This is a genomic window from Amycolatopsis sp. NPDC051128 (genome assembly GCF_040682715.1).
Lineage (GTDB): Bacteria > Actinomycetota > Actinomycetes > Mycobacteriales > Pseudonocardiaceae > Amycolatopsis.
In genome coordinates this window covers 1-45,368 of the sequence record NZ_JBFBBN010000069.1, presented here as the reverse complement: position 1 = coordinate 45,368, position 45,368 = coordinate 1, and the positions used below count along the sequence as shown (strand labels likewise).

General features: G+C 70.7%; 54 protein-coding genes. 41 read left to right on the top strand and 13 right to left on the bottom strand.

Annotated features, from left to right (window positions below):
* On the bottom strand, nucleotides 1-1,240 hold a 1,240-nt coding region (wecB, locus tag AB0M82_RS41980; protein ID WP_364734712.1), incomplete at its 3' end, for a UDP-N-acetylglucosamine 2-epimerase (non-hydrolyzing).
* A 358-nt stretch (nucleotides 1,241-1,598) separates the two neighbouring features.
* The gene (locus AB0M82_RS41975; RefSeq protein ID WP_364734704.1) at nucleotides 1,599-3,473 is read right to left on the bottom strand and encodes an N-acetylmuramoyl-L-alanine amidase; all 1,875 of its coding nucleotides are present in this window, start codon (nucleotides 3,471-3,473) and stop codon (nucleotides 1,599-1,601) included.
* A 347-nt stretch (nucleotides 3,474-3,820) separates the two neighbouring features.
* Between AB0M82_RS41975 and groES the strand changes: the two genes are divergently transcribed.
* Both groES and groL read left to right on the top strand, forming a co-directional pair.
* Nucleotides 3,821-4,114, top strand: coding sequence for a co-chaperone GroES (groES, locus tag AB0M82_RS41970; protein ID WP_007031106.1), 294 nt, complete (start codon nucleotides 3,821-3,823; stop codon nucleotides 4,112-4,114).
* Between the two features lie 96 nt (nucleotides 4,115-4,210).
* Nucleotides 4,211-5,824 (top strand): chaperonin GroEL, encoded by a 1,614-nt coding sequence (groL, locus tag AB0M82_RS41965; RefSeq protein WP_364734702.1) that lies wholly within the window; start codon nucleotides 4,211-4,213, stop codon nucleotides 5,822-5,824.
* A 138-nt stretch (nucleotides 5,825-5,962) separates the two neighbouring features.
* Here groL and AB0M82_RS41960 read toward each other — a convergent pair whose 3' ends face one another.
* Nucleotides 5,963-6,265, bottom strand: coding sequence for a WhiB family transcriptional regulator (locus tag AB0M82_RS41960; protein WP_364734700.1), 303 nt, complete (start codon nucleotides 6,263-6,265; stop codon nucleotides 5,963-5,965).
* 248 nt (nucleotides 6,266-6,513) lie between these two features.
* Between AB0M82_RS41960 and AB0M82_RS41955 the strand changes: the two genes are divergently transcribed.
* The 5 genes from AB0M82_RS41955 (at nucleotide 6,514) to AB0M82_RS41935 (ending at nucleotide 11,057) form a co-directional block, all read left to right on the top strand.
* Nucleotides 6,514-7,446, top strand: coding sequence for a MerR family transcriptional regulator (locus AB0M82_RS41955; RefSeq protein WP_364734698.1), 933 nt, complete (start codon nucleotides 6,514-6,516; stop codon nucleotides 7,444-7,446).
* A gap of 108 nt (nucleotides 7,447-7,554) precedes the next feature.
* Nucleotides 7,555-8,409: a hypothetical protein gene (locus AB0M82_RS41950; protein ID WP_364734696.1), complete on the top strand. Its 855-nt coding sequence runs from the start codon at nucleotides 7,555-7,557 to the stop codon at nucleotides 8,407-8,409.
* Between the two features lie 142 nt (nucleotides 8,410-8,551).
* Entirely contained in the window at nucleotides 8,552-9,148 is a 597-nt protein-coding gene (locus AB0M82_RS41945) for a response regulator transcription factor (RefSeq protein WP_003073605.1), read from the top strand.
* A 397-nt stretch (nucleotides 9,149-9,545) separates the two neighbouring features.
* Nucleotides 9,546-10,118: a sigma-70 family RNA polymerase sigma factor gene (locus tag AB0M82_RS41940; RefSeq protein WP_364734710.1), complete on the top strand. Its 573-nt coding sequence runs from the start codon at nucleotides 9,546-9,548 to the stop codon at nucleotides 10,116-10,118.
* Nucleotides 10,119-11,057 (top strand): anti-sigma-D factor RsdA, encoded by a 939-nt coding sequence (locus AB0M82_RS41935; protein WP_364734694.1) that lies wholly within the window; start codon nucleotides 10,119-10,121, stop codon nucleotides 11,055-11,057.
* Nucleotides 11,058-11,143: 86 nt separating this feature from the next.
* Here AB0M82_RS41935 and AB0M82_RS41930 read toward each other — a convergent pair whose 3' ends face one another.
* Nucleotides 11,144-11,539, bottom strand: coding sequence for a DUF5319 domain-containing protein (locus AB0M82_RS41930; RefSeq protein WP_364734708.1), 396 nt, complete (start codon nucleotides 11,537-11,539; stop codon nucleotides 11,144-11,146).
* Nucleotides 11,540-11,669: 130 nt separating this feature from the next.
* On the opposite strand from AB0M82_RS41930, the gene guaB reads away from it, so the two are divergent.
* From guaB to AB0M82_RS41910, 4 genes are all read left to right on the top strand, one after another.
* Nucleotides 11,670-13,181: an IMP dehydrogenase gene (gene guaB, locus AB0M82_RS41925; protein ID WP_364734692.1), complete on the top strand. Its 1,512-nt coding sequence runs from the start codon at nucleotides 11,670-11,672 to the stop codon at nucleotides 13,179-13,181.
* An 80-nt stretch (nucleotides 13,182-13,261) separates the two neighbouring features.
* Nucleotides 13,262-13,714: a DUF3574 domain-containing protein gene (locus AB0M82_RS41920; protein ID WP_364734690.1), complete on the top strand. Its 453-nt coding sequence runs from the start codon at nucleotides 13,262-13,264 to the stop codon at nucleotides 13,712-13,714.
* A gap of 74 nt (nucleotides 13,715-13,788) precedes the next feature.
* Nucleotides 13,789-14,319 (top strand): hypothetical protein, encoded by a 531-nt coding sequence (locus tag AB0M82_RS41915; RefSeq protein ID WP_364734688.1) that lies wholly within the window; start codon nucleotides 13,789-13,791, stop codon nucleotides 14,317-14,319.
* A 77-nt stretch (nucleotides 14,320-14,396) separates the two neighbouring features.
* Nucleotides 14,397-15,530 (top strand): GuaB3 family IMP dehydrogenase-related protein, encoded by a 1,134-nt coding sequence (locus AB0M82_RS41910; RefSeq protein ID WP_364734686.1) that lies wholly within the window; start codon nucleotides 14,397-14,399, stop codon nucleotides 15,528-15,530.
* Here AB0M82_RS41910 and AB0M82_RS41905 read toward each other — a convergent pair.
* A complete protein-coding gene (locus AB0M82_RS41905) occupies nucleotides 15,514-15,714 on the bottom strand; it encodes a DUF397 domain-containing protein (RefSeq protein ID WP_364734684.1) in 201 nt (66 codons plus the stop codon). The two genes, AB0M82_RS41910 and AB0M82_RS41905, sit on opposite strands and share 17 nt — an antisense overlap.
* Before the next feature lie 163 nt (nucleotides 15,715-15,877).
* Between AB0M82_RS41905 and AB0M82_RS41900 the strand changes: the two genes are divergently transcribed.
* The 3 genes from AB0M82_RS41900 to AB0M82_RS41890 all read left to right on the top strand — a co-directional run bounded on the left by AB0M82_RS41900 (nucleotide 15,878) and on the right by AB0M82_RS41890 (nucleotide 19,965).
* Nucleotides 15,878-17,590: a GMC family oxidoreductase gene (locus AB0M82_RS41900; protein ID WP_364734682.1), complete on the top strand. Its 1,713-nt coding sequence runs from the start codon at nucleotides 15,878-15,880 to the stop codon at nucleotides 17,588-17,590.
* Nucleotides 17,591-17,600: 10 nt separating this feature from the next.
* Nucleotides 17,601-18,308: a maleylpyruvate isomerase family mycothiol-dependent enzyme gene (locus AB0M82_RS41895; protein ID WP_364734680.1), complete on the top strand. Its 708-nt coding sequence runs from the start codon at nucleotides 17,601-17,603 to the stop codon at nucleotides 18,306-18,308.
* 178 nt (nucleotides 18,309-18,486) lie between these two features.
* Nucleotides 18,487-19,965: an FAD-dependent oxidoreductase gene (locus AB0M82_RS41890; RefSeq protein WP_364734706.1), complete on the top strand. Its 1,479-nt coding sequence runs from the start codon at nucleotides 18,487-18,489 to the stop codon at nucleotides 19,963-19,965.
* A 51-nt stretch (nucleotides 19,966-20,016) separates the two neighbouring features.
* On the opposite strand, the gene AB0M82_RS41885 is transcribed toward AB0M82_RS41890, so the two are convergent.
* Nucleotides 20,017-21,462: an aldehyde dehydrogenase family protein gene (locus tag AB0M82_RS41885; RefSeq protein WP_364734678.1), complete on the bottom strand. Its 1,446-nt coding sequence runs from the start codon at nucleotides 21,460-21,462 to the stop codon at nucleotides 20,017-20,019.
* Between the two features lie 80 nt (nucleotides 21,463-21,542).
* On the bottom strand, nucleotides 21,543-22,091 hold the full coding sequence (locus tag AB0M82_RS41880) for a DinB family protein (protein ID WP_364734676.1): 549 nt from the start codon (nucleotides 22,089-22,091) through the stop codon (nucleotides 21,543-21,545).
* A gap of 108 nt (nucleotides 22,092-22,199) precedes the next feature.
* On the opposite strand from AB0M82_RS41880, the gene guaA reads away from it, so the two are divergent.
* A complete protein-coding gene (guaA, locus tag AB0M82_RS41875) occupies nucleotides 22,200-23,756 on the top strand; it encodes a glutamine-hydrolyzing GMP synthase (RefSeq protein ID WP_364734674.1) in 1,557 nt (518 codons plus the stop codon).
* 57 nt (nucleotides 23,757-23,813) lie between these two features.
* On the opposite strand, the gene AB0M82_RS41870 is transcribed toward guaA, so the two are convergent.
* The 4 genes from AB0M82_RS41870 to AB0M82_RS41855 all read right to left on the bottom strand — a co-directional run bounded on the left by AB0M82_RS41870 (nucleotide 23,814) and on the right by AB0M82_RS41855 (nucleotide 27,621).
* The gene (locus AB0M82_RS41870; protein WP_364734672.1) at nucleotides 23,814-24,053 is read right to left on the bottom strand and encodes a hypothetical protein; all 240 of its coding nucleotides are present in this window, start codon (nucleotides 24,051-24,053) and stop codon (nucleotides 23,814-23,816) included.
* Nucleotides 24,046-25,338, bottom strand: a complete 1,293-nt coding sequence (locus tag AB0M82_RS41865; protein ID WP_364734670.1) for a PspC domain-containing protein — start codon at nucleotides 25,336-25,338, stop codon at nucleotides 24,046-24,048. The genes AB0M82_RS41870 and AB0M82_RS41865 overlap by 8 nt, the downstream gene beginning before the upstream one ends.
* Before the next feature lie 136 nt (nucleotides 25,339-25,474).
* Complete coding sequence (locus AB0M82_RS41860) at nucleotides 25,475-26,671, bottom strand: site-specific integrase (protein WP_364734668.1); 1,197 nt, start codon at nucleotides 26,669-26,671, stop codon at nucleotides 25,475-25,477.
* On the bottom strand, nucleotides 26,671-27,621 hold the full coding sequence (locus AB0M82_RS41855) for a hypothetical protein (protein ID WP_364734666.1): 951 nt from the start codon (nucleotides 27,619-27,621) through the stop codon (nucleotides 26,671-26,673). Before AB0M82_RS41855 ends, AB0M82_RS41860 begins: the two co-directional genes overlap by 1 nt.
* A gap of 227 nt (nucleotides 27,622-27,848) precedes the next feature.
* Between AB0M82_RS41855 and AB0M82_RS41850 the strand changes: the two genes are divergently transcribed.
* The 10 genes from AB0M82_RS41850 (at nucleotide 27,849) to AB0M82_RS41805 (ending at nucleotide 33,476) form a co-directional block, all read left to right on the top strand.
* Nucleotides 27,849-28,055, top strand: coding sequence for a helix-turn-helix domain-containing protein (locus tag AB0M82_RS41850; protein ID WP_364734664.1), 207 nt, complete (start codon nucleotides 27,849-27,851; stop codon nucleotides 28,053-28,055).
* A 182-nt stretch (nucleotides 28,056-28,237) separates the two neighbouring features.
* The gene (locus AB0M82_RS41845; RefSeq protein WP_364734662.1) at nucleotides 28,238-28,708 is read left to right on the top strand and encodes a hypothetical protein; all 471 of its coding nucleotides are present in this window, start codon (nucleotides 28,238-28,240) and stop codon (nucleotides 28,706-28,708) included.
* Complete coding sequence (locus tag AB0M82_RS41840) at nucleotides 28,705-29,199, top strand: hypothetical protein (protein ID WP_364734660.1); 495 nt, start codon at nucleotides 28,705-28,707, stop codon at nucleotides 29,197-29,199. The genes AB0M82_RS41845 and AB0M82_RS41840 overlap by 4 nt, the downstream gene beginning before the upstream one ends.
* Entirely contained in the window at nucleotides 29,192-29,743 is a 552-nt protein-coding gene (locus AB0M82_RS41835) for a hypothetical protein (protein WP_364734658.1), read from the top strand. Before AB0M82_RS41840 ends, AB0M82_RS41835 begins: the two co-directional genes overlap by 8 nt.
* The gene (locus tag AB0M82_RS41830) at nucleotides 29,740-30,228 is read left to right on the top strand and encodes a hypothetical protein (RefSeq protein ID WP_364734656.1); all 489 of its coding nucleotides are present in this window, start codon (nucleotides 29,740-29,742) and stop codon (nucleotides 30,226-30,228) included. The genes AB0M82_RS41835 and AB0M82_RS41830 overlap by 4 nt, the downstream gene beginning before the upstream one ends.
* On the top strand, nucleotides 30,221-30,544 hold the full coding sequence (locus AB0M82_RS41825) for a hypothetical protein (RefSeq protein ID WP_364734654.1): 324 nt from the start codon (nucleotides 30,221-30,223) through the stop codon (nucleotides 30,542-30,544). The genes AB0M82_RS41830 and AB0M82_RS41825 overlap by 8 nt, the downstream gene beginning before the upstream one ends.
* Nucleotides 30,537-30,839: a hypothetical protein gene (locus AB0M82_RS41820; protein ID WP_364734652.1), complete on the top strand. Its 303-nt coding sequence runs from the start codon at nucleotides 30,537-30,539 to the stop codon at nucleotides 30,837-30,839. The genes AB0M82_RS41825 and AB0M82_RS41820 overlap by 8 nt, the downstream gene beginning before the upstream one ends.
* The gene (locus AB0M82_RS41815; RefSeq protein WP_364734650.1) at nucleotides 30,839-31,942 is read left to right on the top strand and encodes a hypothetical protein; all 1,104 of its coding nucleotides are present in this window, start codon (nucleotides 30,839-30,841) and stop codon (nucleotides 31,940-31,942) included. The genes AB0M82_RS41820 and AB0M82_RS41815 overlap by 1 nt, the downstream gene beginning before the upstream one ends.
* Nucleotides 31,939-32,163: a hypothetical protein gene (locus tag AB0M82_RS41810; protein ID WP_364734648.1), complete on the top strand. Its 225-nt coding sequence runs from the start codon at nucleotides 31,939-31,941 to the stop codon at nucleotides 32,161-32,163. The genes AB0M82_RS41815 and AB0M82_RS41810 overlap by 4 nt, the downstream gene beginning before the upstream one ends.
* Nucleotides 32,160-33,476: a DnaB-like helicase C-terminal domain-containing protein gene (locus AB0M82_RS41805; protein ID WP_364734646.1), complete on the top strand. Its 1,317-nt coding sequence runs from the start codon at nucleotides 32,160-32,162 to the stop codon at nucleotides 33,474-33,476. Before AB0M82_RS41810 ends, AB0M82_RS41805 begins: the two co-directional genes overlap by 4 nt.
* A 136-nt stretch (nucleotides 33,477-33,612) precedes the next feature.
* Here AB0M82_RS41805 and AB0M82_RS41800 read toward each other — a convergent pair whose 3' ends face one another.
* Nucleotides 33,613-33,768, bottom strand: a complete 156-nt coding sequence (locus tag AB0M82_RS41800; RefSeq protein ID WP_364734644.1) for a hypothetical protein — start codon at nucleotides 33,766-33,768, stop codon at nucleotides 33,613-33,615.
* A 247-nt stretch (nucleotides 33,769-34,015) separates the two neighbouring features.
* Nucleotides 34,016-34,189 carry a hypothetical protein gene (locus AB0M82_RS41795; protein ID WP_364734642.1) on the bottom strand — a complete coding sequence of 58 codons (174 nt, stop codon included), beginning with the start codon at nucleotides 34,187-34,189 and terminating at the stop codon, nucleotides 34,016-34,018.
* Between the two features lie 99 nt (nucleotides 34,190-34,288).
* Here AB0M82_RS41795 and AB0M82_RS41790 point away from each other — a divergent pair, with 99 nt between their 5' ends.
* The 16 genes from AB0M82_RS41790 to AB0M82_RS41715 form a co-directional block, all read left to right on the top strand.
* Nucleotides 34,289-34,567, top strand: a complete 279-nt coding sequence (locus AB0M82_RS41790) for an HNH endonuclease (protein ID WP_364734640.1) — start codon at nucleotides 34,289-34,291, stop codon at nucleotides 34,565-34,567.
* 148 nt (nucleotides 34,568-34,715) lie between these two features.
* Nucleotides 34,716-35,066 carry a hypothetical protein gene (locus AB0M82_RS41785; RefSeq protein WP_364734638.1) on the top strand — a complete coding sequence of 117 codons (351 nt, stop codon included), beginning with the start codon at nucleotides 34,716-34,718 and terminating at the stop codon, nucleotides 35,064-35,066.
* Entirely contained in the window at nucleotides 34,972-36,513 is a 1,542-nt protein-coding gene (locus AB0M82_RS41780; RefSeq protein ID WP_364734636.1) for a terminase, read from the top strand. The genes AB0M82_RS41785 and AB0M82_RS41780 overlap by 95 nt, the downstream gene beginning before the upstream one ends.
* A gap of 10 nt (nucleotides 36,514-36,523) precedes the next feature.
* The gene (locus AB0M82_RS41775; protein WP_364734634.1) at nucleotides 36,524-36,721 is read left to right on the top strand and encodes a hypothetical protein; all 198 of its coding nucleotides are present in this window, start codon (nucleotides 36,524-36,526) and stop codon (nucleotides 36,719-36,721) included.
* On the top strand, nucleotides 36,722-37,990 hold the full coding sequence (locus tag AB0M82_RS41770) for a phage portal protein (RefSeq protein ID WP_364734632.1): 1,269 nt from the start codon (nucleotides 36,722-36,724) through the stop codon (nucleotides 37,988-37,990). It abuts the gene before it with no gap.
* A complete protein-coding gene (locus AB0M82_RS41765; RefSeq protein ID WP_364734630.1) occupies nucleotides 37,990-38,337 on the top strand; it encodes a hypothetical protein in 348 nt (115 codons plus the stop codon). Before AB0M82_RS41770 ends, AB0M82_RS41765 begins: the two co-directional genes overlap by 1 nt.
* Nucleotides 38,327-39,139 (top strand): HK97 family phage prohead protease, encoded by an 813-nt coding sequence (locus AB0M82_RS41760; RefSeq protein WP_364734628.1) that lies wholly within the window; start codon nucleotides 38,327-38,329, stop codon nucleotides 39,137-39,139. The genes AB0M82_RS41765 and AB0M82_RS41760 overlap by 11 nt, the downstream gene beginning before the upstream one ends.
* 132 nt (nucleotides 39,140-39,271) lie before the next feature.
* A complete protein-coding gene (locus tag AB0M82_RS41755) occupies nucleotides 39,272-40,603 on the top strand; it encodes a phage major capsid protein (RefSeq protein WP_364734626.1) in 1,332 nt (443 codons plus the stop codon).
* Between the two features lie 2 nt (nucleotides 40,604-40,605).
* Nucleotides 40,606-40,953 carry a hypothetical protein gene (locus AB0M82_RS41750; protein ID WP_364734625.1) on the top strand — a complete coding sequence of 116 codons (348 nt, stop codon included), beginning with the start codon at nucleotides 40,606-40,608 and terminating at the stop codon, nucleotides 40,951-40,953.
* Nucleotides 40,950-41,318, top strand: coding sequence for a hypothetical protein (locus tag AB0M82_RS41745; RefSeq protein WP_364734623.1), 369 nt, complete (start codon nucleotides 40,950-40,952; stop codon nucleotides 41,316-41,318). Before AB0M82_RS41750 ends, AB0M82_RS41745 begins: the two co-directional genes overlap by 4 nt.
* A 12-nt stretch (nucleotides 41,319-41,330) precedes the next feature.
* Nucleotides 41,331-41,744: a hypothetical protein gene (locus AB0M82_RS41740; protein ID WP_364734621.1), complete on the top strand. Its 414-nt coding sequence runs from the start codon at nucleotides 41,331-41,333 to the stop codon at nucleotides 41,742-41,744.
* Nucleotides 41,745-41,758: 14 nt separating this feature from the next.
* Entirely contained in the window at nucleotides 41,759-42,109 is a 351-nt protein-coding gene (locus AB0M82_RS41735) for a hypothetical protein (protein WP_364734619.1), read from the top strand.
* An 11-nt stretch (nucleotides 42,110-42,120) separates the two neighbouring features.
* Nucleotides 42,121-42,396: a hypothetical protein gene (locus AB0M82_RS41730; protein WP_364734617.1), complete on the top strand. Its 276-nt coding sequence runs from the start codon at nucleotides 42,121-42,123 to the stop codon at nucleotides 42,394-42,396.
* Nucleotides 42,397-42,602: 206 nt separating this feature from the next.
* Nucleotides 42,603-43,100 (top strand): hypothetical protein, encoded by a 498-nt coding sequence (locus tag AB0M82_RS41725; protein ID WP_364734615.1) that lies wholly within the window; start codon nucleotides 42,603-42,605, stop codon nucleotides 43,098-43,100.
* The gene (locus AB0M82_RS41720; protein WP_364734613.1) at nucleotides 43,100-45,031 is read left to right on the top strand and encodes a hypothetical protein; all 1,932 of its coding nucleotides are present in this window, start codon (nucleotides 43,100-43,102) and stop codon (nucleotides 45,029-45,031) included. Before AB0M82_RS41725 ends, AB0M82_RS41720 begins: the two co-directional genes overlap by 1 nt.
* The coding region (locus AB0M82_RS41715; RefSeq protein WP_364734611.1) for a hypothetical protein at nucleotides 45,028-45,368 on the top strand (341 nt) is incomplete at its 3' end. The genes AB0M82_RS41720 and AB0M82_RS41715, both read left to right, overlap by 4 nt.

The window sequence follows — 45,368 nt, the reverse complement described above, 5'->3', positions numbered from 1 at the left end:
GCACCACCGACCGCGGCAACCACCGAAACTTCCGCACCCTCACCACAACCCACCCTCTCAACCAGGCGGTGTTGCAACGACCCCATGACTCCGAGCGACATTCACGGACTTTCGACCGGGAGCCGGCTCCCAGGAACTCCGCGATCGCCGCTACCGCCAGCAGTGCCGCATTTCCCGCGCCGTAAGGGTTTCCCACCTGAGTCGTGCGAAGGTCACCCCGAAGCAGCCGCGCGGCGGTGTCCGCGATCCGCGCGGTGTCCGTGCCCACCAGCCACGCGCAGCCCGCCGCCACGACTTCCGCGCGCTCGGTGACGTCACGCAGCACCAGCACCGGGGTGCCGAACGTCGGCGCCTCCTCCTGGATGCCGCCGGAATCCGTCAGCACCAGCGACGCCAGCCGCAGCGCGCGCACCAGGTCCGGGTACTCCAGCGGGTCCGTGACCGTCACGCGCGGCAAGCCGTCCAGCGCGGCTTCCACCTGGTCCCTGACCCGCGGGTTCGGGTGTGCCGGGAACAGCACCCGCACGTCCGGGTGCTCGGCCACGATCAGCTGCACGGCGGCCAGGGTCCGCTCCAGCGGCTCGCCCCAGGACTCGCGGCGGTGCGACGTGACGAGCACGAGCCGCTCGCCCGCCTCCGCGATCTCCATCTCCAGCAGCGCCAGCGCCGTGTCCCGCGCCGGCAGGTCCCGCGCCGCGATCTCCAGCACGGCGTCGACGACGGTGTTGCCGGTGACCGCGATTCGTTGCCGCGCAACGCCTTCCGCGCGCAGCTCGGCCGCCGCGGCGAGCGTCGGCGCCAGGTGCAGCGCTGCCAGCCGCGACACCATCTGCCGTGCCCCTTCTTCGGGGAACGGCGCCGCCAGGTCGTGCGTGCGCAGCCCGGCTTCCAGGTGCACCACCGGGATGCCCAGCCAGAACGCGGCCAGCGCGCCCGCGAGCGTCGTCGTGGTGTCGCCCTGGACGACCAGCGCGGCCGGGGCGTGCCGGCGCAGCGCGTCGTCGAGTGCGGGCAGCAGGCCCGCCACGAGTTCCGCCTGACTTCCGCTGATCCGCGGCGGCACGTCGAGCCACGCGTCCACGGCCAGGCCGAACGGGACCAGGGCCTGCTCGACCATGCCCGCGTGCTGGCCGCTGTGGACCAGGATCGGCCGCAGCGCCGAATGCGCGTGGAGCGCCAGCGCCAGCGGCGCGAGCTTGAGCGCTTCCGGCCGGGTCCCGGCCAGCAACATCACGTCCACCCCGCGGTGCTCCTTCGCCACCTGGTCCAGTGTCCCGGCTCCGCGGTTTCGCCGCGGAGCCGCCGGCGTGCGAGGGGCGCACGCCGACGGCCCCCATCCGATGTCGGTTTCTCGGAGATTTCGCGAATCGACTATCGCGAATGGCTGCTCGAATAGCACGCGAAAATTCCTGAATCACCGGATCGAGTGTTCCTCGGCGCCGTTTTCGCAGGTCGCCGTGAACTCACCTGGATGGCGTAGCAAGTCCGCCGTCGGCTCTGCCGAATGGGCATCGGAACCCAAGTATGACAAGGCTTCCGCTGTTCATCGCAGGACGAAGGTCGCGCTCGACGCGTGAGCGCGACCTTCGCCGAGCCGGTCAGAACGCGGGCAGGATCCGGACGTCGTCCGCCTTGACGAACGCGATCCGGTGCCCGAACTGGATCTGGACGTACTTCAGCTTGCCCTTGACCACGACGTGGTCGGCCACGTCGAAGGTGGTCGCCGAGTAGTACTCCGAGCCGACCGTCCCACCCGACGAGTACTTCTGGCCGGCGAGCAGCGTGTACGGCAGCGGCGTGATCGCCTGCACCTTCACGTTCGCCGGGTAGGCCTCGGGCTCGGGGTAGGCGCGCCCGTACACCGGCACCGACGCGAGGCCGGGCTTCGGCGTCACGACCCAGCCGATCGCGGGCTTCGCGACGCGGGCGTTGCGCGGGTTGTGGAACCAGCCCTGCTGCCCGAGGTACCAGATCGCCGTCCAGTCGCCGCGGACGTCGGCGACGGCGTACCGCTGCCCGGTCGCGACGCGGCTGCCGACGTCGGCGACGTCCATCGTGGACGCCGTGCCCTTCGGGTGCAGGCCGACGTCCACCAGCAGCGGCGAGGTTTCACTGGGCTGCGTGTGCAGCACGACGGCCTCGGAACCCCGCGGCACGCAGGTGGTGCCGAGGCCGCCGCAGCCGGTGAACGCGGGCTGGTTCTTCGCGAAGTCCGGGTCGATGGTGACCAGCGACGAGCCCGGCAGCCCGAACCCGCCGAGCGGCGCGCCCATCAGGTCGAAGTAGTGCGACCAGTCCCAGTAGGGGCCCGGGTCCCAGTGCATGCCCGGGATCGTCACCGGGGTCGTGCCGGGCACGTTGTCGTGGCCGATGATGTGCGCCCGGTCGAGGGGGATGTCGTACTTGTGCGCGAGGTAGCGGACGAGCTTCGCGCTCGACCGGTACATCGCTTCGGTGTACCAGGTGCCCTTCGCGGCGAAGCCCTCGTGCTCGATGCCGATCGACTTCGCGTTGACGTACCAGTTCCCGGCCTGCCAGGCGACGTCCTTGGTCGGCACGTGCTGCGCGATCAGGCCGTCGGCCGAGCGGATCGTGTAGTGCCAGCTCACGTACGTCGGGTCCTGGACCAGCTGGAGAACGTTGTCCCAGTAGCCCTCGGTGTCGTGGATGACGATGTGGTCGATCTTCTGGCTGTTCGGCCGGTCGGCGAGGTCGTGGTTGCCGTAGTCGTCGTCCGGCAGTTCCTGGTAGGGCGCCGGGACGGACTCGCAGGCGACCCTCTTCGGGCACTCGACGTTCGCGGCCGCGGTTTCGGCGTGCCGCGGGACGGCCAGGTCCGGCGTCGGGGTCAGCGTGATCCGCTGGCCGTCGTCGGTGGTCCGGGACACGCCGCTCTTGATGGTGTCGAAGACTTCGTCGGCGAAGGTCTGCGCGGCGGCCTGGCCGGCGGAGCCGCTGTAGCGCGCGACGGCGCCGTACCAGTCCTTGGCGCCGAGGTCCCGCTGGTACTTCGCGAGCAGGGCGGCGCCGCCCCGGATGTTCTGCGTCGCGTCGGTCCGCAGAGTCGCGGCGTCGGCGCCGAGGAGCCGCGCGGCCTCGTCGACGGTCTGCAGTGTCGGCGGCGGGGCGGCGGGCCCGGCCTGGAGGTGGCGCGCGGGACGGGCGTCGTCACCGCGCGGGTCTTCGGACCCCTCGTCGTGGTGCGTGCCACCGGTTCCGGCTTCGCGCAGGTCGGTGAGGTGCATCGGCCCGAAGCCGGCGGAGGTGCTCGGCGTGCCGGCGTTGAAGTCCCACCGGGACTCCAGGTAGGAGACGCCGAGCAGGACGTTCTGCGGAACACCGAATTCGGCGGCGGCGGCGGCGAAGTCGCGCTGCCGCTGACTGGTGGTGTCGGCCTGCGCCGGAGCGGCGAGGCCGGTGAGGAGGGTGACGGCGGCCGCTACGGCCACCGTTCTCGGGACGGGGCGGGACATGGGCATGAACCCCCAGGGTGCAGGTGCCAGAAGTCAGAACCTAACCAGAAACTCACGGCGGGGGTAAGTGCCGCAGCCGGTTCCGCGCACCGCCGGACGCCCGGATGGCGCGCTCCCTCAAGGTGGGCGTGCGGCGACCGGCATCGGTGATGACGCGGGTACCGTGCGACAAAGAGGCCGGTCAGGCGCGTTGTCGCCCAGGAGGTGCACCCTCCTTGCACGACTGGCACTCCCATGGCTAGAGTGCTAATCGCACGGCCCGACAGCCCCGGCACCCGCGACGGCGGGGGTGGTAGAGCCGTAACCACATCCTGCCAACGCTTTCGACGACCGTGGAGGTCAACCCGGTGAGCGTGAACATCAAGCCGCTCGAGGACAAGATCGTTGTCCAGACGAGTGAGGCCGAGGAGACGACCGCTTCCGGCCTCGTCATCCCCGACACCGCGAAGGAAAAGCCCCAGGAGGGCAAGGTCCTGGCCGTGGGCCCGGGCCGGATCGACGACAAGGGCAACCGTGTCCCGCTCGACGTTTCCGTCGGCGACGTCGTCATCTACTCGAAGTACGGCGGCACCGAGGTCAAGTACAACGGTGAGGACTACCTGATCCTGTCCGCCCGCGACGTGCTGGCCGTCATCAACTGACGTCCGCTCGCAGCGCATGACGCCCCGGGCCCCGCACAAGCCGGGGGACGGGGCGTTCTTGCGTTCTAGACCCACCGAAAGGTAAGCGGAAACGCCATGCCCAAGCAGATCAAGTTCGACGAGGACGCTCGTCGCGCGCTCGAACGCGGGGTGAACAAGCTCGCCGACGCGGTCAAGGTCACCCTCGGCCCGCGGGGCCGCCACGTCGTGCTCGACAAGAAGTTCGGCGGCCCGACCATCACCCTCGACGGCGTGACCGTCGCCCGGGAGATCGAGCTCGACGACCCGTTCGAGAACCTCGGCGCCCAGCTCGCCAAGAGCGTCGCCACCAAGACCAACGACGTCGCCGGCGACGGCACCACGACCGCGACCGTGCTCGCGCAGTCGCTGGTGAAGGTCGGCCTGCGTAACGTCGCGGCCGGCGCCAACCCGGCGTCGATCGGCCGCGGCATCGAGGCCGCCGCGGAAAAGGTCATCGAGGTCCTCAAGGCCAAGGCCACCCCGGTCAAGGGCCGCGAAAACATCGCGCAGGTCGGCACCGTCACCTCGCGTGACGCCAACATCGGCGCCCTGCTCGGCGAAGCCGTCGAGAAGGTCGGCGAGGACGGCGTCATCACCATCGAGGAGTCGTCGACCCTGGCGACCGAGCTGGTGATCACCGAGGGCGTCCAGTTCGACAAGGGCTTCCTCTCGGCGCACTTCGCGACCAACCCGGAGGAGCAGAAGGCGATCCTCGAGGACGCCTACATCCTGCTGGTCCGCGAGAAGATCTCCTCGCTGGCGGACCTGCTGCCGGTGCTCGAGAAGGTCGTCGAGGCCAAGAAGCCGCTGCTGATCATCGCCGAGGACGTCGACGGCGAAGCGCTGTCCACCCTCGTGGTGAACTCGCTGCGCAAGACGATCACCGCGGTCGCCGTCAAGGCGCCGTTCTTCGGTGACCGCCGCAAGGCGTTCCTGGACGACCTCGCGGTCGTCACCGGCGGCGAGGTGATCTCCACGGAGATCGGCATGAAGCTGGCCGACGCGAACCTCGGCTCGCTCGGCAGCGCGCGGCGCATCGTCGTCACCAAGGACGACACCACGATCGTCGACGGCGCCGGCACCAAGGACGCCACCCAGGCGCGGATCGCCCAGATCCGCAAGGAGATCGAGAGCACCGACTCCGACTGGGACCGCGAGAAGCTGCAGGAGCGGCTCGCGAAGCTCGGCGGCGGTGTCGCGGTGATCAAGGTCGGCGCGGCCACCGAGACCGAGCTCAACGAGCGCAAGCACCGCATCGAGGACGCCGTGGCGGCGACCAAGGCGGCCGTCGAGGAGGGCATCCTGCCCGGCGGTGGTTCGGCGCTGGTGCACGCGGTCAAGGAGCTTGACGGCTTCCTCGGCCTCGAGGGCGACGAGGCGACCGGCGTCAAGATCGTGCGTGACGCGCTGTCCGCCCCGCTGTTCTGGATCGCGACCAACGCGGGCCACGAGGGCGCGGTCATCGTCAACAAGGTGCGGGAGCAGAGCTGGGGGCAGGGCTTCAACGCCGCCACCGGCGAGCTGACCGACCTGCTGGCCGCCGGCATCGTGGACCCGGTCAAGGTGACCCGGTCCGCGGTGGCGAACGCCGCCTCCATCGCGCGGCTGGTGCTCACCACGGAGAGCTCCGTGGTCGAGAAGCCGGCCGAGGAGGAGCCCGCCGCGGCGGGACACGGCCACTCGCACTGACGCGCAGCACGTCCGTAACCGGGGCGGCATCCCTTCCAGGGGTGCCGCCCCGCTTCGTTCCCGGCCCGAACGGCACGGAGGGCGGCACCCCACCCGGTGCCGCCCTCCGCTGTCTGTGGTCGCTCAGTCCGTGGCCGCTCAGCCGCCGGACATGCTGAGCGCGCGTTTGTCGGACTTGATGAGGTGCTCGCGTTCGGACTCCGAAAGCCCGCCCCAGATCCCGTAGGGCTCGTGCACCGCCAGCGCGTGGGTGCGGCACATCTCCAGGACGGGGCAGCTCAGGCAGACCGCCTTCGCCCTGGCCTCCCGCCGTGCCCGCGCCGGGCCGCGCTCGCCGTCCGGGTGAAAGAAGGACGCGCTGTCCATTCCCCGGCACGACCCATCGAGCTGCCAGTCCCACATGTCGGCGTTGGGTCCTGGAAGCCTGCGCGTGTCTGCCATCCTGACCGCCTCCGTCGTTCGGTCGATGCCGCTAGCTGCTCTGCGGTGGTGCCGATAGTCCATTCGGTGCAACGGCGGTAACGTTAGAAGCGCGCCAATAGTTGTTCAAGCGATTCGGGGCGATTCAGCCGTTAGGCATCCCCCGGATGTGTGAGCAGGGGTTTCGCCTCCGGTTGCCGACTCCGCTGAGTGCCTGGATATTGAGGCTCGTGGGAGCTGGATCGGGTACCGATGAACCCACCCTGCCGGTGGCATCAGTTGCCCGCCGGCTCGGGGTCGCCCCGTCCACCCTCCGAACCTGGGACCGCCGTTACGGGCTCGGCCCCAGCCGGCACACCGACGGCCGCCACCGCCGCTACGGCACCTCCGACATCGGCAGGCTGGAACTGATGCAGCGCGCGCTCCTCAGCGGCGCGTCCACTGCCGAGGCCGCGCGGTACGCCCTCGAGCAGATGCCGCGGTCCGGACCGCCCCAGCCGGAGGAGAGCGGAGAGCGCCCCGGTGCCACGGCCGCCGACGACGGCCACGAGGTCCGGGCCCGCCTCGCCCGGCGGCTGAGCACCGCCGCGCTCGCCATGGACGTCGGCGCGGTGCAGCGCATGCTCGCCGAGACCATCGCCGACCTCGGCGTCCTCCCGGCGTGGACCGGCGTGATCGAGCCGGTGCTGTCGGCGCTCGGGGCCCGCTGGCGCGGCGCCACCGCGGGCGCCGAGGTCGAGTACCTGCTCGCCGAGTGCGTGTTCGCCGCGCTGGTGCGCGCGACACCGGTGCTCGACGAGCCGCGCAACACCCGCCCGGTGCTGCTGGGCTGCGTGCCCGACGAGCGCGACACGATGCCGATGTACGCGCTGGCCGCGTCGCTGGCGGGCCGGCGGATCGGCGCCCAGCTGTTCGGTGTCCCGCTGCCGGCGGAGGTCCTGGCCGTCGCCGTGCGCCGCAGCGCGCCCGCGGCCGTCGTGCTCTGGGCGCACCGGCGCGGCGTCGCCGACACCCGGCTGTTCGCGCGGATCTCGCGAGGGCGGCAGCGCGGCAGGCTGTTCGCGTGCGGGCCCGGCTGGGACCCGGCCGGCTTGCCGGAGACGGTGGAGCTGCTGCCCGACCTGCCGGGCGCGGCGGACCGGATCGAGCACGTCCTGGCCGGCGCCTGGCCACCCCAGCTCGGCGTCGAACCTCGCGAATGACCCATTCCGGACCTCCGGCGTCCCGGCTGAGCCGTTCGCGACGCCGCGTGGGCGCGTCCGGCCACTTCGATCATGGTTTTGTCGGTGGGGACCCGCTAGAAAGGACGCGTGCACGAACCCGCCCTCCGGGCCGCCGCGTTCGGGAGCGATCCGCTGCCCGGCCCGGCCGTCGTGCGCGGTGCCGAGACCCCGAGGGAGCGCCTGCTGGCCGCGATCGTCCTCGGCGCCCAGGGCCGGTACGCCGCCGCTGCGACACTCCTCGACCCGCTCAGGCGGCAAGGCGACCCCTTCCTCGCCTCCCTCGCCGCCAGCACTCTCGGCTCCCACCGGCGGCAGCTGGGCGGCCACCGGCACGCCCGCGCGCTCGACGGTGAGGCCTTCGCGCGAGCCGCCCCGCTGACCGGTGACCCGGATCCGGACGGCCTCGACGCGGCGGGCGCGCGGGCCGACGCCCTGCTCGGCCTGGCCGCCGACAACCTCGCGCTGGGCCGATTGGGCGCGGCGCGGCGCCTGGCCGGCCGGGCCGCGGCGGAGGACGCCGGGTGGCGCGCCCGGGTCCGCGGCGGCTGGGTCGGCGCCGAAATCGAACTCGCCGCAGGTCAGGGCGCCGCCGCTGTGCCGCACGCCCGGCGCGCATTCGAAACGGCGCTCGCGCGGGGTGCGCGGCGGCACGCGACGAAATCCGGGATCGTGCTGGCCGTGGCACTGCGGGCGGTCGGCGCCCCCGATCACCAGGAGATTTCGGACGACCTTGTCGGAAATGCGATCGCGACGGCCGAGGAATGCGAATTGCTTTCACTTTTGTGGCCGGCGGCCCTCGTCGCGGCCGATCTACGCCCAGGACACGCCGAGGAGTATCGATTCAGAGTGGCTCAGGTGTTGCACGCAGTGTTACGAAGCGCAGATCCTTGCGGGAGGAGGATCGCGGGGGAATCACCATGGGTTCCCGCCCGGGGTAGTTGAGCGGTGCTTGAGCCGTCGGAATGGGGTGTTCCGGCATCCGGGCTAAGAAGTTTCAAAAAAAGCCACCGGATCGTGTCAAGGTTCGGGCTAAAGCGTCCGATAGGGGAAGTGGAATGTCACCCGGCTGCAGGAAGGAAACCCCGTGACGACGGTCTTGATCTGCGACGACCGACGCAGTGTCCGTGAAGGGCTCACCCGAGTGATGTCCGCGGTCCCTGGGGTCAGTCGCATCGACTGCGTAGCGCACGGTGACGAGCTGCTGGCCCGGTACTCCCGTCAGCCCGTCGACGTCGTGCTGGTCGGGACGCAACGCGCGGTCCCGACAGGTGTCGAAGCCACCCGGCGGCTCGTCTCGGCCAACCCCCAGGCGAACGTCATCGTCTTCGGCGCTCCGGACGACGCGGGCAGCATCGCCGCGGCGATCGCCGGCGGCGCACGCGGCTACCTCCGCTGGGACGCGTCCCGGCCGGAGCTGGTCGCCGCACTGGCCCACACCCTCGCGAGCACTTCGGTGCCCGCGCCCCGTCAGCCGTCCGATCCGGGCGTCCAGCTGACCGAGCGCGAGCTCCAGGTGCTCCGCGGGATGAGCCAGGGCAAGAGCAACGGCCAGATCGGCCGCGAGCTCTACCTGTCCGAGGACACGGTGAAGACCCATGCCCGGCGGCTGTTCCGCAAACTCGGCGTGCGCGACCGCGCGCAGGCCGTGGCGCACGGCTTCCGCCGCGGCCTGGTCAGCTGACCCGTTCCGCGCGGCACTCTCCTCGATCCTGACACGGCCGGAATACAGGTGACGACGGGCCAGGGCGCACTGCCCTGGCCCGTACCTGTGTGGTCCCCATCACATTCCGGCGCCCTCCGCGGCAGCCTCCCGGGCGGTTCTTCGCCCGCGGTTCCGTTCGTCCGGCGGAACTCGTACCCCCGACCCGGCTCGCTCGTTCTCATCGACGACGACGACCGCGAGTCAGCAGGACAATCCGTATTTTCGCCGCTCCGAAGGGTGCGGCACGCCGGTGAAGACCGCGCGCGCCGCTCCTGTGTCGGCCGACGGTACGGTAGCGGTCACCGGCCCGCGGTGGAGGCAACCACGAACCGGACTCTTTGCACGCCTACACGTAACACTGGGACTGTTGTCTGCGATGGCCAATGTGGGGGATGGACTGGATGAACCGGTCGCCGCTGCTGTCGAGGGAGATCCCCAGGCGGTGGAGCGGCTGCTGGCTGCTATCCGTCCACTGGTAGTGCGGTATTGCCGCGCCCGGGTTGGCAGGCAGGAGCGATCGTTCGCTTCGGCGGACGACGTTGCGCAGGAGGTGTGTCTCGCGGTGCTAACGGCGTTGCCTTCGTACCGTGACCAAGGGCGCCCTTTTCTGGCGTTCGTGTACGGGATCGCCCAGCACAAGGTCGCCGACGCGCACCGCGCGGCGGCGCGCAACCGAGCCGAACCGGTGGCCGATATCCCCGACGAGGTCGAAGTCGGGGTGGGCCCCGAGCAGCGGGCGCTGCAAGGTGAGCTCAACGAGCGGATGTCACAGTTGTTGAAGGTGCTGCCGGACAAGCAGCGGGAGATCGTGGTGCTGCGCGTGGTCGTCGGCCTGTCGGCGGAGGAGACCGCGGATGCGGTGGGCTCCACCCCCGGCGCCGTCCGCGTCGCCCAGCACCGCGCCCTCGCGCGGCTGAGAAAGGTCCTGGCCGCGGAGGAGGTGATTTGAGTGACCGGTCACGAGAAGAGTTTCGAGCCCGATGACGTCTTCGGCAGTGGCCTGACGGCGTCGGAGGCGGAGTTCGCCGCCGACCTGTCGGCCGTACAGGCCGACGACGCGCTGCTCGACGCGCTCGGCGGGTCCGATCCGGCGCTTGCCGACGGTCTCGGCGACCAGGAGCTCAATTCGTTGCTGGTGGCGTGGCGAAGAGACATCGACAGTGAGCCATTGGCCGAGCTCGTCGACGTCGACACCGCTGTGCGCGCCGTGACCACGTCCGCTCTCGCGAAGCGGCATTCTTCGAGCGGACGCCGCCGCAGGCTGCTCGTCCCCGTCGCCGTCGCCGCCGCCGTGCTGGCGATCGCGTTCACCGGGACCGGGCTGGCCGCGCGCTCCGCGCAACCCGGCGACACGCTGTGGGGCCTCGCGAAGGTCCTCTACTCCGACCACACCCGCTCGGTCGAGGCGGCCGCGACGGCGAAGCTCGACCTCGAGAAGGCCAACCTCGCGATCGCCGGCGGCAACCTCGACGTCGCCCGCCAGGCCCTCCAGGACGCTCAGGCCGCGCTGTCGCAGGTCACCGACGACGAGAACCGCGACCAGCTGATGGAGCAGCACCGGCAGCTCGCCGCCCAGCTGCAGAACCCCGAGGCCCCGGTCCAGGGCCCGATTCTGACCTCGGCGCCGCCGGTCGTGCCCGGCGCTTCGCCGACGCAGACGCCGCCGGCCGGCTCGGCGACGTCGATTCCGGGCAGCGGCAGCGGGACCACCAGCCTCCCGGGCAGCGGGACGCCGACCCCGACGCCCCCGCCGCCGACCACCGAGACGCCGACTCCGACGCCGACCCCGCCGCCGACCACCACGGTCGCGGCGAGCGGCAACGACCCCGGAACGCCGCGCAGCGAGTCCGCCGGCGGTGAGCCGCAGGGCGTCACCGAATCGCCGTAGTCTCCGAAGGACGCGAAAGAGCCCTGGTGACCTTGCTCACCAGGGCTCTTTCGTGAGTTGATGCGGGTGCGTCGTGCCAGCGGGCCTCAGTAGGCGCTTTCGTTCGCTGTCACGCCGTCGGCGAAGCCGCGGCAGTAGTCCCAGCTGACGTAGTCGCCGGGGTTCGGGTCGTAGGCCGGCTCGTGCGGGCGCATCCGCCCGTCGGCCAGCAGCTGCTCCAGGCTGGCCCGCAGCAGGTGCCAGTCGTGGTAGTGCGGTTCGTCGCACTCACCGCAGTCGACGACGATCCCGCGCACCCCACGGGGCTCGAGGAGCGCCTGGTAGACGGCCAGATCCGAGAGATCGGCCAGCAGCTCGGTGCGTTCGGAGTCGCTGATCGGCTCGTCCAGCCGGTCTTCGTGGTCGAGGAATGCGCGGGCGGGGTCGTCCGGGTCGTCCGCGAACGGGTCTGGAGGCAGGACATCATGCGCCACGGCCAGCACGGTACCGGGCGGCCCCGGTGGCTCGCCCACCGCCCGGGGCGGGAGCGGCGCGGCGGATATCATGAGGGGAAGGCTCCGAGTCGCCACAGCGACCCCGCTCATCCCGCGCCAGGAAGGCCCTTCACCCGCTATGACCAGCGACGGCATCACCGCCCCCGTTCCGGCCAAGTTCGCCATGCTCGGCCTGACTTTCGACGACGTGCTGCTGCTGCCGGCCGAATCGGACGTCGTGCCCAGCGCGGTGGACACCAGCACGCGGCTGACCCGGAACATCTCCCTCGGCATCCCGCTGGTCTCGGCCGCGATGGACACCGTCACCGAAGCTCGGATGGCGATCGCCATGGCCCGTCAGGGCGGGATCGGCGTGCTCCAGCGCAACCTGCCGATCGACGAGCAGGCCGCCGCGGTGGAGGTCGTCAAGCGGTCCGAGGCGGGCATGGTCACCGACCCGGTCACGTGCGCGCCGGACGCGACGCTCGCCGAGGTCGACGCTTTGTGCGCGAAGTTCCGCATCTCCGGCGTGCCGGTGACTGACGCGTCCGGTGCGCTGGTGGGCATCATCACCAACCGCGACATGCGGTTCGAGGTGGACCACAGCCGCCCGGTGTCCGAGGTCATGACGAAGCCGCCGCTGGTCACCGCGCAGGTCGGCGTGTCCGCGGACGCGGCGCTCGGCCTGCTGCGCCGGCACAAGATCGAGAAGCTGCCGATCGTCGACGGCGCGGGCAAGCTGCGCGGGCTGATCACGGTCAAGGACTTCGTGAAGACCGAGCAGTACCCGAGGGCGACGAAGGACCCGGACGGCCGGCTCATCGTCGGCGCCGCGGTCGGCGTCGGCCTGGACGGGCACAAGCGCGCGATGGCGCTGGCCGACGCGGGCGTCGACGTGCTGATGGTCGACACCGCGCACGGGCACTCCCGCGCGGTCGTCGACACCGTCTCGCTGCTGAAGAAGGAGCTGGGCGACTCGGTCGACATCGTCGGCGGCAACGTCGCGACGCGGGCGGGCGCGCAGGCGCTGGTCGACGCGGGCGCGGACGGGGTCAAGGTCGGGGTGGGCCCTGGCTCGATCTGCACCACCCGGATCGTCGCGGGCGTCGGCGTCCCGCAGATCTCCGCGATCTACGAGGCGGACCAGGCGTGCCGCCCGGCGGGCGTCCCGGTGATCGGCGACGGCGGCATCCAGTACTCCGGCGACATCGCGAAGGCGATCGCGTCCGGCGCGTCCACGGTGATGCTGGGCAGCCTGCTGGCCGGCACCGCCGAGTCGCCCGGTGACCTGATCCTGGTCAACGGCAAGCAGTTCAAGGTCTACCGCGGGATGGGTTCGCTCGGCGCGATGCAGTCGCGTGGCCAGGCGAAGTCGTACTCGAAGGACCGCTATGCCCAGGACGACGTGCTGAGCGAGGACAAGCTGGTCCCCGAAGGCATCGAAGGCCGGATCCCGTTCCGCGGGCCGCTGGCCAACGTCGTGCACCAGCTCGTCGGCGGCCTGCGTTCGGGCATGGGCTACGCGGGCGCGAACACCATCGCCGAGCTGCAGGAGGCGCAGCTGGTGCGGATCACCGCGGCCGGGCTCAAGGAGAGCCACCCGCACGACATCACGATGACCGTGGAAGCGCCCAACTACACGACGCGCTGAGTCCGCCCCATCGGACGTTCCCTTCCCGGTCCCGGCTCGCGAGACTGTTCTCGTCGAGCGAGGACCAGGGAGGGAGCGCGATGGCGGTTTCGCGAAGGGCGGTGGCGGCGGTGGCCGCGGCGGCGGTGCTCGGGCTCGGCGGCGGGGTGGCGGCGGCGTCCGCCTCGGCGTCTCCGGGCACGGCGACCACGGCGCAGACGTCGCCGGGGGAGATCTGGAAGCGCACCGAGCTGTTCTTCGGCACCGGCAAGCCGGACGGCACCGAAGTGACCGACAAGGAGTTCGCCGCGTTCTCCGACCAGGAGATCACCCCGGCGTTCCCGGGCGGCTTCACCCGGCTCGACGGAAACGGCCAGTGGCGCGGCGGCTCCGGGGCGATCGTGCGGGAGCACACGCACGTGATCGTGCTGCTGTACCCGTTCGCCGACCATGCCGCCGAGCGGGAGATCGAAGAGATCCGGACCGACTACCGGAAGCAGTTCCAGCAGGAGTCGGTACTGCGTTCGGACTCCGTGGAGAAGGTCTCCTTCTGAGCCTTCGTGACCTAGCGTGCTTACGGTAATCGGTCTATCGCCTTGCGTGGCCATCGTGGTGTGCACTGAAGGGCATGACGGTCGGCCGCTTCACGCGCGTGCTCCGCAAGGTGTTCTTCACGGCGGTCGCCCTCGTTTCGCTGTTCCTCGGCGGCATGGTCTGCCTGATGTGCCAGGTGCTGGCCGGCCGGGACGCGCCGACGTACCGCGTCGAAGGGCAGGTGGTGGCCCACGAGCGGGGAAGGCTCCCGGTCGGCGGTGACGAAGACGCGGTGAGCGACACCATCGCCGTCGACGCCGCGGACGGCGGGCACTACCGCGTCACCGCGGTCGGTCCCGGCCTGGACCTGCCGGCCGGGCAGCCGGTCGCGCTCGACGTGTCGACCGCCGACGGCGCCATCGCGTACCTGCGGGCCGGCGGCAGCGTGGTCGACCTGCGGCCGGGCGTGGTCCGGCCGGTGCTGCTGATCGTCGCCGCGCTGCTCGCCCTGGGCGCGGTGTACTTCGGCGCGGTCCGGCTGAACGTCTACCCGCCGGTGGCGACCTGGCTGGCCCTCGCGCTGGGCGCGTTGCTGGCGCCGGTCGCCGTGTTCGTGCGGGTCTAGACCCCCGTGCGCGAGTCACCCACCCGGACCATCGACAATGGGGCACGGCAGATCGTCGTCGTTCGAGGAGGCTTCACGTGCGGGACCTGGTCGAGATCGGGATGGGCCGCACCGCGCGGCGGGCGTATGACCTCGACGACATCGAGATCGTGCCGTCGCGGCGGACCCGGTCCTCCGCGGTGGTGTCCACCGCCTGGCAGATCGACGCCTACCGCTTCGACCTGCCGCTGGTCACGCACCCGACCGACGCGATCGTCTCGCCCGGCACCGCGGTCGCCGTCGGCGAGCTGGGCGGGCTGGGCGTGCTCAACGCCGAAGGGCTCTGGGCCCGGCACGCGAACGTCGAGGACGCGATCTTCCAGCTGGTCCGCGCGGCCGAGGACCTCGAGGACCCGACCGCGGTCGGCCGCGTGCTGCAGGAGCTGCACTCCGCGCCGATCCGGCTCGACCTGCTGACCGAGGCGATCAAGACGGTCCGCGAGTCCGGCGTCACGGTGGCCGCGCGGGTCAGCCCGCAGCACGCCGCCGAGCTGACCCCTGACCTGATCGCCGCCGGCGTCGAGATCCTCGTCGTGCAGGGCACGATCGTCTCCGCCGAGCACGTGCAGCGTGACACGGAACCGCTCAACCTCAAGGAATTCATCGGCCGGCTCGACGTCCCGGTGATCGCCGGCGGCGTCAGCGACTACCGCACGGCGATGCACCTCATGCGCACCGGCGCCGCCGGCGTCATCGTCGGCCACGGCTACACGCCGGGCGTGACGAGCACCGATCGCGTCCTCGGCATCGGCGTCCCGATGGCCACGGCGATCATCGACGCCGCGGCCGCCCGCCGCGACTACCTCGACGAGACCGGCGGCCGCTACGTCCACGTGCTCGCCGACGGTGGCATGACGGTGTCCGGCGACATCGCCAAGGCCATCGCGTGCGGCGCGGACGCCGTCATGCTGGGCTCCCCGCTGGCCGCCGCGTCGGACGCGCCCGGCCAGGGCCTGTACTGGACCGCGGCGGCCGCGCACCCGTCGCTGCCGCGCTCACGCGTGGCGGCCGGGCCGGACTACGCGGTCGACCTCAAGACCCTGCTGTTCGGGCCATCGTCCGACGCGGAAGGCGTGGTGAACCTCTTCGGGGCGCTCCGCCGGGCGATGGCGAAGACGGGTTACTCGGACCTCAAGGAGTTTCAGCGGGTGGGGCTCACCGTTCGCCGGTGACGTGCGCGAGGAAGGCCGTGAAGGCGGCCGTGGAGTAGACGAGCACCGGGCGGGCCGGCCGTCCGGCCTGCTTGGTGTCCCGCACCCCGACCGCGTCCGGCGCGAAGCCGATCTCCACGCAGGCGTTCTCCTCGAAGTGGCTGTGGCTCGACTTGCGCCAACCGGTGAGCGTTCGTGGGCTCATCGTGGTGCCTCCTCGAATCGTGTCCCCGTCGGTCCAGCGCCGACGTGAACATCGAACTACCGGTTAGATACCCACAAACACACGCTCCCGAAAAGCCCCGATCGGGTGACTGGCGAGTAACTTACCTCTAGTCAGAACGGAGGGGCGCAGTTACGCTCCAGGTGTGACTGCCAGTAACACCACCACCGGTGCGGGTGGCCTCGACTACGACGTCGTCGTGGTGGGGTCGGGGTTCGGCGGCAGCGTCGCGGCGCTGCGGCTCACCGAAAAGGGCTACCGCGTAGCCGTCGTCGAAGCGGGGCGCAGGTTCGCCGACGACGAGTTCGCGAAGACGTCGTGGGACCTCAAGCGCTACCTCTGGGCGCCGCAGGTCGGCTGTTACGGGATCCAGCGCATCCACATGCTCAACGACGTCATGGTGCTGGCCGGCGCCGGGGTCGGCGGCGGGTCGCTCGTCTACGCGAACACGCTGTACCGGCCGCTCAAGCCGTTCTACGCCGACCGGCAGTGGGCGCACATCACCGACTGGGAGTCCGAGCTCGCGCCGCACTACGACCAGGCGAGCCGCATGCTCGGCGTCGTCACGAACCCGAGCGTCACCCCGTCGGACGTCGTGATGCGCGACGTCGCGAAGGACATGGGCGTCGCCGGCTCCTTCCACCCGACGCCCGTCGGCGTCTACTTCGGCAAGCCCGGCGAGCGCGCGGCGGACCCGTACTTCGGCGGTGCCGGCCCCGAGCGCACCGGCTGCACCGAATGCGGCTCCTGCATGACCGGCTGTCGCGTCGGGGCGAAGAACACGCTGGTCAAGAACTACCTCTACCTCGCTGAGCAGGACGGCGCGCGGGTCATCCCGCTCACCACGGTGACCGCCGTGACGCCGTTCGACGGCGGCTACGAGGTCAGCCTCAAGAAGACCGGGACGACGTCGAAGAAGTTCCGGACCACCATCACCGCCGAGCAGGTCGTCTTCGCCGCCGGCACCTGGGGCACCCAGAACCTGCTCCACCGGATGAAGGACACGGGCACGCTGCCGAAGCTGTCGCGCCGGCTCGGCGAGCTCACCCGCACCAACTCCGAGGCCATCATCGGCGCGGCCCGCACCGAGGTCGACGAAAGCCGTAACTTCAGCCGCGGGGTCGCGATCACCTCGTCGATCCACCCCGACGAGAACACTCACATCGAGCCGGTCCGCTACGGCAAGGGCAGCAACGCCATGAGCCTGCTGCAGACCATCGCCACCGACGGCGCTTCGCCGGTGCCGCGCTGGCGGCAGCTCGCGCGGTTCCTGCTCAGGCACCCGATCCAGTCGGCGCGGATGCTCAACGGGTACCGCTGGAGCGAGCGCACGGTGATCCTGTTGGTGATGCAGAGCCTCGACAACTCGATCACGACGTACACCAGGCGCGGGCTGTTCGGGCGGCGCAAGTACACGTCGAAGCAAGGCCACGGCGAGCCGAACCCGAGCTTCATCCCGGCCGGGCACGAGGCCAACGAGCGCACGGCCGAACACATCGGCGGCATCGCGGGCGGCACGTGGGGCGAGATCTTCGATATCCCGCTGACGGCGCACTTCATCGGCGGCGTCCCGATCGGCGCCACGGCGGAAGACGGGGTGATCGACCCGTACCACCGCGTCTTCGGCTACCCCGGCCTGTCCGTCGTCGACGGCGCGGCGATCACGGCCAACCTCGGCGTGAACCCGTCGCTGACCATCGCGGCCCAGGCCGAGCGGGCGTTCTCGTTCTGGCCCAACAAGGGCGAGGCGGACGCGCGCCCGCCGCAGGACGCGCCGTACGCCCGGTTGCGGCCGGTCGCGCCGAAGAACCCGGCCGTTCCGGCGGAAGCACCCGCCGCGCTGCGCCGATCCTCCTAGACTCGGAGCCGTGACGGCATCCGAGAAGGCGCACGCGCTGCTCGACGGCATCCGGAAGCTCGACGACGAATGGGCGCGGGCCATCGGTGGCCTCGGCGAGCCCGAGCTGCGCGCGCCCAGCGCGTTGCCCGGCTGGTCGCGCGCACACGTCCTGACCCACGTCGCGCGCAACGCCGACGGCCTGGGCAACCTGCTGACCTGGGCGAACACCGGGGTCGAGACGCCGATGTACCCCAGCCCCGAGGCTCGTGAGGCCGACATCGAGGCCGGTGCCCGGCGCGGGTCCGCCGACATCCTCGCCGACTTCGTCGCGTCCGCCGCGCGGTTCGAGGAGTACGCCGGGGCGATGCCGGACGAAGCGTGGGCGCGCGAGGCGCGCAACCGGCAGGGCGCCCCGGTCACCGGCGCCGTCGTGGCGCGGATGCGGCTGTCCGAGCTGGCCATCCACCTCGCCGACCTCGACCGCGGCTACGACCTCGACCGGGTCCTCGGGCTGCTCGGCCCGCTCACCGAGGACGTCGTCCAGCACGCGATCACGTCCCGGAGCGCCCACCTGCCGGCGCTGCGCCTGGTCGCGGGCGGGTTCGAGTGGACGATGGGCGCCGCCCCCGGCGCGCCGGTCACCGGCTCCGCCGGCGAGCTGCTGGCGTGGCTCACCGGACGCTCCGACGGTTCGGCCCTCGACGGTGATGTGCCACCCGTCCCCGCCTGGTCGTGAGGCGCTGACCAGCGGCGGCCCGCGTGGACGTCGCCGGGCGGCCGCCCCGGCGACGGATCTAGACTGGGCGTCCCCGGCACGGAGGAGTCCGATGTGGACAGCATGAGCAGGCTGGACTGACGCGGTGGCCGAGCACGACCAGGGACAACCCGGCGGACGACCGCACGTCTACGACCGTATGGACCTGGGCAGAAGGGCGTTCCTCCGGCTCGCGGGCGTTTCGGCGGCCGGCGCCGTCGTCGCTGCGTGTGGGCCGGACAGCCCCTCGGCGCCCGTCGCGTCGACCGCTCCGGCGTCCCCGTCGGCCTCCGGGCCGCCCGCCAGCCGGCTGCCGACCGGCCCGCCGAACTGGGACGAACTGCGCGCGAAGCTGACCGGCGGGCTGCTGCGCCCGGACAGTGAGGGCTACGGCAACGCCAAGCGCGCGTTCAACCCGCTCTTCGACAACAACAACCCGATCGCCGTGGCGACGGCGTCGACCGCCCAGGACGTCCAGACCTGCGTCCAGGCCGCGGCCGGGCGCGTGACCCTCGCCGCGCGCAGCGGCGGGCACAGCTATGCCGGGTACTCGGTGCCCGACAGCGGGCTGGTCGTCGACGTGTCCGCGCTGAACAAGGTCGTCGTCCAGGGTGGCCAGGCCGTGATCGGCGCCGGCGCGAAGCTGAAGGACGTCTACGCCGCGCTGGCGCGGGCCGGGCGCGCGCTGCCCGCCGGGTCGTGCCCGACGGTCGGGATCGCCGGGCTGACCCTCGGCGGCGGCATCGGCGTGCTCTCCCGCAAGTACGGCCTGACCTGCGACCACCTGAGGTCCGCGCAGGTCGTCACGGCCGACGGCCGGCTGCTCACCGCGTCCGCGAGTTCCGAACCGGACCTGTTCTGGGCGCTGCGCGGCGGGGGCGGCGGCAACTTCGGCATCGTCACCGAGTTCACGTTCGACACCGATCCGGCGCCGAACCTGACCGTGTTCTCGCTGCACTTCCCGGCCGGTTCCGCGACCGACGTGCTCGCCGTGTGGCAGAACTGGATCGCCGCGACGCCGCCGGAGCTGTGGGCGAACGTGGTCCTTTCGGGCGGGTCGCCGGTCCAGTGCCGCGTCAGCGGCTGCTACGTCGGCGGCACCGCCGGGCTGAACACCCTGCTGAACAACCTGATCACCAACGCCGGGGCGCGGCCGGCGCAGCGCACCGTGCGCAGCCTGGACTACCTCGGCGGGATGCGGTTCTTCGAGGGTGGCTCGGCCCGGCAGACGTTCGTCGCGTCGTCGCGGATCATCACCACGCCGGTCGACGCCGCCAAGGTCGTCGCCCTCGCCGAGGGCCGCACCGGGACCGATCTGCTCATCGACGCTCTCGGCGGGAAGGTCGCCGAGCCGGCGAAGAACGCGACGGCGTTCTGGCACCGCGACGCGCTGGCGAGCGTGCAGGTCTACGCCCAGGCGACGGCGAAGAGCCGGGACAAGGCGGCGCAGTCGGTCGCCGACGTCGTCGCGGGCCTCGCCGCCGTCGGCGCGGGCGGCGGGTACGTCAACTACATCGACCCGGCCCTGCCCGACTGGAAGGCCGCCTACTACGGCGACAACGCCGGCCGCCTCGCGGACGTCGCGAAGAAGTACGACCCCTTCAACGTCTTCCGGTTCGGGCAGAGCGTGGGAAGCTGATCAGCGGAGCGAAGCTCCTCCGTTGAGGGCGGCGGCGGGGGCATGGACGGACTACAGGTCGATGCCGGTGAACACCGTGACGCGTTCCTCGGTCAGGTCGTGCATCGCGGACAGGACGCCTTCGCGGCCGACGCCGGAACCCTTGACGCCGCCGTACGGCATCTGGTCGGCGCGGTAGGACGGGACGTCGCCGATGATCACCCCGCCGACCTCCAGTTCCGCCGACGCGTTGAACGCCAGCTGGATGTCGGTGGTGAACACCCCCGCCTGCAGGCCGTACGCGGATTCGTTGACCGACCGGAAGGCGGCGTCCACACCGTCCACAACGGACACCGCGAGCACCGGGCCGAAGATCTCCTCCGCCCAGGCCCTGGTGCCCGGCGGGACGTCGGTGAGCACCGTCGGGGCGACGGTCGCGCCGTCGCGGGTGCCGCCGGTGAGCACCTTCGCGCCCGCCTCGACCGCCTCGTCGATCCACGCGATGATCCGTTCGGCGGCGGCTTCGTCGACCACCGGGCCGACATCGGTGTCGCGGTCGTACGGGTCACCGGTTCGCTGCGCCTGCACGGCTTCCACCAGGGCGGGCACGAACTCGCCGGCGACGGCGGCGTCGACGATCACCCGCTGCACCGCGATGCAGGACTGCCCGGCCTGGTAGTTGCCGAACGTGGCGATGCGGTGCGCGGCGCCTTCGGGGTCGGGCCAGTCGCGCAGCACCACGGCCGCCGCGTTGCCGCCGAGTTCGAGCACGACGTGCTTGCGTGGCGCGGCGTCCTGGATCGACCAGCCGACCGGGCCGGAGCCGGTGAACGACACGACGGGCAGCCGCGGGTCGGCGACCAGTGCCCGCGTTTCGTCGTTTCCCAGCGGCAGCACGGAAAACGCGCCCTCCGGCAGGTCGGTTTCGGCCAGGACCTCGCCGAGCACCAGCGCCGACAACGGCGTCCGCGGCGCGGGCTTGACGATGATCGGCGCGCCGATCGCCAGCGACGGCGCGACCTTGTGCGCCACCAGGTTGAGCGGGAAGTTGAACGGCGCGATGCCGAGCACCGGGCCGCGCGGCACGCGGCGGGTCAGCGCCAGCCGCGCCTCGCCCGCGGGGTCGGTGTCGAGGCGCTGGACGTCGCCGGTGAACCGGCGGGCCTCCTCGGCGGCGATGCGGAACACCGACACCGCGCGCTTGACCTCGGCTTCGGCCCACTTGAGCGGTTTGCCGTTTTCGGCGGTGATCACTTCGGCGATCTCCTCGGCGCGCGCGGCGAGCACGCGGGAGACGTGGTCGAGCGCGCCCGCGCGGACGTGCGCGGGGGTGCGGCGGAACTCCTTGGCGACCGACACCGCGGCGGCGACCGCGCGTTCGACCTGGTCCGGCCCGGGCACGGCGACCGTGGCGACCTCGCTGCCGTCGTACGGGTGGCGCACGACGAAGGTGGTGGCGCCCGGCTCCGGGCGGCCGGCGATCCAGGCGGGGCGCGGCTCGGGAGTGATCATGTCCATGCGTACCAACGTAATCCGGGCGGAGACCCGATCGGCGGACCCCCACCCGGACGGGTCACGGCCGGCGGCGCGGGCGCCCGTCACGGCTGGTGGCGGTAGAGGTCGCGCAGCAGGAGCACCTCGGCGCAGTGGTGGATCACCTCGCGGTTGATGTGCAGCACCAGGGTCGCCATCGGGTACTCCGCGTACGGCCCCTCCGCCGGGCCGCACGGTCGCGCGAAGGCCTCGCCGTCCAGGGTCAGCACTCCGGAAATCCACTGCGCGTAGAGGTCGTCGAGCCGCGTCAGCGCCTCGGCGGCCGTCCCGGGGTAGGGGTAGGTCTCGTAGCTGATCGGCGCGCCGCCGAAGTGCGAGCCGATGCGCGCGCCGAGGACGCCGACGAGGATGTGGCCGAGCCGCCACGCGATGGTCGTGACCGGGGGCGGGGACGGCTCCGGGAAGGCGAAGTCGATGGTGAACGGGCCCGTGCCGGGCTCGTCGTCCGACTTCCGCGGCCGCACGGTCCAGCAGCCCGCGACCGGTTCCCAGAGGTATTCGTCGTCGGTGAGCCCCTCGAGCTTCGGGCGCACCAGCACCTTCCAGTGGAAGTCGAGCTGGTCGGTCAGTTCCTTGGTCCAGTTCACAGCCATACCGGGCACCGTAGGCGCGATTCAGGACAGGACCGGCCCTGAATCCCGGGGGACCGGGCCCACCTGGGACGATGGCGGGGAACCCCACTTCTCGTCTGGAGGCGCCAGGTGCCCAACCCCACCGGTCCGGTTCTCGTCGTGGACTTCGGGGCGCAGTACGCGCAGCTGATCGCCCGGCGCGTCCGCGAGGCACAGATCTACTCGGAGGTCGTCCCGCACAGCGCGTCCACCGAAGAGATCCTCGCGAAGAACCCCGCGGCGATCATCCTCTCCGGCGGCCCCTCGAGCGTGTACGCCGAAGGCGCGCCGGGCATGGACCCGAAGCTCACCGAAGCGGGCGTGCCGATGCTCGGCATCTGCTACGGCCACCAGCTGCTCGCCAGCGCGCTCGGCGGCGTCGTCGAGCCGACCGGCGTCCGCGAGTTCGGCCGCACCGAGGTCCGCGTGACCGGTGACGGCGGTGTCCTGCACGCCGGCCTGCCCGCGCACCAGCCCGCCTGGATGAGCCACAACGACAGCGTCACCAAGGCCCCGGAGGGCGCGGTCGTCACCGCGTCGTCCGACGGCGCCCAGGTCGCCGGCTTCGAAGACGTCAAGCGCCGCTTCGCCGGCGTCCAGTACCACCCGGAGGTCGCGCACTCGCCGCACGGCAAGGAGGTCCTGCGCCGGTTCCTGCACGACATCGCCGGCATCGAGCCGCAGTGGACGACGTCGTCGATCGTCGAGGAGCAGGTCAAGCGGATCAGCGAGCAGATCGGCGACGGCCGCGCGATCTGCGGCCTGTCCGGCGGCGTCGACTCCGCCGTCGCGGCCGCGCTGGTGCAGCGCGCTATCGGCGACCGGCTGACCTGCGTGTTCGTCGACCACGGCCTGCTGCGCGCGGGCGAGCGGACCCAGGTCGAGCAGGACTTCGTCTCCGCCACCGGCGTCAACCTCGTGACCATCGACGCGCGGCAACGCTTCCTCGACGCGCTGGCCGGCGTCACCGACCCGGAGCAGAAGCGCAAGATCATCGGCCGCGAGTTCATCCGCGTGTTCGAGCAGGCCGAGCGCGACCTCAAGGCCGCGGGCGACTACCGGTTCCTGGTCCAGGGCACGCTGTACCCGGACGTCGTCGAGTCCGGCGGCGGCGAGGGCACGGCGAACATCAAGAGCCACCACAACGTCGGCGGGCTGCCGGACGACCTGCAGTTCGAGCTGGTCGAGCCGCTGCGGCTGCTGTTCAAGGACGAGGTCCGCAAGGTCGGCACGGAGCTGGGCCTGCCCGAGACGATCGTGCAACGCCAGCCGTTCCCCGGCCCCGGCCTGGGCATCCGCATCATCGGCGCGGTCGACCAGGAGCGCCTCGACACACTGCGCGCGGCCGACCTGATCGCGCGTGAGGAGCTGACGGCGGCCGGGCTGGACCGCAGCATCTGGCAGTGCCCGGTGGTGCTGCTCGCCGACGTCCGCAGCGTCGGCGTCCAGGGTGACGGCCGGACGTACGGGCACCCGGTGGTGCTGCGCCCGGTGTCGTCGGAGGACGCGATGACCGCGGACTGGACGCGCCTGCCCTACGACGTCCTCGAGCGGATCTCGACCCGCATCACCAACGAGGTCGCGGAGGTCAACCGGGTGGTACTGGACGTCACGTCCAAGCCGCCGGGCACCATCGAGTGGGAATGACCCCTTGGTCACGACTCGAGGCCCCGGCGTGGAATCCGGGGCCTCGAGAGTTTCGGCTCAGCGGCGGCGCTTGCCGCCGAACGACGCGCCGAGGAGCATCAGCCCCACGAACACCGCGCCGCCGGCGATCACCCAGCGGAAGTCGAACCGGGGCAGCCAGCTCGCGCCGTCCGAGAGGACGTACACCGACACCAGCAGGGTCGCGATCCCGACGATCAGGGTGAAGAAGTCCACCCCGCGCCGGGCGGGCCGGGTGTCCGTCGCGTTGTCGTAGGCGTATGGGTTCTGGTCAGTCACGCCGCACCTCCACGTTGCCCACACTGTTCGAGACGTGCAGGGTGATCTTCTGGCCGCCGACGCCGTCGGTGCCGTAGTCGGTCCCGCTCAGGGCTTCCTGGCTGATGCCGTCCGTCGTGCGGTCGAAGCACGCCATGGAGCCGGCGCCGGTGTGGCAGTCGTAGGTGACGTCCGCCGTCTCCGGCACGATGACCGTGGTGTCGCCCGCGCCGTTGACCACGTTGGTCGTGATCGGGGCTCCGGCAGGCAGCTTGGTCAGGTCGAGGTCGATGTCGCCGGCCGCGTGCTGGTAGAGCGGCTTCAGGTCGGTCACCGCGCGCGGAGTCACCGTGAGATCCCCGGCGCCGCCGCGGAAGTCGAAGTTCTGGAACGGCGCCGTCGTCAGGATCATCCCGGCGATCGCCAGCGGCACCGCGAGCCCGATCAGGCCCCGCCCGCCGCGGGCGAACGCCCCGGCGACCAGGCCGATCCCGACTACGCCGAGGACCAGGCCGATGACGTGCTGCGCGGAGAACCAGGTAGCGCCGTTGAGGTTCGCCAGCACCCCGCCGCCGGCGGTCAGGACGGCGAGCGCGAACGTCGCCGAACCCACCTTCGACCGGTGGCGTCGCTGCGGCGCTCCGTAGGACGGCGGCGGGGTGGGCCGCGGCGGCTCCTGGACGGGCGGCGCGTCGGGCAGGTCCCAGCCCGCCGGATCGGCGGCCAGGGGATCCCAGCCCTGCGACGGCGACTTCGCCTCGGCGGTCGCGGTGTCGGTCATGGTGAAGGCTCCGTTTCCGGTGAAGGCCGGGTAGGACGACCGCGCGAAGACCGGGACCGGCCGGTTCTCCTGGCCGCGGCTGCGGTGCAGCAGGTACAGGGAGGCGGTGATGAGCGCGAAGCTGATGAGACCCCCGCCGTCGAACCACGAGCCGCCGAAGGCGCCCCCCGCGCCGATGACGGTGAGGACCATCAGCACGACGGCGAACGCCGGCGACACCGACGACCGGCCGCGTCCGATCAGGCTTTCGAAGCCCGACACCTCATCGCTCTCGCCCGGCAGGAACAGCCACCCCAGCAGGTAGAACGGCACCCCGAAGCCACCGAAGATCGTCGCCACCACCAGCGCGACCCGCACCACCACCGGGTCGATCCCGTACCGCTGCCCGATCGCGGCGGCCACCCCGGCCAGCTTCCGGCCGGCGTGCGGCCGCCGCGGCCGGCTGACCCAGAAGTCCTTCACGGTCTCCTCGAAGCCGTTCAACGGACCCGGCTTCGGCGCCCGAGTTTCGCTCGCACCACTCATACCGAAGAGCATGCGGCACACGCGGCTGCGCGACATCCGGGATGGTCCCTGATGTTCCCCTGATGTTGCGACCTGGGATGACGTGTTCCGGAGCGGTGTGGAGTTAATAGGAGTCTCTGGGGCGTATTGTCCCAGGTCAGGCGGTCTCTTCGGAAGCCCCTTCGGGAGCCTCTGGGAACTCTTGGTTGTCGCGGTCCGTCCCACGGTCCGTCCCACGCGGTCCCACAGCCTTGAGCGGCTGAGACTCGCCGAGCGCGGCGAGCACCCGGCCCTGAGCGGCCTGGGTCTGCTGGACGTACTCGCGCGTGATCGACAGGTCACTGTGCCCGAGCAGATCGGCGAGCAGGAAGGCGTCAATGCCGGCCTCGGCGAGGCGAGTGGCGTAGCCACGGCGAGCCCCATACGGCGTCTTGTGGTCGACCCCAGCGCGGCCCGCGGCGATCGACAGCGCCTCTCCGAGAGAGTTGGGCGACAGCGGGCGACCGTTGACAGTGAAGACCAGGGCGTGTGTGCACGGTGTGCCGCCGAAGTGTGGCACGCCGCAGCCCGTCTTCAGGTCGCGGTTCGCGGTCCGGCGGTTGTAGATCTCCTCCGCCTTCGACGTGAGCGGCACGACGCGCACTTCGTCGTCCTTCGGCCACTCGCGGATGAACTTCGACTTGAAGACGTAGACCTCGTTCACGGTGACCCGGCGGGCGCGGGTGCTGACGCGGTGGGCGTGGAGGCCGGCCAGCTCGCCGGGCCGCATCCCGGTTTCGAGCATGAATTCGATCGCGTCGCGCCAGGGTTGCTTGAGTTCGTCGCCCAGCTCGGCCACGTCGGTGGGCTCGATGTAGATCTTCGGCTTCTTCACGATGCGGGGCAGCTTCACGCCGGCGCACGGGTCGGCGGTCAGGATCTTCCGTTCGACCGCGATCGAGATGGACACGCGGAACACGCCGTAAATCCGGCGCACAGTCCGCGGCTTGAGTCCCAACCGGCTGAGCGAGTCCACCCACGCCTGAATCTCCGGCTGCTCGAGCTTCACGAGCGGCGTGCTGCCCCACTGTGGCCGGACGTACTTCCGGACGTGGTTCGCCTCGTTCCTTGGCGTGTCGGACGCGAACTGTCGGTCAACCACGATGGCGTCCCACCAGTCACCCCACCCGGTTTTCGGGGAGAGCTTGTCCGACTTCGACGCCGCTTGGCGCTTCGCCTTGCCCTCGGCCTCGACCGCGGCATCCTTCGCGTCGGATTTCCTGTCGAACGTGCCTGGCACGCGCTGCCGCTCGCCGTTCGCGTCGCGGTACAGGCCGCGGTATCTACCGCTCGGGAGCTTCTCGACGCTAGGCATCAATTCTCCTGTTCTTTTCTGTACTGCTCGGCCTTCTCGGCGCCGACCTCTGCCGAATGGCGAAGCATCTCGTAATGTGCTCTCGCAGTGTTGTAACGATCAGCTGCAAATCTTGTCTGCATGCGCGCTTCGTCAAGAGTCGTGCGCAGTTCATCGACTTTGGCTAGCAGTTCTTGGATTTCTGGAGGAATCTCCGCGTTTTTGATCCCAGCGCTTACCTGCTCCGCGCTCCATTCGGCAAGTCGTATCCGCGCCTCCGTATCTGCCCGGCTAAAGGAGCTAACGATGCTGTTGACTGCGTCCTGAGCATGTTGTGCAGCCCTGCGAGCTACGGTTACTTCAGCGGCGGCCGCTGCCAACTCTTCTTCGATGACAGAGCGCTGCATGGTATATATCGCGCCCTCGACCATGTCCCGGAGCCGACGGAGGTCGTCTAGGCCTAGGCCGGTCAGGCGGTCACGTAGGGGGATTTCTCGCAGGGGAATCTCGCGCGGAGCAATTCCATAGGGAGTCAATCCATATGCTACTGGTGGTTCGAGCGCTGTCCGAGACAGATTTTGCGGAGAAGTACTATCCTCTCTGTCGCGAGTCGAACTCAAAACTCTTTCGACTTCTTCGGCCGGCTTAGTCTTAGCGCGTGCGGATAGAAGTGTGCCGGGTTGAAGGTAAAATAGGTTCTCGATGTGTTGCCACGTCAAGTAGCGGACCTTCTTGCCATTTTCGACACGTAAATACGTCTTATATGCAAGTTCGGCTCTTTCTGCTGCTGCCTCGGCTGTGAGGCCTCGCGCTATTCGCTCCTGGCGGATTATCCCGCCAAGCAACTCGTCGTACTCCGTGGCGGTGATTGCGTGATGTGCGTACTGCACTGCGGCTTCGCGCAGGGCTGAGCGGGGCGGCTCGCTCCCCGGGTCGCCCTGGCTGTCTTTGCCGTTCGCCTGCATCGTCACACCCTAATGGTGCCTGGTGACATGTAGGAGTGTCTAGGAGTCTTGGGTAACTACATGCATGTAACTCTAGGCAGGTAGTGTCACCCAATTGGGTGACTACTCGAAAGTAACCCAGGTCAGGCCAGGGGACCACGTGTTCGAGGGTCCTTGCAGGGATGGGAGTCTTGTGGGTAGCTTAGGCATCCTTCGGGCGATCTTGGCCCACTGAACGAAACTGGGAGGACTCCTTGTCCGAAACCCTCGTCAGGCCGCTGACGCTCAACGAGGCCGCCGCCTACGCGCGCGTCCACCGGAAGACCATGTTGAAAGCGCTGCAGCGCGGCGAATGCGTCGGCTACCAGCGCGGGGTGAACTGCCCCTGGCGGATCTATCAGGAGGACCTGGACCGCTACATCAAGGGCGAGAAGCCCGCGAAGGTGCGGAGGTCAGCATGACGACCTCAACGCAAATCCCCAGGACGAGCCGCCCGCTCGAACTTGCCGGTCCCGGCGAGCGGCCCGCCTCACTGAGCACACAGGAAGGAACCTGCATGCGAGAGCAGGGTAGCGCGTCCTTAGGCTGCGCTAATCACCCATCTGGCCGAGTCCAGCCGAACGAGGAGTACGCAGAGCGGCTGTTGGCCGCGATCGCCGAGCGCGACGCCGCGTTCGTGCACGCGCCGTTCTGCGACCACCCCGAGGCCGGGGCGCACCCGTGCACCAGCTCGGCCCCGGCACTGCCTGGCGTCGCGTACTCGGTGCGGGGCCTGCCCGCTACCGCGCAGGCGATCGCCTGGTCTGAGGAAGACACCCGCGAGCAGCGCGTGGCGATCGTGATCGAGCACCCGTACGTCGAGGACGAGCCCGCCGAAGACGTGTTCGCCGAAGCGTGGCTGGAGCCCGCGACCGCGCGCGCCCTCGCCGCGCAGCTGCTCGACGCCGCCCGCCAGGCCGACGCCGCCGAGTTCGTCGCCGAGCTGGACGCCGTCGGCGAGTCGGACCGCCAGGTGACCGAGCTGGGCGCGCTGTTCGCCCGGGTCGAGGCTGGCGACTTCTCCACGGTCGCCGAGGTTGGCGACGCCATGCGCCGGATCGTGGGTGTGGCATGACCGTGACCGCGGACACGACACCGACCGTGTCGACCAAGACAGCCATGCTCTCGCCGCTCGCGGATGCTTCTCGCCGCGCGTCGGCGTTCGGGGCCGCTCTGCGCGCGATGCGTGCTGCCCACGATGACGCGAGCATCCGGCCCGACAACGTGGCCGCCATCGAGGAGGCCTACCGCGCCGCGAGCACGGAGGCGGACCGGCTGTTCCAGCACGCTGCCTGGTGCGACCGCCCCGACACGGACACGCACTGCTGCATGGCGCACACCGAGTACATCGAGGGCGTGCCGCGGATGCCGGGCGACGCCCCGGCGAACGCGTCGGCGACGGCGTGGGCCAATGAGGAAGACGCCGCACAATCGGTGTGCCTCAGTGTCGAGGACGGCGAGGGTGACAGTCAGGACGGCTGGTTCAGCGCGGACGCCGCGCGTGCGCTCGCCGCCCAGCTGACTGCGGCCGCGGACTTGATCGACGGCGGGGTGTCGCGTGACTGACCAGGTTCTGTCCACTCCGAACGGCATGGCTCCGACCTCCTCGGGGGCCACGCCGCCGATGCACCCGGCCGAGCTCGTCAACCGCACGGTGCACTTCGCCGAGGCCGCCCGGGATGGCCGGATGCGCGCGCTCGACGCGATCGCCGCCGTTGAGGCCGAGGTGCTGGGCTACGTCCGGCACCTCGGCGACATGGCCGCCGTCCGGGACGCCCAGGTGACCGCGGACGCCGAGGGCAAGGTGTCGGCGGACCCGGCGGCGACCTCGGCGCGCGCGGCCCGACTCGTCGAGCCGCGCACCGGCAACCAGCGCGGCGCGATCCTGCGGTTCATCGTCGAGGGCAACGGCTCGACTGACTTCGAGATCGCCCGGGACCTCCGGATCCTGCCCAACAGTGTGCGGCCCCGGCGCGGCGAGCTGGCCGAAGCCGGGTACGTCGTCGACTCCGGCCGGATCCGGCGTCACCGCGGCTCGGACTGGGTGGTCTGGGAAGCCACCGACGAGGGGCGCGCGTGGCACCGTCGAGCATTCGGGGGTGCGGCATGACCGAATCCATGGACCTGGACCACTGCGACCACCCGGTGTGGGTCGCGGTCGACGAGGCCGTGCCGCTGGCCGCGATGGTCGAGGCGAACAAAGCCGCCGACCCGGTGGACGCGATGTGCAAGGTGGTCGACAAGGCCGTACGAGCTGCGCTCGCGGCCGTTGGCTACCCGGCGTCGGACGGCTTGGCTCCGTCCGGCACCGGGCTCCGGCTCGATCGCGCGCAGCTCGGCGAGGCGGTGCGTGTGATCGCGACCGCGTGGGCGAGGGAGAGTGACGACCAGGTCGGCGCCGGCCTGCAGTCGTGGGACCAGCTGGGCCCGGACGTGCAGGAGCTGCACATGCGCGTCGGCGAACAGCTCTACCTCCTCGGCCGCCAAGACCCGTCCACGGAGGCGCTGAAGGCGCACGACGAGGCCGTAGCCGTCGAGCTGTACCGGCTCGTCCGCGAGCACGCCGCCGAGCCCGAGGAGGCCGATCGTGGGTGACTTCGTGTACCGCGACGCGTCGGACTTCGCGTTGCACGCCCGGCACTTCCGGCGCATCCCGGGCCATGGGGAAGCGATGGACGGGGACGCCGTGGCGATCTGCTCGGGCATCCCGGCCGCGGAGATCGCCCGGCGTATCGCCGCGCAGTCCGGGCCGGTGATCACCGCCGAGGAGATGCGCCGCGGCTGGGCGCGCACGGACACCGTGCGCGTGAAGCTGGGCCGGAACCCGAGCGTGTACGACGTGCTGCGCGAGTTCGGCGACGAGTCGGCCGCGGCCGGCCTGCTCGGCGCGCCGGGCGGCGCTGGTGGCTGAGTCCGCTGTGGACGGCGTGCTGCAGCTGGTCGCGGTCGGGCCGGTGGACATCACCGGCGCGACCGCGGCCGCCCGTGCCGACGCCGAGAAGTACGGGGCCGAGGACCCCGCGTACGCCGAGCTGATGGCGACTCTCGCCGCGCTCGGCGATCTCCTCGACACCGACCCGGACCCCGCCGAGTGCGCCGCGCTGCTGCAGCGCGTCGACGCGCTCGGCCGGTCGGTGGAATACCAGGCCGGTCAGCGGTGGGTCCGCTGGTCCGTGCGAAACATGATCTTGGAAAGGGTGGCGTGATGGCGCGCGAACACGCACGCATCTTGTGCCGCATCTGGCGGGACGCGGAGTTCCGCGGCCTGGTGACGGACGAACAGTGGATGTACAAGGCCCTGCTGTCGCAGGCCACGATCTCGAACGCCGGGGTGATCGCCTACACCCCCGGCCCGTGGTCGCGGCTGTCAGCGGACATGACGCTCGAACGCGTCGAGGCCGCGCTGTCGAGCCTGGCAGCGAAGCGGTACGTCGTGCTCGACGAGGACACCGGCGAGCTGCTGGTGCGCACGTTCATGCGCAACGACGGCGTGTCCAGCAACGGCAAGGTGTTCAAGAACGCCCTGAAGGTGGCGCAGCAGGTGCAGTCCGACGTGCTGCGCCGCGTCCTGGCCGCCGAGCTGCGCAAGGTCGGCACCGACGACGCCAACCGGGCGGCCGCCGAGCTGGATCCGGACGCCGCCGCGCCGACGCCGGCGACTGTCCAGAGTGGAAATTCCACATCGGACGGGAACGCCGTTCAGAAAAAAAGTGAACGGCCGGAAAAAAGCTGCGGGGTAGGGGAAGGGGTAGGGGAAGGGGGTAAGTCACCTTCCGTAGTTGGTTCCGTTTCGTCCAACCGTCGCCGGTCGGACGCGATGAGCACCAGGGCGGTCGACAAGGCGTTCGCCGAGTTCTGGGCGGCTTACCCCCGGCGGGAGGCGAAGAAGGGCGCCCGGGTCAAGTTCGGCCAGGCCGTCAAGGGCGGCATCGACGCCGCCACGATCATCGCGGGCGCTCGACGGTACGCGGCGTACGTCGCCCAGGTCGGCCGGGAGCGGGAGAAGATCAAGATCCCGACGACGTGGCTCAACAACGGGTGTTGGGACGACGAGCTGAACGGCCCTGTGGTCGCGCAGGCACCGAAGCCGACCGGGAACCCTGCAGACTGGCTGCGGGACCGCTGGCAGGCCGCTGACGCCGTCGCCGTGGCCCGCGTGCTCGGCGAGCGGTACGAGCGTCCGGACTTGCCCGTGCACGTCGAGGGGAAGGACGCCATCGCGGTGTTCTGGCGGACCTCGGCGCGGTTGTGGATCGAGGATCACCGCGACGCCGCGATGGCGAAGCTGGCGCAGGCGGCCGCCGCGTGAACCACACGACCGTCCGCCAGGCGCGCAAGTCGCACCACTGCGCCAACGTGAGCCACCGTCAGCCGTGCATCCTGCCCGGCGCCGTCTACCTCGAGCACGTCGTCTCGCCCGACCACGATGGGCTCGGCAACACCGGCTGGTGGCGCCTCCCTGAGTGCGCCGCCGACGCCCGTGCCTACCAGCGTGGCCACCTCATCGACGCCCGGGAGGCAACCCCGTGACCGCCGACGACGAGCAGTACCCGGTGCCGAACCTGGCCGCCGAGGCACTGGCGCAGCTGCGCCCGCTCGCCGAAGAGGGCTACCTGGTCAGCCTGCTGACCACGATCACCGCCCGGGAGATGCGCGAGGAAGCCCTGGCTCGTGTGCAGCCAGCCGACTTCTCGGTGGCCGCGTACGGCGGACTCTGGGAGGCCGCGCAGCGGCTGTACGCCGAGGGCAAGCCGGTCACCGCGCGCACCGTCGCCGCGGCCGCCGACACCGCCGGCGAGCTCGCCGAGCGCACACTGGCTCGGTTCCTTGGCGCCGTCCCGGCCCCGGCGGACTTCCCGCACGCGCTCGCCGAGGTCACCCGCTGCGGTGCGCTCCGGCGCGTCGTCGAGGCGACCGTGCGGATCCAGCAACGGACGATGGCGGCCGCCGACGGCTCGGCTGCGCTCGCCGCGGCTCACGAGGAGCTGGGCAAGCTCGATACCGCCGAGCTCGGCCAGGACGAGCACACCCGGACGTTCCGGGACGTGCTCACCGAGCTGGACGCCGCGCTGCGCAGCCCGGAGTCCTACCGGTTTGTGCCGACGCCGTGGGAGGAGCTGAACGAGCGGTTCTCGGGTGGCCTGCACATGGGCCGCATGATCATCGTGGGCGCGCGGCCCGGCGAGGGTAAGTCGATCGCCGCGCACCAGATCGCCGAGCACGCCGCGAGCCTCGGCCACCCGGCCGCGATCTTCTCCGTCGAGATGGGACGACTGGAGGTCGCCGGCCGGATCGTGTCCAATGGTGCCACCGTCGAGATGGGCGAGATCACCCGCCGCGAGCTGTCCGAGCACTCGTGGCGCAACTTCAACGAGTACCGGGCTCGCGCGCAGGACTTCCCGCTCACGATCAACGAAAAGCCGGATCTGACGCTCGGCTACATCGCCGCGCAGTGCCGCGCGCTCAAGCGCCGTGGCGGCCTGGACGTGGTCGTGATCGATTACCTGCAGCTGCTCAACGGCGACCGTCGGATGCCGCGCGAACAGCAGGTGTCGGCGATTTCCCGCGGGCTCAAGCAGCTGTCCCGGGAGCTCGATTGCGCGGTGGTCGTCCCGGCGCAGCTGAACCGGAACGCGGTCGCGCGCGGCAAGGCCGGGCTGTCGGACCTGCGCGAGTCCGGGAGCATCGAGCAGGACGCCGACGCCGTGATCCTGCTGGCCCGCCAATTCGACGACGAGGGCGAGTTCAACGGGATGCTGACCATCGATATCGCGAAAAACCGCTTCGGCCGCATGGGCGAGCTCGAGCTGCCGTGGCGCCCCTACCTGTCTCGCATCGGATGAGGTGGCTGTTGGCGCCGATGCGCGATGTGCTCACGCATCGGCGCCAACAGAACAGCCAACCGGTCGCGCTGCCAATCGGCCAGTGATGGTGCCTCTGCGGCGACCGCCCTGGCCCGCGCGCGTAATTGCTCGGGTTTCATCGCTCATTGGTTCGAGGTACCGGCGGCAGCAGGTGCCGTAGCTCGGCGGCGAGCTCGGCGTCCGGGGTGCCCGAGGTGGCGACGATGCGGGCGATGAAGTCCTCTTCGGACTCGCCAGGGCGGCACTCGATCCCTCGCGATCGCTCTGTCATGGCTTCCCTCGCTTGCGAGCGCGGGCCTTCGCCGACAGGAACGCCATCCGCAGGAAATGAGCCTTCCGAAGCGCATCTGCCCGCTTCACCCGTTCATCGTGCGGCAACAGGCCGTCCGGATCGACTTGCCTCATCCACCGATCCTCGAATCCGCGTCGCGCCGGCTCGGTTGCGGCGGTCCGGTCGTCACAGTTCGCCCAACGCGTGTAATTGGCAATGCGTGCCACCATCGATCGCTGCTCTGGCGTCACGGCTTGCCTCGACGTACAGGGCGGTCCTGGTCGCGATCGGCTCGCACCGGCGGCAAGAGCCGGCGGATCACAGCCATCGCGGAGTCGCTGAGCGGCGGTGCGGTGTCGACCACACGACGAATGAACTCCTCCCGGGTCTCGCCGGGCTGTTTGCGCAAGATCATCAGCAAGTCTTGAGTGAACGCCGGGCAGGTCGCCCGTCGAACCCCGCAAGATCACTCAGTCGAGACCCTAACCAGCTAACCCGGTTAGATGGTTAGAATGCGTGCATGTCGCACGCATGGGTCGGTGGGTCTACCCGCCAGTGGCGCCGCATCCGGCGCGCCGTGCTGGACCGCGACCAGTGGATCTGCCAGCTGTGCGGCAAGCCGATCAACCCGCAGCTGCACAACCCCCACCCACAGTCCGCTCAGGTCCACCACGCCGAGGGCAAGGCGTACGGCGACGACCCAGCCCAGCTGCAGGCCGCGCACCGGCTGTGCAACCAGCAGGCCGGCGACCCCACCCGCGCGCCCGACCCGGCGCCCCGACCCATGACCAGGTGGTGACCGTGCAAGCCTCTGACCTGCATAAATGGGCGTCCGCAGTGGACAAGCCCCTGACCTGCGGTTTTTTGGGAGGCCCAGCGGCCCCGGACATCCACGCCCTTGTGTTCTCTCTCTCCCCGGGCCCCCACGCCACCCCGCGGGGCCCGCGGTGACCGCGTCCGAGGTCGACGACGCCGAGCAGGGCGAGGTGTTGGCCGCCGTGCGCTCGACCGTGGAAGCGCTCGACCTCGACGAGGAGGACCAGGCCGCCGTCGCCCTGGCGCTTCGGCTCGGTTCCGCGATCGACCGGGAGGAATCCGGCCGAACCCTGGCCGAGCTCGCCGGAAAGCTGACAAGCGTGCTCGTCGAGCTCGGCGCGACGCCGGCCGCCCGCAAGGCGATCTTGCCGAAGGGGGGTGCACAGGTTGACAGCCCTGCTCGAACCGCCCGGGACGAGCTCCGCGCCCGCCGCGCTGCTCGGTCGTACGGAGCCGAGGCTCTGGACTCCGCCACTCCGTGAGCTGACGCCGGACACCACCTACGGGTTCGACGTGATCGACTTCGCGCGCGACGTGATCGCGATGCCGCTGGACCCGTGGCAGGAATGGCTCGTCATCCACGCTGGCGAGCTGCTGCCCGACGGCCGGCCACGGTTCCGCACCGTGCTGGTGCTGGTCGCGCGCCAGAACGGGAAGACGCACCTGCTCGTGGTGCTGTCGCTGTTCTGGCTGTTCATCGAGCAGGTGCGGTTGGTGCTCGGCACGTCCACGAACCTCGACTACGCGAAAGAGTCGTGGGAGAAGGCCAAGGACATCGCCGAAGCGGTGCCGGAGCTCGCCGAGGACATCCAGAAAATCCGTGAGGCCAACGGCGAACAGTTCATCCGGACCATCTACAAAGGCCGGTACAAGATCGCCGCGTCGAACCGGCGCGGCGGCCGGTCCCTCACGCTTGACCGGCTGATCGCCGACGAGCTGCGCGAACATCACGACTGGTCCGCGTACAACGCCGCGATGCCCGCGATGAACGCCGTCCCGGACGCGCAGGCGTGGCTCATCTCCAACCAGGGCGACCACCGCGCCGTCGTGCTCAACTCGCTGCGCAAGTCCGCGCTCGCCGCGGTCGAGGCCGGCACCGCCGGTGACCCGGCCTCGGAGGAGCGGCTGGGGCTGTTCGAGTGGTCCGCGCCGGACGGCTCGCGCGCCACCGACCCGCAGGCGCTCGCCGCGGCAAACCCGAACCTTGGCCGCCGGATCGACCCCGCCGGCCTGCTCGGCGACGCCCGGCGCGCGGAGGCCGCCGGAGGCGAGGAGCTGACCGGGTACCTGACCGAGATTCTGTGCATGAAGGTCCCGATGCTCGACCCGGCGATCAGCGCCGAGAAGTGGACCGCCGAGGCGCCGGAGGGCTGTCTGGCCCCGGGCGACCTCAGCAGAGTGCGCGGCCGGGTGGCGCTGTGCTTTGACGTGTCGATCGACGGCAAACACGCGACGCTCGCGGCCGCGGCTGTCCTCGACGACGGGCGAGCTCGCGTCGAGGTCGTCAAGGCCTGGACGGACATGAAGAAGATGCGCCAGGAGCTGCGCGCCGTAGTGCGCAGCGTCGGCCCGCGCCGGATCGGCTGGTTCCCGTCCGGCCCGGCCGCCGCCTACGCCGCCGAGCTCGACGACAACGACCAGGACGACTGGCCACCGGACGGCGTCGAGGTGGAGGGCATCCGCACCGACGTGCCCGCGGTGTGCGCGGGGTTCGCCGCGCTCGTCGACGACGGCCAGATCGCGCACTCCGACGACCCGTTGCTGAACGCGCAGGTAGCCAGCACCGAGAAGGGCCGCCGCGGAGACAGCTGGGTGTTCGTGCGCCGCGGCGCCGGGCACTGCGATGCCACCTACGCCGCCGCCGGTGCCGTGCACCTCGCGCGGACCCTGCCCGAAGAGAAGCCCGCCGGCTGGTTCGGCGTGGTGTGAGGAGACCACTGTGGACGAACTGCTGACTCAGCTGCGCAAGGTGTGGCCACCGTACGCGCAGGCCGTTGGTGTGCTCATGGTCCTGGCCGGCCTGGTGCTGCTGGTGACCGAGCTCGCCGGGCCCGTGTTCGGCGTCGTCGCCGGCCTGATCCTCGGCGGCCTGGCCGCGGCCGCGCTCGGCGTGCTCCGCGAAGCCGGGAGGCTCTAGATGGGACTCGGGAAGACGTTCCTGCGCTCGGCCGTCGCCGAGCAGCAGCTGCGGATGCTCGTCTCTGACGGCTGGACCATCGGCCCGGACACCAGCGTGTTCGGTGACCGCGGCTGGGGCTGGGGTGCACTGATTCGCGCGATGGGCATCCCCGGCGTGGGCCGCGCGCTCACGCTGCTGTCGGACATGATCGGCTCACTGCCGTTCGACGCCTACACCTCACACGGGCGCGAGTTCGCCGAGAAGGTCACGCCGCGGCCGATCCTGCTCGAGCAACCGAACCCGGAAGAGATCCGGATGGCCACGATGTCCAACGCGACCGTGGACTACCTGCTGCACGGCAACGCCATCGGCGTGATCGCCGAACGGAACGCGCTCGGCGTCCCCACCGCGATCGTGCCGGTACCGGCGACGCAGACCGGTGTGCGTCGGGTCGACGGCCAGACGTACTCCGTGCTGCCGAAGGGCGCGATCGAGTACAGCATCGGCGGCCGCTCGTTCGCCGCGCACGACATCATCCACATCAAGGGCCTGTGCGAACCCGGCGCGCTGCGCGGCGTCGGCGTGCTGGAGGCGCACCTGAACGGGCACGGCTCGCTCGACCTGGCCGCCGAGCTCGCGCGCCAGGCGCGCAACATCGACGGCAACGGCATCCCCACCGGCGTGCTGAAGGCGACCAGCCCGGACGTGACACCGGACCAGCTGCGCGAGGCGAAAGCCCTGTGGCTGGAGAAGCAGCGGGACCGGACCGTGGCCGCGTTGGCACCGGGCACCGAGTTCACGCCGCTGGCCTGGAACCCGGAAGAGCTGCAGCTGATCGAGGCCCGGAAGTTCAGCCTGCTGGAGGTGGCGAACATCTTCGGGTTGCCGCCGCGGTTCCTCGGCGCGCCGACGGGCGACTCGATGACGTACAGCACGGCCGAGTCCGAGGGGATCGAGCTGCTGAAGTTCACCCTCGGCGGGCACCTCGCGCGGTTCGAGCAGACGCTGTCCCTGGCTTACCCGCGGGGCACGCAGGTCCGGGCGGACCTGGACGCGTTCCTGCGCTCGGACACCGTCGCCCGCTACGGCGCGTACAAGACCGGCATCGACGCCGGGTTCCTGCTGCCCTCGGAAGCCCGGAAGAAGGAAGACGACCTTCCGCCGGTCGCGGGCATCGACGACCGGCCACGGGCGCAGCCGCCACAGCCGCAGGAAGAACAGCAGCCGGGCGCTGTCGTCCCGCTGTCGAAAGCCAAGCCCGTTCCGACCCGCAAGGAGAGTGCGTGATGACCGCCCGCAAGCCCGCCGCCCGCAAGGCCGCCGCGAAGCCCACGCCGGCCGTCGCCGACGAGACACCGGCCGCCGAGGAGACGCCGACCCCGGCGCCCGTCGTCGGCGAGGCCGGCCCGGAGATCGCCCTGCCGCCCGGCGCCGACGAGCAGCCCGCCGCGGCCGCGCCGGCGGAGCTCGACGAGGGCCAGGCGCCGGAGCTCGCGTGGTGCCGCATCGGGCGCGACCTCGAGGAGAGCGCGCCGGAGTGCCCGCGCCACGAATTCGAGGCCGGCGCCCGGCTGTGCAACCTGCACTTCGTGACCCGGCTGGATCTTCGGGAGGTGGCCCGCAATGACGGCTGACGTGCTCACCCGGCAATGGATGCCGGACCTGGAGGTCCGCTCGTCCGGGGACGGCCGGACGATTTGCGGCATCGCGGTGCCCTACGAACGCCCGCAGTACATCGACAGCAGGCTGACCGAGCAGTTCGCCCGGGGCGCGTTCAACGCGCAGCTGCGCGCCGCGCACCGGGTCCCGTTCATGCGCGACCACGGTCCGCACGGCGGCCGTCTGATCGGCGTCGCGACGACGTTGCGCGACGACGCGGCCGGCCTGTACGGCGAGTGGCGCGTCTCCCGGACGCCGACCGGCGACGAGACTCTGGAGCTCGTCAAGGACGGCGCGCTGTCCGAGCTGTCCATCGGGTTCCGCGAGGGCCAGAACCGCACCCGCCCCGGCGGGGTGATCGAGCGCGCAACCGCGACCCTGACCGAGGTCGCGATCGTGATGGCCGGCGCCTACGGCGAAGCGGCCGCGATCGCGTCGGTGCGCGCACAGTCCACGGTGGACCGGCGCGCCGAGCTCGCGCAGATCGTGGCCGGCCTGCCGACGTTGTCCGCGGACGCCGAGCTGCTGACCCGCTCGGCGCATGGCGGCTCGAATCTGAAGTATGGGCCCGGCTCGCCGCTGTGGACGTACTGGACCGGGCCGGAAGGGTTCGCCCGGTACGGGGCCAGCGCGGACCCGTGGACGACGCTGCGCGATGCGCTGGCGAAGGAAGGCGCGCCGGCGTCGACGGCGGATGGCCTGGCCACGAACATCATGCAGGCGACCCCGGCCGGGCGTGCGCTGTACGCCGCGCACCACGGCAAGAAAGCACGGTAACCATTATCGGCCGTTGATCGGTTACACTCGACTCGAACACGCGGACGCCGACACCTCAGCCCCTCACCGAAGCTGACACCCCGGCCTCTCGGGCGGAACCCCATTCGTTCCGAGAACCCGGAGGACGGCGCCATGCCGAACCCGTACCTGGTCCGGTTGCGTGAGCAGCACGACGCACTGCGAGCCTCGATCGAGGGCCTGCAGACGCGCGCCGCCGAGGGCAACCGCGACCTGTCCGAAGAGGAGCTTCGCTCCGTCACCGAGCAGGCCACCCAGCTCGCCGGCCTCACCGACCAGATCGAGTCCCTGACCAACGTCGAGGTGCGCGCTCGCCGCGTCGGCGAGCTCGCCGCGTCGCTCGACGCCGGCGGCCAGGGCGACGGCCAGGGTGGCGAGCCGCAGAACCTCGGCGGTGACCAGCAGACCCGGTCCCGCACCACGACCCGCGACCGCGACCCCGGGCACTACCGCTCGATCGCCGAGGGCGGACAGCACTCGTTCTTCGGCGACCACTTCCGCGCCGTGAAGAGCGGCGACCAGGAAGCCCGGCGACGGCTCGACGAGCACATGCGCGCCGTCACGCAGGCATCCGGCGGCACCGGCATCGTCCCGCCGAAGTGGATGCTCGACGAGTACCAGGCGCTCGCGCGCCAGACCCGCATCGTCGCGGACCTGGTCCGCCACATCCCGCTCGGCCAGGACCCGCGCCCGCTGATCCTGTCCAAGCAGACCGGCGGCACGGACGCCAACATCACCACGCAGACCACCGAGGGCGCCAACAACGCCGGGTGGGGCACCGACCGCTACGCCTCGAACGTCGACACCCTGACGCCGGTGTTCAAGGCCGCGTACCAGGACGTGTCCCGCCAGCTGCTCGACGCGTCCACCCCGGCCGTCGACTCGCTGATCTTCGGCGACCTGCGCTCGGCGTGGGACGCGGTGGTGGAAGCCCTTACGTGCGCGGCGATCCTCGCCGGTGGTACCGCGGCCGGGACCACGTTCCCGACCGAGGCCGCGTTCAAGGCCAACGCCGCGGCGATCGACGCGGTGATCGACGCCCAGACCGAAGTCGCCGGCGACCAGCGCGGCCCGGCCGACCTCGCGGTGATGAACTACCGCCGGTTCGGCGCGTTCCGCAAGCTGAAGGACAACAACAACCGGCCGCTCATGCCGGTGTCCCGCTACGGCCCGCAGAACGCCACTGGCGCGCTGGACAACCGCTTGGTGGGTGACATCGAGGGTGTGGACGCGGTGGCGAGCTCCGGCGTGCCGACGGCCTACGCCGAGAAGTACGCCGTGCTCCGCCGCCAGGCGGTCATCCTCGCCGAGTCCGAGACCGTGGACTTCACCTACGAGCAGGCCGGCGGCCCGGCGTTCGTCCGGATGGGCCTGTGGGGCTACGTCGGGACGCTGGTCCGCAACCCGGGCAGCATCTCGATCCAGACCGTCACCGCGGCGAGCTGATCGTGGTGACGTGGCCGCCGCCGTTGGCGGACCTGAAGGCGGACATGAAGGTCCCCGGCACCGGGGACGATGTCGTGCTTCAGGCGAACCTTGATGCGGCGGTCACGTTCGTGCAGCGGGTTCGGTCCGATGTGGACTATCGACCGAACCCGCTGCCCGACGCCAAGATCCCGGACGCGGATCTCGTGCTCGGCACGCTCCGGCTGGCCGGGCGGTGGTTCACCCGCCGGCGTTCTCCCGAGGCGCTGGTGGACATGGGCGAGATGGGCTCGGCGCGGGTTCCGTCGTTCGATCCCGACATCGAGCGGCTGCTGTGCATCGGTCGCTTCCGAGGGCCGGTGTTCGCATGAGCACCCGGATTCAGGACGCCGTTGCCGCGCTGAAGGCCGCGCTCGTCACGGTTGGGCAGCTGGACGGCCAGGTGTATGAGGACCCCGGCGCCACGGTGCTGGGCGTCGGCGCGGTCATCACTCCGCCGACGTTGACGTGGGGCACGTTCGGCGGTTCCGCACCGACTGACGCCACGTTCGTTGTGCACCTCGTCGTGCCGTTCGACGAGTACGCCACCACCCGGCTCTTCGAGCTCGTCGAGCCGGTGGTGGACGCGATCGAGGCTGACCCGCTGTTCGCGGTCGCCTCGGCATCTCCGGGCCTGCTGCAGCAGGGCGGAACACAGCTCCCCACGTACGCCCTCACGGTCGACGTGGGTTTGTAGGAGGAGGAACCGATGGGCGCTCTCACCGCTCGGCGGCTGAAGCTGCTGAACCTCACGATCGGCACGGTGTCGGTCGAGTGCCAGCTGTCGAGCTGGAACCTGGACCCCGGGATCCAGGACGGCGACCGGCTGCGCAGCTACTGTCCGGACGGCGTCACGATCGCCGAGACCGACGCGGAACCCACGCTGCAGCTGAAGACCTACAGCAAATGGGTGGTCGGCGGGTTCGAGGACTTCTGCTGGAACAACCGCGGCGTGGTCGCGGATTTCCAGCTCGACCACCACCCCGACATCCCCGCCGAACACGTGCGGTGGAACGGGCAGGTGCTGGTTCAGCCGGCGCCGGTCGGTGGCGACCGGGGCGACCAGGAGATGACCGAGATCACGTTCATGTGCATCGACGACCCCGTGTTCTCGCGGCCGTAAGGGAGATCTACGACATGGCACGCCAGTCCGTCACCACACAGAAGATCACCCGCGCCGGGACCATCCCGACCGCGGCGTCCCCGAACGTGGACGGCGACATCATCGACACCGGCGCGTCGGTGTTCCTGCTGGTGTCCAACACCGGCGGCTCGCTGGCGCAGGTCACCGTCCAGTCGCAGGCCACGTTCGACGGCCTCGCCGTCGAGGACCTGGTGGTCCCGCTCGCCGGCGGCGTCACGCGGGCGATCGGCCCGATCCACACGGGCACCTTCGGATTCCCCGACGGCAACGCGAACGCTGGCCGCGCGTTCGTCGACTACACCGGCACCCCGGCCGACATCAAGCGTTCCGTTCTGTCCTATTAGGAGGCACGTACATGATCACGTTTCAGATCACCGGTGACAGCGGGTTCGACGCCGAGGTGGTCGTCAAGCCACGGCACTTCCTGCTGTTCGAGCGCGCCACCGGCGTCAAGTTCTCGCAGTTCGAGGACGAGGTGTCGATGGCCACGCTCTACCAGCTCGCGCACCTGGTGATGAAACTCCTCCACCCGAAGGACACGCCGGCGAAGCTCGGAGAGTTCGAAAAGACCTTCGACGTGCTGCCGCTCGAAGACGCGGAGCCGCCGGGCCCTACCCCCGCGGCTCCCTGAGCTACACGGTCCTGGGGATCGCGGTAGCTACAGGCATTGCGCCGCAGTACATCGAACGACTCGACGAACGATCGATCACCACCATGGCGTGGCATCTCGAACAAGCCGAGAAGCAGGCCAGGGGAAAGACCTCGGGGCCAGGTGAAGGCCCGAGCCGATTCGGCTCCGCCCAGATGTCCGGATAAGGCGCGAGGAGGTGCACCACGATGGCGAAGTCCACGCTCGTCGTGACGGTGCGCATCGACGGTGTGCGGGAGATCCTGCGCGCGTTCTCCGTGCTGCCGAAGTCGGCCCAGAAGGCGATCCGGGACCACTCGCAGGCGCTGGCCCGCAAGCTCGCGGTCAAGGCCGTGGTGGACGTGTCCGCCCACGGTGGACCGCAGGGACCGAACCTGGCGACCACGGTCAAGGCCGTCCGCGACCGGGTGCCGGCGATCCAGATCGGCGGCACCCGCAAGCTCGGCCGCCACCGGGCGCCCGCCTGGGGGATGTTGTTCGGCTCACTGTTCGGCATGAACGGCCGGAGCGGCTGGTTCTCCGCCGCCCGCTACGCCTCGGCGGCCGGCCGTCAGTACCGGCCGCACGCCGGGCAGCAGGCGTACGCGTTCTTCCCGCTCGTCGAGGCCGAGGCACCCACCATCTCGCGTGAGTGGCACGCCGCGGTCGACGACGTGCTGAGCGAGTTCTCCCAGGGCGGTACGTGATGGCCCTCGGCGAACGCACCGTAAAGATCAAGTTCGACGGGTCCAGCGCCGGCCTGGTCGCCGCGGCCGCGGTCGCCAAGGCCGAAATGAAGTCGCTGGCCGACGACGCCAAGAAGCGCAGCAAGGCACTGAACGACTTCGCCGCTGGTGTCGGCAACGCCGCGCGCGGCGTGATGAACCTGGCGTCCAAGGCCGCGTCGGCGGCGTCGGTCGCGAACCTGCTGCCCGTCGCCATCAACGGCATCATCGCCGCGGCCGGCCTGCTGCCGCTCGCGGTCGCCGGCGGGTTCGCGCTCGCCGGCGCGATGATCGCGGCCAAGCTCGGCGCCGACGGGGCCAAGCGCGCGTTCGCCCAGCTGAACCCGCAGCTGACCTCGCTCAAGGCCGCGGTGTCGTCGAGCTTCGAATCGGCGCTGTTGCCCGCGGTGCGGAACCTTCAAGGGCTGTTGCCGAAGACGACGAGCGGGTTTCAGCAGATCGCGACCGCGATGGGCGGCGTGGCGACCAAGGTCACCGGCGTTGTCGCGTCCGCGAAGGGCACCGAGCAGGTCAACACGCTGCTGTCCGGCACGGCGCGGGTGATCCAGAACATCGGTGCGTTCCTGGCGCCAGTGACCGCAGCGTTCCTCCGGATCGGCGCCGTCGCGATGCCGATCCTCGTGCAGCTGTCCGGCGGACTCGGCGCGGCCGGCGAGAAGTTCAACGCGGCGGTACAGCGCTTCGCCGACTCAGGCGAGCTGGAGCAGTGGATCCGCGGCGCGATCGCGGGGTTTCAATCCTTCTTCGCCGTCGTCGGCGACGTGGTGGGCATCATCAACTCGGTCAGCGGGGCGATCCAGGATGCCGGCGGCGGCACCCTCGGATTCCTCGGCCCCCTGCTGGCGACCGTGCGCACGTTCCTCGACTCCGCCGAGGGACACGAAACCCTGGTGAAGTTCTTCCAGGCGCTCAACACCGTGGCTGGCGTGGTGTCCAAAGTGCTTGGTGCCTTGCTGGCTGCGGTGGCCCCGGCAATCCCGCCGCTGGCCTCGGCGTTCGCCAACCTGGCGACGACCATCGGCAACATCCTGGTGCCGGTGATCAACTTCCTGGCGCCCGTGCTCGCGAACATCGCGAACTTCATCGCACAGAACACCAGCTGGATCACGCCACTCGTGATCGCCCTCGGGGTGTGGGCGGCCGCGCAGTGGGCGCTCAACATCGCCCTGAACGCCAACCCTATCGGCCTGGTCGTGCTCGCGATTGCCGCGCTGATCGCGATCGTGGCGCTGATCATCACGTATTGGGACCCGATCGCCGAGTTCTTCGTGAACCTGTGGAACATCGTCAAGGACGCCGTGACCGTTGCTGCGCAATGGATCTGGCAGCGGCTCGTCGACGCGTGGAACTGGATCAAGGGTGTGTGGTCCGGCGTCACAGGCTGGTTCTCCGGCGTGTGGAACGGAATCACGGGCGGTGTGACGACCGCGATGAACTGGGTCTGTGACCGGTTCAACGACGCGTGGGGGTTCATCAAGGGCGTGTGGTCCGGCGTCGGGTCCTTCTTCTCCGGGATCTGGTCCGGCATCGGCAACGGCCTGAAGGGCGCGCTGAACGGCGCGATCCGCCTGCTGAACGGCGCGATCGACGGGATCAACAACATCTCCGGCGTGGTCGGCATCCCCGCGATTCCGCACATTCCGTACCTGGCCAAGGGCGGCACCGCCCGCGGCGGCCGGCCCTACATCGTCGGCGAGCGCGGCCCCGAACTGTTCGTGCCCGGCCAGACCGGGCGCGTGGTGTCGAACGCGCAGACCTTCGGCGGACCGCGGGTGATCGAGCTGACGGTGGACCTCGGCAAGGGGATCCAGGAGCGCATCCGAATCGACCTCGACGACGCCGGCCGCCAGACCCGCCGCGCCGTCGCCGCCGGCACCGGGGGGATGCGATGACCACCACCACGACCTACCTCGACGACCTCGGCCGTGTGCGGGTGGAGTTCACCGGCCTGAGCACCGACGCTGACTACGCACTCGTCGAGCGCTCCACCAACGGCATCACCTGGACCACCGTGCGCGGCGGCGACAAGGTCGGCCTGAGCGGCGGCGTGGGCAAGCTCGACGACTACGAGTTCGCGGCCGGCGTCCCGAACACCTACCGCGTGACCGCCATCGACGCCGCCGACGTGTCCCGCTTCGGCGCGGCCGCGTTCACCACGGGCAACAACGCGACGTTGAACCCGCCGCTGCCAGCGGGTGTACCGAACGGCGCGCTGCTGCTGCTGTCGGT

Coding starts and splice junctions, on each gene's coding strand:
- AB0M82_RS41975 (WP_364734704.1), bottom strand. CDS start 3,473: ATGTCCCGCCCCGTCCCGAGAACGGTGGCCGTAGCGGCCGCCGTCACC.
- groL (WP_364734702.1), top strand. CDS start 4,211: ATGCCCAAGCAGATCAAGTTCGACGAGGACGCTCGTCGCGCGCTCGAA.
- AB0M82_RS41960 (WP_364734700.1), bottom strand. CDS start 6,265: ATGGCAGACACGCGCAGGCTTCCAGGACCCAACGCCGACATGTGGGAC.
- AB0M82_RS41940 (WP_364734710.1), top strand. CDS start 9,546: ATGGCCAATGTGGGGGATGGACTGGATGAACCGGTCGCCGCTGCTGTC.
- guaB (WP_364734692.1), top strand. CDS start 11,670: ATGACCAGCGACGGCATCACCGCCCCCGTTCCGGCCAAGTTCGCCATG.
- AB0M82_RS41920 (WP_364734690.1), top strand. CDS start 13,262: ATGGCGGTTTCGCGAAGGGCGGTGGCGGCGGTGGCCGCGGCGGCGGTG.
- AB0M82_RS41915 (WP_364734688.1), top strand. CDS start 13,789: ATGACGGTCGGCCGCTTCACGCGCGTGCTCCGCAAGGTGTTCTTCACG.
- AB0M82_RS41905 (WP_364734684.1), bottom strand. CDS start 15,714: ATGAGCCCACGAACGCTCACCGGTTGGCGCAAGTCGAGCCACAGCCAC.
- AB0M82_RS41890 (WP_364734706.1), top strand. CDS start 18,487: ATGGACCTGGGCAGAAGGGCGTTCCTCCGGCTCGCGGGCGTTTCGGCG.
- AB0M82_RS41885 (WP_364734678.1), bottom strand. CDS start 21,462: ATGGACATGATCACTCCCGAGCCGCGCCCCGCCTGGATCGCCGGCCGC.
- AB0M82_RS41880 (WP_364734676.1), bottom strand. CDS start 22,091: ATGGCTGTGAACTGGACCAAGGAACTGACCGACCAGCTCGACTTCCAC.
- AB0M82_RS41865 (WP_364734670.1), bottom strand. CDS start 25,338: ATGAGTGGTGCGAGCGAAACTCGGGCGCCGAAGCCGGGTCCGTTGAAC.
- AB0M82_RS41860 (WP_364734668.1), bottom strand. CDS start 26,671: ATGCCTAGCGTCGAGAAGCTCCCGAGCGGTAGATACCGCGGCCTGTAC.
- AB0M82_RS41840 (WP_364734660.1), top strand. CDS start 28,705: ATGACCGTGACCGCGGACACGACACCGACCGTGTCGACCAAGACAGCC.
- AB0M82_RS41830 (WP_364734656.1), top strand. CDS start 29,740: ATGACCGAATCCATGGACCTGGACCACTGCGACCACCCGGTGTGGGTC.
- AB0M82_RS41815 (WP_364734650.1), top strand. CDS start 30,839: ATGGCGCGCGAACACGCACGCATCTTGTGCCGCATCTGGCGGGACGCG.
- AB0M82_RS41800 (WP_364734644.1), bottom strand. CDS start 33,768: ATGACAGAGCGATCGCGAGGGATCGAGTGCCGCCCTGGCGAGTCCGAA.
- AB0M82_RS41790 (WP_364734640.1), top strand. CDS start 34,289: ATGTCGCACGCATGGGTCGGTGGGTCTACCCGCCAGTGGCGCCGCATC.
- AB0M82_RS41770 (WP_364734632.1), top strand. CDS start 36,722: ATGGGACTCGGGAAGACGTTCCTGCGCTCGGCCGTCGCCGAGCAGCAG.
- AB0M82_RS41765 (WP_364734630.1), top strand. CDS start 37,990: ATGACCGCCCGCAAGCCCGCCGCCCGCAAGGCCGCCGCGAAGCCCACG.
- AB0M82_RS41760 (WP_364734628.1), top strand. CDS start 38,327: ATGACGGCTGACGTGCTCACCCGGCAATGGATGCCGGACCTGGAGGTC.
- AB0M82_RS41755 (WP_364734626.1), top strand. CDS start 39,272: ATGCCGAACCCGTACCTGGTCCGGTTGCGTGAGCAGCACGACGCACTG.
- AB0M82_RS41745 (WP_364734623.1), top strand. CDS start 40,950: ATGAGCACCCGGATTCAGGACGCCGTTGCCGCGCTGAAGGCCGCGCTC.
- AB0M82_RS41740 (WP_364734621.1), top strand. CDS start 41,331: ATGGGCGCTCTCACCGCTCGGCGGCTGAAGCTGCTGAACCTCACGATC.
- AB0M82_RS41735 (WP_364734619.1), top strand. CDS start 41,759: ATGGCACGCCAGTCCGTCACCACACAGAAGATCACCCGCGCCGGGACC.
- AB0M82_RS41730 (WP_364734617.1), top strand. CDS start 42,121: ATGATCACGTTTCAGATCACCGGTGACAGCGGGTTCGACGCCGAGGTG.
- AB0M82_RS41725 (WP_364734615.1), top strand. CDS start 42,603: ATGGCGAAGTCCACGCTCGTCGTGACGGTGCGCATCGACGGTGTGCGG.
- AB0M82_RS41720 (WP_364734613.1), top strand. CDS start 43,100: ATGGCCCTCGGCGAACGCACCGTAAAGATCAAGTTCGACGGGTCCAGC.